Annotated in this window: 51 protein-coding genes (1 of these 51 only partly in view); 29 read left to right on the top strand and 22 right to left on the bottom strand. The window is 41.3% G+C overall.

Going from position 1 to position 53,678, the window contains the following annotated elements:
- Nucleotides 1–713, bottom strand: partial view of an MOSC domain-containing protein gene (locus V7K61_RS29790; protein WP_335059174.1) — the 5' portion only. It extends 82 nt beyond the left edge of the window; only the first 713 of its 795 coding nucleotides appear in the window; the start codon lies at nt 711–713; its stop codon lies beyond the left edge, outside the window.
- 166 nt (nt 714–879) lie between these two features.
- Complete coding sequence (lepB, locus tag V7K61_RS29795; protein ID WP_335059176.1) at nt 880–1,521, bottom strand: signal peptidase I; 642 nt, start codon at nt 1,519–1,521, stop codon at nt 880–882.
- 326 nt (nt 1,522–1,847) lie between these two features.
- On the opposite strand from lepB, the gene V7K61_RS29800 reads away from it, so the two are divergent.
- The 3 genes from V7K61_RS29800 (at nt 1,848) to V7K61_RS29810 (ending at nt 5,733) form a co-directional block, all read left to right on the top strand.
- The gene (locus V7K61_RS29800; RefSeq protein WP_335059178.1) at nt 1,848–3,167 is read left to right on the top strand and encodes a dihydroorotase; all 1,320 of its coding nucleotides are present in this window, start codon (nt 1,848–1,850) and stop codon (nt 3,165–3,167) included.
- Between the two features lie 376 nt (nt 3,168–3,543).
- Entirely contained in the window at nt 3,544–4,719 is a 1,176-nt protein-coding gene (locus V7K61_RS29805; protein WP_335059181.1) for a patatin-like phospholipase family protein, read from the top strand.
- Between the two features lie 453 nt (nt 4,720–5,172).
- Nucleotides 5,173–5,733: a nitrate transporter gene (locus V7K61_RS29810; protein ID WP_334937025.1), complete on the top strand. Its 561-nt coding sequence runs from the start codon at nt 5,173–5,175 to the stop codon at nt 5,731–5,733.
- Nucleotides 5,734–5,998: 265 nt separating this feature from the next.
- Here the strand turns inward: V7K61_RS29810 and V7K61_RS29815 are convergent, their stop codons facing one another.
- On the bottom strand, nt 5,999–7,405 hold the full coding sequence (locus V7K61_RS29815) for a collagen-like protein (RefSeq protein WP_335059183.1): 1,407 nt from the start codon (nt 7,403–7,405) through the stop codon (nt 5,999–6,001).
- A 170-nt stretch (nt 7,406–7,575) separates the two neighbouring features.
- A complete protein-coding gene (locus tag V7K61_RS29820; RefSeq protein WP_335059185.1) occupies nt 7,576–8,463 on the bottom strand; it encodes a pirin family protein in 888 nt (295 codons plus the stop codon).
- A gap of 170 nt (nt 8,464–8,633) precedes the next feature.
- On the opposite strand from V7K61_RS29820, the gene V7K61_RS29825 reads away from it, so the two are divergent.
- Both V7K61_RS29825 and V7K61_RS29830 read left to right on the top strand, forming a co-directional pair.
- On the top strand, nt 8,634–9,095 hold the full coding sequence (locus V7K61_RS29825; protein WP_335059187.1) for a rhodanese-like domain-containing protein: 462 nt from the start codon (nt 8,634–8,636) through the stop codon (nt 9,093–9,095).
- 238 nt (nt 9,096–9,333) lie between these two features.
- The gene (locus V7K61_RS29830) at nt 9,334–10,089 is read left to right on the top strand and encodes a TIGR04283 family arsenosugar biosynthesis glycosyltransferase (RefSeq protein ID WP_335059189.1); all 756 of its coding nucleotides are present in this window, start codon (nt 9,334–9,336) and stop codon (nt 10,087–10,089) included.
- Between the two features lie 129 nt (nt 10,090–10,218).
- Here V7K61_RS29830 and V7K61_RS29835 read toward each other — a convergent pair whose 3' ends face one another.
- Entirely contained in the window at nt 10,219–10,923 is a 705-nt protein-coding gene (locus V7K61_RS29835; RefSeq protein ID WP_335059191.1) for a DUF547 domain-containing protein, read from the bottom strand.
- Between the two features lie 166 nt (nt 10,924–11,089).
- Between V7K61_RS29835 and V7K61_RS29840 the strand changes: the two genes are divergently transcribed.
- Both V7K61_RS29840 and V7K61_RS29845 read left to right on the top strand, forming a co-directional pair.
- Nucleotides 11,090–11,479, top strand: a complete 390-nt coding sequence (locus V7K61_RS29840; RefSeq protein ID WP_335059193.1) for a hypothetical protein — start codon at nt 11,090–11,092, stop codon at nt 11,477–11,479.
- A 235-nt stretch (nt 11,480–11,714) separates the two neighbouring features.
- On the top strand, nt 11,715–12,824 hold the full coding sequence (locus tag V7K61_RS29845; RefSeq protein WP_335059195.1) for a DNA-methyltransferase: 1,110 nt from the start codon (nt 11,715–11,717) through the stop codon (nt 12,822–12,824).
- A gap of 11 nt (nt 12,825–12,835) precedes the next feature.
- Here V7K61_RS29845 and V7K61_RS29850 read toward each other — a convergent pair whose 3' ends face one another.
- Both V7K61_RS29850 and V7K61_RS29855 read right to left on the bottom strand, forming a co-directional pair.
- On the bottom strand, nt 12,836–13,525 hold the full coding sequence (locus V7K61_RS29850) for a BglII/BstYI family type II restriction endonuclease (protein ID WP_335059269.1): 690 nt from the start codon (nt 13,523–13,525) through the stop codon (nt 12,836–12,838).
- Entirely contained in the window at nt 13,507–13,755 is a 249-nt protein-coding gene (locus V7K61_RS29855) for a helix-turn-helix domain-containing protein (RefSeq protein ID WP_099103407.1), read from the bottom strand. Before V7K61_RS29855 ends, V7K61_RS29850 begins: the two co-directional genes overlap by 19 nt.
- 288 nt (nt 13,756–14,043) lie before the next feature.
- On the opposite strand from V7K61_RS29855, the gene cobJ reads away from it, so the two are divergent.
- Nucleotides 14,044–15,768 carry a precorrin-3B C(17)-methyltransferase gene (gene cobJ / locus V7K61_RS29860; protein ID WP_442936384.1) on the top strand — a complete coding sequence of 575 codons (1,725 nt, stop codon included), beginning with the start codon at nt 14,044–14,046 and terminating at the stop codon, nt 15,766–15,768.
- Nucleotides 15,769–16,076: 308 nt separating this feature from the next.
- On the opposite strand, the gene V7K61_RS29865 is transcribed toward cobJ, so the two are convergent.
- Nucleotides 16,077–16,439, bottom strand: a complete 363-nt coding sequence (locus V7K61_RS29865) for a ribosomal maturation YjgA family protein (protein WP_335059199.1) — start codon at nt 16,437–16,439, stop codon at nt 16,077–16,079.
- A gap of 563 nt (nt 16,440–17,002) precedes the next feature.
- On the opposite strand from V7K61_RS29865, the gene V7K61_RS29870 reads away from it, so the two are divergent.
- The gene (locus V7K61_RS29870) at nt 17,003–17,359 is read left to right on the top strand and encodes a hypothetical protein (protein ID WP_335059201.1); all 357 of its coding nucleotides are present in this window, start codon (nt 17,003–17,005) and stop codon (nt 17,357–17,359) included.
- 97 nt (nt 17,360–17,456) lie between these two features.
- Here V7K61_RS29870 and V7K61_RS29875 read toward each other — a convergent pair whose 3' ends face one another.
- Both V7K61_RS29875 and V7K61_RS29880 read right to left on the bottom strand, forming a co-directional pair.
- Nucleotides 17,457–17,804, bottom strand: coding sequence for a cupin domain-containing protein (locus tag V7K61_RS29875; RefSeq protein WP_335059203.1), 348 nt, complete (start codon nt 17,802–17,804; stop codon nt 17,457–17,459).
- Complete coding sequence (locus V7K61_RS29880; RefSeq protein ID WP_335059205.1) at nt 17,801–20,695, bottom strand: glycerol-3-phosphate acyltransferase; 2,895 nt, start codon at nt 20,693–20,695, stop codon at nt 17,801–17,803. The genes V7K61_RS29875 and V7K61_RS29880 overlap by 4 nt, the downstream gene beginning before the upstream one ends.
- 762 nt (nt 20,696–21,457) lie before the next feature.
- On the opposite strand from V7K61_RS29880, the gene V7K61_RS29885 reads away from it, so the two are divergent.
- Nucleotides 21,458–22,423, top strand: coding sequence for an SGNH/GDSL hydrolase family protein (locus tag V7K61_RS29885; RefSeq protein ID WP_335059207.1), 966 nt, complete (start codon nt 21,458–21,460; stop codon nt 22,421–22,423).
- Nucleotides 22,424–22,433: 10 nt separating this feature from the next.
- Here V7K61_RS29885 and V7K61_RS29890 read toward each other — a convergent pair whose 3' ends face one another.
- From V7K61_RS29890 to V7K61_RS29910, 5 genes are all read right to left on the bottom strand, one after another.
- On the bottom strand, nt 22,434–23,327 hold the full coding sequence (locus V7K61_RS29890; RefSeq protein WP_335059209.1) for a lysophospholipid acyltransferase family protein: 894 nt from the start codon (nt 23,325–23,327) through the stop codon (nt 22,434–22,436).
- Nucleotides 23,328–23,394: 67 nt separating this feature from the next.
- A complete protein-coding gene (locus tag V7K61_RS29895) occupies nt 23,395–24,018 on the bottom strand; it encodes a class I SAM-dependent methyltransferase (RefSeq protein ID WP_335059211.1) in 624 nt (207 codons plus the stop codon).
- 52 nt (nt 24,019–24,070) lie between these two features.
- A complete protein-coding gene (locus V7K61_RS29900) occupies nt 24,071–24,415 on the bottom strand; it encodes an anthrone oxygenase family protein (RefSeq protein ID WP_335059213.1) in 345 nt (114 codons plus the stop codon).
- 440 nt (nt 24,416–24,855) lie between these two features.
- A complete protein-coding gene (locus V7K61_RS29905) occupies nt 24,856–26,526 on the bottom strand; it encodes an alpha-amylase family glycosyl hydrolase (protein WP_335059215.1) in 1,671 nt (556 codons plus the stop codon).
- Nucleotides 26,527–26,681: 155 nt separating this feature from the next.
- Nucleotides 26,682–27,113, bottom strand: coding sequence for a nucleoside deaminase (locus V7K61_RS29910; protein ID WP_289796565.1), 432 nt, complete (start codon nt 27,111–27,113; stop codon nt 26,682–26,684).
- 14 nt (nt 27,114–27,127) lie between these two features.
- On the opposite strand from V7K61_RS29910, the gene V7K61_RS29915 reads away from it, so the two are divergent.
- From V7K61_RS29915 to V7K61_RS29930, 4 genes are all read left to right on the top strand, one after another.
- The gene (locus V7K61_RS29915) at nt 27,128–28,051 is read left to right on the top strand and encodes a nucleoside hydrolase (RefSeq protein WP_335059217.1); all 924 of its coding nucleotides are present in this window, start codon (nt 27,128–27,130) and stop codon (nt 28,049–28,051) included.
- Nucleotides 28,052–28,454: 403 nt separating this feature from the next.
- Nucleotides 28,455–29,213, top strand: a complete 759-nt coding sequence (locus tag V7K61_RS29920; RefSeq protein ID WP_335059219.1) for a TIGR04255 family protein — start codon at nt 28,455–28,457, stop codon at nt 29,211–29,213.
- Nucleotides 29,201–29,848, top strand: coding sequence for a hypothetical protein (locus tag V7K61_RS29925; protein WP_335059221.1), 648 nt, complete (start codon nt 29,201–29,203; stop codon nt 29,846–29,848). The genes V7K61_RS29920 and V7K61_RS29925 overlap by 13 nt, the downstream gene beginning before the upstream one ends.
- 23 nt (nt 29,849–29,871) lie before the next feature.
- Nucleotides 29,872–30,390: a hypothetical protein gene (locus V7K61_RS29930; protein ID WP_335059223.1), complete on the top strand. Its 519-nt coding sequence runs from the start codon at nt 29,872–29,874 to the stop codon at nt 30,388–30,390.
- Nucleotides 30,391–30,465: 75 nt separating this feature from the next.
- Here the strand turns inward: V7K61_RS29930 and V7K61_RS29935 are convergent, their stop codons facing one another.
- Nucleotides 30,466–31,017 (bottom strand): NUDIX hydrolase, encoded by a 552-nt coding sequence (locus tag V7K61_RS29935; RefSeq protein WP_335059225.1) that lies wholly within the window; start codon nt 31,015–31,017, stop codon nt 30,466–30,468.
- Between the two features lie 130 nt (nt 31,018–31,147).
- Here V7K61_RS29935 and V7K61_RS29940 point away from each other — a divergent pair, with 130 nt between their 5' ends.
- From V7K61_RS29940 to V7K61_RS29950, 3 genes are all read left to right on the top strand, one after another.
- Nucleotides 31,148–32,200, top strand: coding sequence for a dipeptide epimerase (locus tag V7K61_RS29940; RefSeq protein WP_335059227.1), 1,053 nt, complete (start codon nt 31,148–31,150; stop codon nt 32,198–32,200).
- Nucleotides 32,184–33,230, top strand: coding sequence for a DUF1611 domain-containing protein (locus V7K61_RS29945; protein WP_335059229.1), 1,047 nt, complete (start codon nt 32,184–32,186; stop codon nt 33,228–33,230). The genes V7K61_RS29940 and V7K61_RS29945 overlap by 17 nt, the downstream gene beginning before the upstream one ends.
- Nucleotides 33,231–33,352: 122 nt before the next feature.
- Complete coding sequence (locus tag V7K61_RS29950) at nt 33,353–34,021, top strand: Uma2 family endonuclease (protein ID WP_292808630.1); 669 nt, start codon at nt 33,353–33,355, stop codon at nt 34,019–34,021.
- 37 nt (nt 34,022–34,058) lie between these two features.
- Here the strand turns inward: V7K61_RS29950 and V7K61_RS29955 are convergent, their stop codons facing one another.
- Nucleotides 34,059–34,259, bottom strand: a complete 201-nt coding sequence (locus tag V7K61_RS29955) for a hypothetical protein (protein WP_335059231.1) — start codon at nt 34,257–34,259, stop codon at nt 34,059–34,061.
- 213 nt (nt 34,260–34,472) lie between these two features.
- Here V7K61_RS29955 and mnmE point away from each other — a divergent pair, with 213 nt between their 5' ends.
- The 3 genes from mnmE to V7K61_RS29970 all read left to right on the top strand — a co-directional run bounded on the left by mnmE (nt 34,473) and on the right by V7K61_RS29970 (nt 37,105).
- Complete coding sequence (mnmE, locus tag V7K61_RS29960) at nt 34,473–35,915, top strand: tRNA uridine-5-carboxymethylaminomethyl(34) synthesis GTPase MnmE (protein ID WP_335059233.1); 1,443 nt, start codon at nt 34,473–34,475, stop codon at nt 35,913–35,915.
- 29 nt (nt 35,916–35,944) lie between these two features.
- On the top strand, nt 35,945–36,460 hold the full coding sequence (locus V7K61_RS29965) for a GNAT family N-acetyltransferase (protein WP_335059235.1): 516 nt from the start codon (nt 35,945–35,947) through the stop codon (nt 36,458–36,460).
- 90 nt (nt 36,461–36,550) lie between these two features.
- Nucleotides 36,551–37,105: a Uma2 family endonuclease gene (locus V7K61_RS29970; RefSeq protein ID WP_335059237.1), complete on the top strand. Its 555-nt coding sequence runs from the start codon at nt 36,551–36,553 to the stop codon at nt 37,103–37,105.
- Between the two features lie 479 nt (nt 37,106–37,584).
- Here the strand turns inward: V7K61_RS29970 and V7K61_RS29975 are convergent, their stop codons facing one another.
- The 4 genes from V7K61_RS29975 to V7K61_RS29990 form a co-directional block, all read right to left on the bottom strand.
- Nucleotides 37,585–39,054 carry a DICT sensory domain-containing protein gene (locus tag V7K61_RS29975; protein WP_335059239.1) on the bottom strand — a complete coding sequence of 490 codons (1,470 nt, stop codon included), beginning with the start codon at nt 39,052–39,054 and terminating at the stop codon, nt 37,585–37,587.
- A 244-nt stretch (nt 39,055–39,298) separates the two neighbouring features.
- A complete protein-coding gene (locus tag V7K61_RS29980; RefSeq protein WP_335059241.1) occupies nt 39,299–40,801 on the bottom strand; it encodes a UDP-N-acetylmuramoyl-L-alanyl-D-glutamate--2,6-diaminopimelate ligase in 1,503 nt (500 codons plus the stop codon).
- Between the two features lie 53 nt (nt 40,802–40,854).
- The gene (locus V7K61_RS29985; RefSeq protein ID WP_335059243.1) at nt 40,855–41,136 is read right to left on the bottom strand and encodes a glutaredoxin family protein; all 282 of its coding nucleotides are present in this window, start codon (nt 41,134–41,136) and stop codon (nt 40,855–40,857) included.
- 7 nt (nt 41,137–41,143) lie between these two features.
- On the bottom strand, nt 41,144–41,566 hold the full coding sequence (locus V7K61_RS29990; RefSeq protein WP_335059245.1) for a hypothetical protein: 423 nt from the start codon (nt 41,564–41,566) through the stop codon (nt 41,144–41,146).
- Nucleotides 41,567–41,639: 73 nt separating this feature from the next.
- On the opposite strand from V7K61_RS29990, the gene V7K61_RS29995 reads away from it, so the two are divergent.
- The 9 genes from V7K61_RS29995 to V7K61_RS30035 all read left to right on the top strand — a co-directional run bounded on the left by V7K61_RS29995 (nt 41,640) and on the right by V7K61_RS30035 (nt 51,349).
- On the top strand, nt 41,640–41,843 hold the full coding sequence (locus V7K61_RS29995; RefSeq protein ID WP_292746158.1) for a DUF6887 family protein: 204 nt from the start codon (nt 41,640–41,642) through the stop codon (nt 41,841–41,843).
- 346 nt (nt 41,844–42,189) lie between these two features.
- Nucleotides 42,190–42,336, top strand: a complete 147-nt coding sequence (locus tag V7K61_RS30000; protein ID WP_335059271.1) for a DUF4089 domain-containing protein — start codon at nt 42,190–42,192, stop codon at nt 42,334–42,336.
- A 191-nt stretch (nt 42,337–42,527) separates the two neighbouring features.
- A complete protein-coding gene (locus V7K61_RS30005) occupies nt 42,528–43,541 on the top strand; it encodes a homogentisate phytyltransferase (protein WP_335059248.1) in 1,014 nt (337 codons plus the stop codon).
- A 3-nt stretch (nt 43,542–43,544) separates the two neighbouring features.
- Complete coding sequence (locus tag V7K61_RS30010) at nt 43,545–44,018, top strand: tetratricopeptide repeat protein (protein ID WP_335059250.1); 474 nt, start codon at nt 43,545–43,547, stop codon at nt 44,016–44,018.
- A 421-nt stretch (nt 44,019–44,439) separates the two neighbouring features.
- Nucleotides 44,440–46,593 carry a hybrid sensor histidine kinase/response regulator gene (locus V7K61_RS30015; protein WP_335059252.1) on the top strand — a complete coding sequence of 718 codons (2,154 nt, stop codon included), beginning with the start codon at nt 44,440–44,442 and terminating at the stop codon, nt 46,591–46,593.
- 642 nt (nt 46,594–47,235) lie between these two features.
- A complete protein-coding gene (locus V7K61_RS30020; RefSeq protein ID WP_335059254.1) occupies nt 47,236–48,462 on the top strand; it encodes a tetratricopeptide repeat protein in 1,227 nt (408 codons plus the stop codon).
- A gap of 92 nt (nt 48,463–48,554) precedes the next feature.
- Nucleotides 48,555–50,141 (top strand): uroporphyrinogen-III C-methyltransferase, encoded by a 1,587-nt coding sequence (gene cobA / locus V7K61_RS30025; RefSeq protein WP_335059257.1) that lies wholly within the window; start codon nt 48,555–48,557, stop codon nt 50,139–50,141.
- Nucleotides 50,142–50,204: 63 nt separating this feature from the next.
- A complete protein-coding gene (gene coaE / locus V7K61_RS30030) occupies nt 50,205–50,801 on the top strand; it encodes a dephospho-CoA kinase (protein ID WP_335059259.1) in 597 nt (198 codons plus the stop codon).
- 242 nt (nt 50,802–51,043) lie between these two features.
- The gene (locus V7K61_RS30035; protein ID WP_335059261.1) at nt 51,044–51,349 is read left to right on the top strand and encodes a hypothetical protein; all 306 of its coding nucleotides are present in this window, start codon (nt 51,044–51,046) and stop codon (nt 51,347–51,349) included.
- Nucleotides 51,350–51,875: 526 nt separating this feature from the next.
- Here V7K61_RS30035 and V7K61_RS30040 read toward each other — a convergent pair.
- Nucleotides 51,876–53,279: a hypothetical protein gene (locus V7K61_RS30040; RefSeq protein WP_335059263.1), complete on the bottom strand. Its 1,404-nt coding sequence runs from the start codon at nt 53,277–53,279 to the stop codon at nt 51,876–51,878.
- Between the last annotated feature and the right edge of the window lie 399 nt (nt 53,280–53,678).

Consider the following 53,678-nt stretch of genomic DNA (forward strand, 5'->3'; position numbering starts at 1 on the left):
ATACTCAATCGATAAAAGTGATTAAAAGGCGATGAAGCAACCCCATTTGGCAAAGTTGCTTGTCGCTGGGTTGTAAAGATTTTTTGAAAGTTTGGGTAAGCTTCCCCTAAATAAGAATTGCGTGTTGGGACTATACAACGCTGACATGGGTTAACCCCAAAAAAGTCTACATCTCCCACTCGAAAAGAGACTAAATCACCTTGTTCGCTAAATAGCCGATCTTCCCAAAATGCTGGTACACCACCAATTTCGATGTTGGCACGCATCCGACGGCGCATTTCATCTACACTTAAACCAGGAAACCAAGAAGCTACCTCTGCCAATGTGGCCGTACTAATTACCGTTGGGCCAAGTGAGTGTGTATCGTCAGGAAAACCCATCAAAGAGTTTTGTCCCAATTTGACAGCAAACTCAAAATAATCACTCAAAGTTGCTTCTAATGCTTGCCGTTCCTCATCCAGATGAAAAATTTGTTGTAAGCTGCGATCGGGGATTTGCAACGAGACAGTTCTATTTAAAAGTGCAAATTGTGCCCTTATTAAATGGATTTTGGCATGACGCTTGCCATTGACAAATCTACCTTGTTCGTCAAAAATAGCAAACTCGCGGTCATACTGTAGTGCGCCACTGGCAAGAACTCTAGCGTTCTCAACTTCAACACCATCCAGTGATTTAACTGGATACAGTAAAATCTTAGCTAGGTACGGCGTCATAGCAATATTTGGATTTGAGATTTGGCGAAAAGTCGCAGTATCTCGCAAAGAGCGAACTGAACTTTTCAAGACAGATTTTGGATTTTAGATTGGTGATTTAGTAGTCCCCAATCTAAAATCTAAAATTCTTTTGTTAATAAGCTATTTGAGCAATATTGTTTGTTAATTATGGATATACTGGCGATTTATCGATGCCGCCAACATGATTTAAAGGCCAGAAGCGAACTACAGCACGTCCAATAATATTCTGGCGGGGGACAAGACCCCAGCAGCGACCATCGTAACTACTGTTACGATTATCACCCAATACTAAATATGAATCGGCTGGTATAGTCTGGGGTTTGGCCAAAAAAGGTGGCTGTGGCCCTGATTGGCAAACATCAATAACTGTGGTCTGCCCAGAACTGAGGTAATTGGCTTCTGGTAGAGGTTTGTCGTTGATATAGACTTTGCCATCCTTAAGTTGTATTTTTTCTCCAGGTAAGGCAATTATACGTTTAATAAAAGCATCTTGATATTGTTCTTTTTGCAGCTCTTTCGTCGGTGAAAATACTACTATGTCTCCCCGCTGCGGGTCAGCAAATTTATACTTCAACTTATCGACAATAATTTTGTCTGCCTCCCATTGGTTCGGCGTACCATGCAGAGTTGGTTCCATTGAGCCAGAAGGAATCCAGCGTGCTTCAGCAACAAATGTACGAATTCCCAGAGCTAGAACAATGCTCAATACAATTGTTCTACCTAGCTCTGCGATCCAAGAATTATCGGGTTGTTGACTAGAATTGTTATCAGACACTTGATTATGCATGAAATTACTTAACTTAACGAAAGATGTAGGTAATTAACTCGCCTAGTGAGACTTTATCTGTTAATCTTAACGGGAAAATTTTAATTTCCTAGTTATGTTTGCATCTTGACTACCAATTTTAGATTGTGGATTGGGAAGGAGGCAGGGGGCAGGAGGCAGGAGGTCGGAGATTTGGTAGAGGACTTAAACTCCTGCTGCCTCTGTTGTTAAAAATAAACTTTTTTTTAAGGCGCGGCAAAAATTGGTTACTCCGATCGCGAATAAGTTTAACCTAAAAGCATGGTTCTCTGTAATACATAACTCGCTGTCTAAACTTGGTTATCCCTATGTCATCTCCAAAAATGTTACTGATTCGCCGCGCTCGCATAATCTTACCCAATGGTGAACTGATGGTTGGGGATGTGTTGACGCGCGATCGCCAAATAGTCGAAGTTGCGCCAGAAATCTCCCAAACAGCACTAGTCACTGAAATTGACGCAGAAGGTTTAACTTTGTTGCCAGGAGTTATCGATCCGCAGGTGCATTTCCGGGAACCTGGATTAGAACACAAGGAAGATTTATTCACCGCCAGTTGTGCTTGTGCTAAAGGGGGAGTCACTTCTTTTTTAGAAATGCCCAATACGCGCCCCCTAACTACGACACAAGAGGCTTTAGACGACAAGCTAGAACGGGCCTCACACAAATCCTTAGTTAATTATGGCTTTTTTATTGGGGCAACAGCAGAGAATTTACCAGATTTGCTTTTAGCAAAGCCAACACCGGGAATTAAGATTTTCATGGGGTCGATGCATGGTCAGTTGTTGATTGATGGTGAAACAGCATTGGAGGCGATATTTGCTAAAGGCGATCGCTTAATTGCCGTTCATGCCGAAGACCAAGCTAGAATCAACCAACGCCGCCAAGAATTTGCCAACATTCACGATCCAGCCGTTCACTCGCAAATTCAAGATAATCAAGCGGCGTTGCTGGCAACCCAACTAGCATTAAAACTTTCTCAAAAATATCAACGCCGCTTGCATATTCTCCATATGTCAACTGCCGAAGAAGCAGATTTGCTGCGTCAGGAGAAACCGAGTTGGGTGACAGCAGAGGTGACACCACAGCATTTGTTATTAAATACTAGTGCTTATGAAACAATTGGCACATTAGCACAGATGAATCCACCTTTGCGATCGCCCCACGATAACGAAGTTCTCTGGCAAGCTTTGCGCGATGGCGTAATTGATTTCATCGCTACAGATCACGCGCCGCACACCTTAGAAGAAAAAGCTCAAGAATATCCCAATAGCCCATCAGGAATGCCTGGGGTGGAAACTTCCCTCGCTTTGATGTTAACTGCGGCAATGGAGGGCAAGTGTACTGTTGCTCAAGTTGTAAACTGGATGTCTAAAGCTGTAGCTGTGGCTTATGGTATTCCGAATAAGGGAGCGATCGCACCTGGTTACGATGCTGATTTGGTACTTGTAGATTTAAATACATACCGCCCAGTCCGGCGCGAGGAACTTTTAACCAAATGCCATTGGAGTCCTTTTGAAGGCTGGAACTTGACTGGTTGGGCTAAAACCACTATTGTCGGCGGTGAAATAGTTTATGACAAAGGCCAGGTAAATACGCAAGTGCGGGGTCAAGCTTTAACTTTCTTGTAGCAAATCTTGTAGCAAATATTTATTCAACCTTACTAAAACCCTAAATTTACAGCAACTACAACTACTGCATTTTTGCGATCAAATTACCTATTTAGATCGCTAAAGATGTGATAAATCATCACAAAGACGCGATAAATCGCCGTCTCTACAAAACATTGACTATTGTAGAGACGGCGATTCATCGCGTCTCTACTACGCATACCCCCTGCAAGCTATACGTAGTGTCTCGTAGAGAAGGCACTTCGTTAAAAAAAACTTAGGTATTCTTCCAGTCGGATAAGTCGGATAAGTCGGATAAGAGTAAACAAGCTAATGGAATCGTATTGTGATTCATCTCATGATGCTTGTCCACAAAAAATAATCACAGAGAATTGCTATGTCCTTCAAAATTTTGGCTTTAGACGGTGGCGGTATTCGTGGAATTGTTGCAGCACGAATACTTCAACAAGTAGAACAAGAAATTAGAAATCAGGGAAAAGGAGAGTTTTTACACGAATATTTTGACATGGTTGCTGGTACTTCTACTGGTTCAATATTAGCAGGAGGAATTGCTCTCGGAAATGAGAGTGATGAACTCATTAAAATGTATAAAAATAGAGGTAAAGATATATTCCCTCTGGAGATAAAAGAGCGCTATAAAAACTTTCCATCCATCATCAAATCAATTATTGAGGTATTTTCTCCATCTAAATATTCTCATGATGGAATTACTAGCGTACTCAAAGATGCCTATAAATCCACAAGAATCAAGGATATCGAAAAACCTATTCTTTTGATTCTTGCTTACGATACGCTATATCGCAACACTACCTTTTTTACAAATTGTCATCCTGATTTAGGAGACAGATGGTACGATGACTGTTATTTATGGGAAATATGTACCGCTTCTGCCTCAGCGCCTACTTTTTTTCCACCATATAAATTAGAACCTGTAGATAAACAAAAATTTGGTGACTGGGAATTCCCACACATTGATGGAGGAGTTTCTGCTAATAACCCTGCTCTTGCAGCTTTGAGTTTAGCGATGAGGATTAGTCAGTCTTCAGTATCTCCAGAAATCAAGCAACAATATAAACTAGATAATTTGCGATTGGAAGATATTTCTATTCTTTCTATTGGCACAGGTCAAACTGGTCAACCATATCAATATAAGCAAATCAGCAAATGGAGAGGCTTAGACTGGATCAAAAATCTTACTAACATCTTCATGGAACCTACATCTGAGATTGATAGTACTATTTGCCGACAAATCATGGGTGGATATGAGTCTAAACGTTACTTACGTCTTCAGTTTGACTTAAATGAGACATTTAAACCCAAACCAAAAGAGACTTATAAAGATCCTCGTATTGTATTACCTCCAGAAGAGCGGAAAAATAAATTTACAGGGGAAAAAGTCACTGAACAAATAGATGATACTAATTCCGAGATTCTTCAGCAGTTAATAGATACTACCTCTGCATTCATTGAGCAAGGTCTTACGTACTATACCAGAGACGATTCCGGTTATCCGATAAAAAAGGCGATCGCGTCTTTTATTAGAGATAACTAGCGATTTGTGCCATTATTTACAACTGTCTACAATTGGTTGGGGTTTGAATACCCATCCAATTGATTTCTACGCCTTGCTCAAGGCTTTTTTTGGCTCGTTCCATCAGCTTAGGTAATCAAGGAGCGATGCCTACGGCGGTAAACTACGCACGTAAACTTTAGCAATAACGCCTTATTTGATAAATTCTAGAAATTGTATTTAATTTACTAATTAAAATTTGCTTTTCTGATAAAGTTTAGTCAAGTCAAGCTTTACCTCTTCTTTGTACTACTACTATCACATCGTAATAATACCTAAGTTTTTTAATTAGTAATTAACGAGGAGAAGATATAAAAAATCTTTTAGCAACAAAATAGAATGTGTAATCTAATACATTTTTCTCAGCCCTGTTTTGTATTGTTGCCGCAGTATTTCCCGAATGTTTTCCATGAGAACTGAGGCAGAGAAAATAATATGTTTTTAGACATTTTAGCTAGCCTGCAACGGTTATTTGTTGGTTATATTCCAGCCGCTGTATTGGGTAGTTTTATCGGATATTTCATCGGGATAAATAGCATGGTTTATCAGCTATTTCGGCTGATATTTCAGATACCTCATAGTATCCCTCCTATCGCTTTGCTACCTATTGCTCTAATCGCGTTTCAAGAGAGCGACTCGGCTGCTATTGTAGTAGTTTTTCTGGGAACTCTCTGGACGATGATTATTAATACAGCAATAGGGATGCGGCATTTCAAGAGACAGAATAATAACTTTCGAGTAGCTATTTTTCATATATTTCATGCCTTGAAAGTTAGCATTTGGGTAGCCTGGTTTATCGTTATTGCCACAGAAATGTTAACAGGCCCAAGAGGACTTGGCTTTACCCTCTGGGATGCTTATAAAGCTGGCAATACCGATTACATAATCCAGGAAATATTATACATCGGTATCATTGGTTTTTTGCTGGATCAGTTACTAGATTTTGCAGCCTATATTCTCTCGCAAATGGTTTCAGATGGGAAAAAATCTTCTTAAGAATTCAGGAGTCAGGAGTCAGGAGTCAGAATGAATTGTGTACGACACTTCTCTACGAGACGCTCCGCGTAGCTTGCTTCCACGTTCGCGGAGCGTGCCGTAGGCAAGTGGTACGATAGGCGGTAGTTGAGCGCAGTCGAAACTCAGTGCATCGCTGGCGGGTAGCGCAGCGTAAAGCCTTCTCTTCTCCCAAAAGGAGATCGCGCAGCGTCTTGTAGAAAGCCTCTTGATTCTGAATTCTGAATTCTGAATTCTGCATTCTTCTTTATCTAGGCTTGCGGATTGCACCCTGCCAGCTAATAGTTTGCTTGGCAGAACGTATTCCTAAAGAACGAGTTGCTACGACTTCAATATCAACGTTGACACCAGGGCGTAAAGCTTCGTCAGGAATTTTTAGCTTGCCCAAAGCTAGAGTAAAACGATTGTAGTCACGAGTCACAAGTTCTGTGGGAATATCCCCTTCAAATTCAGTTTTGTAGCCAGAAAAACCGTGCAAGCTATCTTGAGCGCGGAATTTTACGCGAAACTGAGTATTAATGGCATCAGACTTGGCTGCCAAATCAACTATTTTTAAGTTGAGGTTTTGTCCGGCATCGGCAAACTCTGCCACAGCTAACCGGGTGACATCTTTTTTGGGAATGGCATGGTTAACGGTAAATGTTGTCAAGTTAGCCTCACTTTTGCTGTTACCTTCAACCCATAATTCCTCAGAAAAAGTAATTTCTACTTGTTTGTTATCAGTTAAATTTAGTGTTACGGCTTGATTGCCAAAGCTGGTAATGGGTTGTCTTTCTTGCCAAACTATTTGAAAAGCCTCTTCTAGACGCTGTTCAAACTCTCGATAATCATCGGCGATCGCAGAACCAGGCGCAAGTAGAGAAGCTGCGCCTATGCGTTGATTCCACTTATTCTTCGAGAGATGGAACTGTTTGTTTATCAGTTCCGACATTGCTAGCTGCACAGTTGGAGTATCAGCTGCCAAAGGTTCCTTGCTATTGACAATACTCAAAGTTCCTAAGCGCCCTTGGCTACCATCGCTACCATCGCTGCCATCTCGCCCATCGCTACCATCGCTACATCGATAAACCTTTTCAGTACACTTATAATCAGGGCTACCAGGAGTTCCCTTACAGGTTTTTACTTCCCATCTCCGTCTGTGACAGTTACAACCCTCCGTACCGTAGCCACCTCTACCACCGCGCCCGCCTTCCCCACCAGTTGCCCGAATAGAAATATTCCGTAAGTCTGCCAAATTGCTGTAATACACTGTGAGGGAACCACCATTTCCCCCATCTCCTCCTTTGCCACCATTACCACCGTTACCACCGTCTGGTGCATTTATGTCATGGCTGACGCGATCGCCGCGTTGGGAACCACAGTCAGGTTGATAACCATATTCACCATCTTCCCCGTCTTCACCATCTTTACCCGACAAGTCAAGATTTACAGGTGAACCATTGACAAAAATATTTTGGTTTTCACCGCTGCTACCATCTCTACCCGATCGCCCATCGGTTCCTGCGCGTCCATCTCTGCCATAATTTCTAGCTACTTTATAGTATTCGTCAGAGGCAACGGCTGGACATAAAACTGAACCAGAGGCAGGCAAAAAGCTAGTAAATAAGCAGAATGTCAGCAGTAGTGGCAGCTTACTCCTAAAACCATTGTGCATCAGTTACACCTAAAACTTTAGTTGAATTATCTACTCCTGACGCTGACTTTCAAGAATTTGCTCCCTCTTGTCCAGTGAGATTGTGTCCGGTTAAAGACCGATCAATTTGAAAAAAGAATGCAACTTTGTACATTCTAAAGGGAGGTAGTGAGTGTTGAAGTGTGACACACTTATGAAAAAGGATTAGCTTCTGTTATCACTTCTGGCAGTGGAATAAACTCTGTCTCATCTGGCACGCTAGCAAAACGATAGTCGCGCCAATCAGCTTTAGCTTCCTCTATTCGCTCTGGTCGGCTAGAGACAAAATTCCACCATTTGTAGCGTGTACCTAAAGGCTCACCGCCAATAACAATACATCGAGCAGCATCTATAGCAGAAACCTCAACCCGATCGCCTGGCTCTAGAATAGCGAGACGATATTGCTCTATCGGTTCATCATTAATCCTCAATCCCTCCGTGACACTGTATACTGCCCTTTGTGAATAATCTGTAGGGATAGTGAAGTGGGTGTTGGCAGGCAACACTGCATCTAAATAGAGGATAGGTGAGAGAACTTTTACAGGTGAGGTATAGCCAAATGCTTGCCCAGCAATAAGTTTGATGATAACGCCATTCTCTTCCCAGGTGGGAAGGATTTCAGCCGGATAGTGAATGAACGTTGGCTCGGTTTCTTCGTGTTCAACAGGCAGGGCGACCCAGGTTTGAATGCCATGAATAGTAGTTTCTTGGTGACGGTCAAAGTCAGGTGAGCGTTCTGAATGGACAATCCCTTTGCCTGCTGTCATCCAGTTGACTGCACCTGGTTGGATTTCCTGCACAGTACCCAAACTATCGCGATGCATCAAAGCACCATCAAATAAATAAGTTACCGTTGCCAGATTAATATGAGGATGTGGTCGGACATCGATGCCTTGATTGGGGGGCATGACGGACGGGCCAAGATGATCGAAAAAGATAAACGGCCCAACCGTTTGGCGATTAGGATATGGCAAACTGCGGCGGGCAGAAAAACCACCCAGATTTTTAACTTCGGGTTCAATCAGTTGAAGAATTGCCATAAATCATCGCAGGTGATTAGTAAATGCTTAATTATTATAAGTATATTTACTGGCAAATAAGCTAATCTTGATGAGTTATCTGTTTGTTTTGTAGAGTTGAGTTTTTTCCTATTAAATATTAAACACAGTCCCAGTCAGTATTGTTTCTCAACCAGAGAGTCTTTTAACAAGTGCGATCGCTCACCTTTAACTTTCTTAAACTTCTGATCGGATTTCAGTTTCCTACTGTTGAGGAAATTAATTGTGACCAATTAGCTCAATTACTATTAGATTCTGCAAAGCCCCGTCCATTATTACTAGATGCACGAAGTCAAACTGAGTATGCAGTAAGCCATATCGAAACAGCAGTACGCATAGATCCTCTCACAGAGGACTTAGCAGCAGTTGCAACAGCATCAAAAGATAGACCAATTGTTGTGTACTGTGCTGTTGGCTACCGGAGCGCAAAATTAGCCCAAAAACTGGATGAAGCCGGGATGAAGTGCATTTATAACTTGAGTGGTGGAATTTTTCAGTGGGCAAACCAAGGCAGGCCAATCTTTCAAAATGGGCATCCGACAAAGGTTGTACATCCTTACAATGCAATCTGGGGAAAACTGCTAAAAGCTACTTACCATGCTCAGGAGTGTTGACCTTTGGACTAAGTACAGTTATGCGTAAAAACGTAGCGTTTTTAATGCAAGCCGACGCATTAACAAGGCCGCCGCCGCATTAACAATGCAAGCCGATGCATTAACAAGGCGGCTAACGCATTAACAATGCAGGGTATTGCCTTTCATTAATTCGCTAGGAATTAATGAAATGCTGCACTAAGAGCTTGTCAACATTAAGCAAGTAGAATAAAAGCAACGATAAAACTACTTAAGCTGCATGTCTCAAGTTTCGATTGTCATTCCTACTTTAAACGAAGCAGTTAGCTTAGGGCGTACATTACGCCAATTGACTTTACTTAATCCGCCTGCTTTTGAAGTGATAGTAGTAGATGGTGGCAGCGATGATCAGACAGTGGCAGTGGCAAAACAATGCTTTGGGTCATTCAATCAGTCGCTATGCGTACAAGTTCTCTCATCTGAACAGCGTGGGCGTTCTATTCAGATGAATTATGGAGCATCGGTTGCAACTGGAGATATTCTTTGCTTTCTTCATGCAGATACTTGGGTGCCGGATGACCTAATCACTGTAATAGAGAAAACTCTAGCAGAGTCAACCATTGCCTGTGGGGGGTTCATTTCTCTGATGAGTGGATCTCAAACGACTCGCTGGGGCATCTCTCTACATAATTATTTAAAAACCTACTATGCACCACTGCTATTTAAACCTCACCTGTTTTTTCGAGGATTGCGCCTGTTGTTCGGAGATCAGGTAATGTTTTGTCGTCGCACTGACTTTTGGGATTGCGACGGATTTGACGAGGCATTGCCGATTATGGAAGATGGAGATTTATGCCTGAGATTGGTTAAAAAAGGACGTATTTATCTAGTGAACCGCATTGTTCACTCTTCAGATCGCCGTGTAGCAAAATGGGGTAGCTGGAAAGCAAACGCAATCTACCTTTATATCGGTTTTTTGTGGGGAATTGGCGTTGATGCAAATTATCTCAAACAATTTTATCAAGATATTCGCTGATATCATGTCCGCTTGATTGCTTATTAAACCCGAAGAACCCCACCCCGCCAAAGCTGCACTTTGTCTCCCCTCCCCGCTTGCGGGGAGGGGTTGGGGGTGGGGTGTAATGACTGTGGTTAGTATGACTAATTATGCGGACATGATATGATTCAGGCTCCAGTCATAGTAGAGATAGGAAATCGGTGTTGAGGCATTAATTGGCAAGTCTGTTTCTAGGTAGGAGCGGATATATTCTGGAATGGAGGATTTGACCTTAAGAAAATCTTGACGATACCATTTAAATATTTTGCTACAGTAGAGCGTTTTACTATCTGAGTCATAACGGACTTTTTCAGGATTGTTAATGAAGCGACGGGTATCTTCATCTAACTGCTGAGTAACTTGTTGAGGAAAATAAGCTCCAGCCCGCAGTAACGGACAACCAACCGAAGCGCAGACTATTGCAAAATGAATTCGTGGCTCCTGCAATTGATTCCGCAGAATCTGGTTTTCTATTTGGGCTAAACTGTAATGCTGGTCAAATATATAATAAGCACGACGTTGGAAGAACCACAAAAAAGCCAACCAGTTGGGAATGCCTAAGATTCGCGGACGAATTGACTCAAGCGGGTATCTCTCCAAAATTGCCGAAATGGTGAACGCATTGTAAAGGTTAATCCACAATGCCAATTGCTCAGAAGTATTGCTATTAGATGTAAAAGCCAGATTTTTTTGACTCGACAACCAATCAGCTAGCGCTTGAGGTTGCTCAGTTTTCCAAGCAATATAGTTTACACGACCTTGGCGATCGACATACTGACGCAACAACCTGTCCCAAGGTTCAAAATCAATCATTATTGCTGTGTTTATATGTTGGCCGTAGCTAAGGGAATTCTTTGCTTTCGCGATCGCAACGTAGAGTTGAATTTGTACAAGTATTTATTTAACGAATTATAACAATACTATCTTTGGCAACTTGAAATCAGCGATACACTGAGGAAAATTCCTTGAGGAAGCGTTGATGGCACGGTCAAACGGGGTTATAAGTGAAACGTCTGTAGAGGAATTGCCTACAGTTTCAGACAAAGATGCGATCGCAATTGAAAATCCGCCTGAGTTAGTGGAGGATGCCCAGGATATTGATGACATATTGAACTCACTAAAAACCTTACTGAGTTCTTTAGAAAAGCTCCAAAAAGTCCGGCAGGAAGTGGGCGATATCAAACCGTTGATTGGGCGGATGCTTGATGGAGAACTAGTTGCTGGTGAAGAACTTGAGCAACTCAAGACAGGTGTGAGCAGTCTTTCTCGCCTTGTTCGTGCTTATAATGACCATCAAGTAGCCTTGGCTAAAGCACAACCTGCTAGAAACTTGCTAGATCAAGTACTGAAAGAACGTAAAGCTAATTGAGTTGAGACTGGGGATTGGGGCAGAAATTCTTTGGATATTTAGTTGGAGTTCTAATTTCCAATTTAACAAGCGATCGCACTTTTTTGAGAGAATGCGATCGCTTCTCCATCGCCTTTAGGTATGTATTGTTAAAGTAAGTATGGTATTATATTCCGTCTACTATTTAAATTTGCTAATAACCTAAAATAGGTTATGATGACGAAAGCCTGGTATTACTTGCAAGGTAGGTATCGTAATGAAGACTAATAGAGAGAATCTACCCTTAGACCAGATTCTCTTGGAGGATAGCTTACAAATGCTGAGTAATCTGCCAGATGAATGTGTTGATTTAGTTGTATCCTCTCCACCTTACAATCTAGGCAAAGAATACGAATCAAGGCAAGCTCTTGAGATTTATTTGGCAGAACAAACAGCCATTCTGCTTGAATGTAGCCGGATTCTCAAAAATACAGGTTCGCTATTTTGGCAAGTTGGTGCTTTTTCTGACCGAGGAATGCTGATTCCTTTGGATATTCGCTTTTTTCCGATTTTAGAGTCATGCAGATTAGTTCCTCGCAACCGAATTATATGGGCTAGGCAACATGGTCTTCATGCTCAGAAAAAGTTTTCTTGTAGACATGAAACTATTCTTTGGTTTACTAAATCAGATAACTATAAATTTAATTTAGATGCTATTAGAGTTCCCCAAAAATATCAAAATAAGAAACATTATCGAGGGAATCGAAAGGGGGAACTTTCATGCAATCCAGAAGGTAAAAATCCTGGTGATATTTGGCTATTTCGGAATGTTAAACACAATCATGAAGAACAAACTATACATCCCTGCCAATTTCCAGAAGACTTGGTAGCTAGAATTATATTAGCTACAACTAACGAAAATGATATTGTTTTAGATCCATTTATGGGAGCTGGTACTACGGCAGTAGTTGCGAGAGATCATGAACGTCATTTTATCGGGTCAGAAATTGAACCGAAATATCATCAAGTTGCGTTGCGTCGTCTCAGTGGCAATCCAGATAAAAATGGTTGTTTTCCAAATTTAAAAACATTGCGTGATTATGTTGAAAAAACTGGTCAATCTATTGATAAATTTAAGTTTGATGTGCAAGTAGGAAATAAAGCTTCAGAACGCAGCAAAGCAAAAATTTATTCAGAAGAGTATCACTTGCAAGCAATGGAAGATAGATTAATCTATGAAGAATCTGCTTTTGCAGCTAATCTCAGAGGTGAAGAGATTCCAGTAGATGCAAAACTTAATGGTAATGGGAAAAAGACCTCTTTACAAAATCAAATAGTAAAACAAGTAGAAGAAGTAGAACAAATTGAATTGAGATTATGGACTTAATAGATTAATTTTTACAATAAGTTAATTAGACAACGACTACGGGCTGAACGTCCCGCAATAATTTGGCATTGGCGACTAACTCTAGTATTTACAGTTCTAGAATATCTTTTAGATAAATACTCAGTCCAGATAATAGGAACTATTGTATTTTGTTGTTCAAATAATCCAACTAGTCTGATTGGTACATCAAAAACTTGGTTTTTAGCCAAAGCTGTTAACTGATTAACAGCTTGCTCATAATAAAGAGTGCTATTGGAGGCAGGAAACATCAGAGCCTTTGTTACTATAATTACCAAATTAGTCGGGTATCCAACAAATTCAGTTTTAGCTTTGAAGAACAATTCTGAGCGCAAAGTGTTATTGAGTAGAAAGGGATAGTTAGAAAATTGAATTTCAATGATAATGCCAGTTTTAGCAAAATCAACATCTGTACCTAAAAATCTATAAGGTGCTGGAATAGGAATATTTGATTGCCAACCATCATGAATAAAAGCAGCTTTAATATATTCGTTCGTACCTACTGGATCGAATATTGCATTACCTTGAATTCCAGCTTGATCTGAAGCCTTGATGTGCAAAGGCATTCTCGTGAGAGTAGTACTAATCTCATGCCATTCGTTTTGGTATTGGGTATTAATTATTCTATCTGCTGCGTTAAAGTCAACATATTGAATAATAATTATTATGTCTCCTTTTGGTATTTCAACAGTTCTTTTATAAAAGCAAGCGGATCGATTTCAAGAACTTGGGCAACTTGTAAAAATTCAATCACGTCAAGACGACGTTCTCCACGTTCATACTTTGATACATAAGATTGTGGAAGCTCTAGCTTTGCTGACAACTCTGTTTGAGTGAGCTTTGCAGCTTTCCGCGCTTCTATAAGTAACTGGCGAAACCGATTGTAATCTTCGCTGAAAACTGATTTAGGCACTTTAGCTTGCCTTTTTTCTGGCGATGGTTTATTCGATCTCGATGAGAGTTATTACATATTGCTAAACTCATTTAAATTCTAAAACCTAATATAGGATAAACCCAAAATAGGTTTTTGACAGCTACTATGAAGATAGCACGCGTATAGGCGTTGGCGTATCCTTTCCAAGGAACCTCATTGTAGACATCGCACGATTAATTTCCCAAGGTCGTAAACGAGAAGTCGCTACATGTCTAAATCTGTGGTTTCATTTGAAGGATATCAAATTTTGCAAGATATCTATTTATGATGATGAATGTTGCACCTGCCATTGTAATACTGGGTCAAAATAGCGTGACAGTAGCACGCAAAATAATCAGCGTCTTACCAGGGGCAACACTATACGGTTTAGAAGGTCGCACATCAGAAGTTGATGTCAGCTTTACAAATTTTGGCGAGACGCTCCGCGAGTTATTTATGCAGGGAAGGCCGTTGATTGGCATTTGTGCCGCCGGCATTTTAATTAGGACGTTAGCTCCGGTAATTTCGGATAAACGACAGGAACCACCAGTGCTAGCTGTGGCTGAAGATGGTAGTGCTGTTGTCCCTCTTTTGGGCGGACTTGGTGGAGTAAACGATTTAGCGCGCCGCATTGCCGAAGCGCTGGATGTCAAAGCTGCAATTACGACCACAGGCGATTTACGTTTGGGCACAACGCTGTTGTCTCCTCCCCCTGGATACCATTTAGCCAACCCAGACGATGCGAAGAAATTTATCTCAGATGTGCTAGCTGGGGCGCAAGTTAACCTAGAAGGAATAGCGCCTTGGTTGAGCGATAGTAAATTACCGATAGATCCCAAGGGAGATTTGACCATCCAAGTTACGGAAGGCTTGGTTACTCCTAGAGCTAACTGTCTTGTCTACCATCCAGCAACGATCGCGATCGCAATTAGTGGCATGATTGATGATGCAGTCGTTTTAGTAGAACAGCTACTAGCTGATGCCAAACTAGAAAAAACATCAGTCGCCGGGATATTTGCACCCATCGCCGCCGCTGCCGATCCCGCAATTCACGCTGTAGCTAGCGCCTTAAAAGTGCCCACCCGCTTTTTTACCCCAAATCAGCTAGAAAGTCTACTTTCCCAAGGTTATAGCCCCGCCCAAGCCGCAGCGATCGCCGCCACAGGTACATCCCCCATTACTGCTTCATCTCCCCACATTGCGATCGCTATTGCCCCTCAAGTAATTGACCCCAACACCATCGGTCAGCCACGGGGACGGTTAGCGATTATTGGCACTGGCCCTGGTGGTTCGCTGTGGATGTCTCCAGAAGTTAAGGAGATACTCAAGTCGGCAACTGATCTGGTGGGTTATAAAACTTATTTAGATTTAGTTGGTTCTCTGGCTGATGGCAAGGAACGGCATGAGTCTGACAACCGCGAAGAAGAAGCACGAGCAAAGATGGCCCTAGATTTAGCTGCATCTGGGCGATATGTAGCTGTAGTTTCATCAGGCGACCCCGGTATCTATGCAATGGCAACAGCGGTTTTTGAGGTGTGCGATCGCTATGCTAAACCCGAATGGGACAGTATCGACATTCATGTGGCCCCAGGTATCTCTGCAATGCAGGCAGCAGCAGCAGCCATTGGTGCGCCCCTTGGGCATGACTTCTGTGCTATTTCTCTTTCTGATATCTTGAAACCTTGGTCTGCGATCGCCCAACGAATTGCTGCTGCTGCTGAGGCTGATTTTGTGATTGCTTTCTACAATCCTGTTTCCAAAGAGCGTACCTGGCAACTGGCAGAAGCGAGAAATATTTTGCTGCGACATCGAACACCAGATACACCAGTAGTATTGGCCCGGAATCTCGGTCGGCCAGGACAAACGGTAAAAGCGATCGCACTTGAGCAGTTAACGCCAGCAAGCGCTGATATGCGGACAATTATTCTTGTTGGTTCCACAAAAACCCGAACTATCAAGCGCCGCGATGGTAATATCTGGGTTTATACGCCGCGTCGCTATACTCAACAATAAATAGGCGCGATCGGCGCTGTCAGCGAAGAGGCTAAAACCATAACATACCCTACTTAAGATTTACTTGTAAATAGTTTCTAGTAGTCTGTAAAGTTTAAAAATTGATGGGTAAGCAAGTTCGTAGTAAGGATTTTAGTCCTTAATTTTCTAAGCACTAAAGTGCTTACTACAAACTTTTTATTACTAGCTTAGATATTTACGCAAAATCATGAAAAAACGAACCGCAAAGGACGCAAAGGACACAAAGAAATAAGAGTTTCAGAGAGTTTTTGCGTAAGTCCTATGTACTATTAACAACTTTCAAGTAATCATGTTCTATTTTCAAACCATAGGACTGTTATAATACCTGTTGCATAAGCAATAATATCTTTCCAATCAAATACACTTCCCAAGGCAACAGCCAGAATCTTGTATTTTTGCCATCCTAAGTTATTTACGAAATTATAATATTGAAGAATCTCGATAGTACAAGAAAAAGCAAAAACTGATAAAGCGACTATGGATGAATGTATATTCCAAAAAGCTTTGATAAAGCAATAAATTAGTATAACTACTAAAACGTCACCGATAAAAGGACGAATGAAACTATCATTTACAAAAACTGCAATACATATTTCTATTAAAAATAATAGAAGTGTGAGGTAAAAATATCTTTTGTTGAAGATAAACATGGCAATCAATAGCGCTCAAAAAACACCTGCTTTGACTATAAACTTCTTCAACTTTTTATAGCCTCTGTTGAAAATTCTATTATTACTGAGTAGGTTTCCAAATGACAATGGGAAATAAAACTCTTTGTATACCGATAAATTTCTCTGTTTTGTCTTCCCTGTAAGAGCTTCTGCTTTCACGTTTCGGTGTTTCGCGCACTCTGTAGCAACTTCCGTCTTCCCTGTAAGAGCTTCTGCCTTCACGTTTCGGTGTTTCGCGCACTCTGTAGCAACATCTGCTTTGACGTTTCGGTGTTTCGCGCAGCCTGTAGCAACATCTGCCTTCACGTTTCGGTGTTTCGCGCAGCCTGTAGCAACATCTGCTTTGACGTTATCAGAAACAGACTTGCGTTATATGACAATACGGCTCGGTTAAGGCTTTTTGATGAAAATTTTAGATCCCAAAGACGCGATAAATCGCATCTCTACATCTGGATTTTGGGCTATTCCTGATACACATTTACTTGCACTGTAAGATTTAATCGGATAATCTGAGCAATCGAGACTGTTTTTCAAGAAAACCAATGAACAAATTCATACTGAGTTTGCTTTCTTCTCCTGTGCTGATTAGCTCTCTTCTCTCTATGGGAGTAATGCTAAATCACGCACAAGCTATGGAGCCAGAATCAGGAGCCAAAACCACAGACCGTTTATCTTGTATACGCAATAAACATAAAGTGGGTTTAGTATGTGCCAGAGCTTCCGTATTGGCTCAAATTCCTAACTATCAACGTGAAATAGAGTTTTCTCAAGAAGATGCTCCCATGCTGGAGTTCAATGATGAAGAAAGCAATGTGGCAATCGACTTATTTGGCTGTGATTGTCCTGCTTGTATAAATTCTTTACGTCAGATGCGCGGGGCGATACCCTTGATATATTAGGATTTTGCAAATTTATCTTTGTTTATAAGCAACACCCGCAAACTTTTATAAGGGCATAAAATTGTTATGCCCTCACTGTGTGTTTTATTCAAAAGAATTAGGCTAATTTTTCCACTCGCAAACCAAAGTATGACAAAACAAGTTCAGTTGAGCCATTATTGACAACTTCGTGTACTTCTCCCGGTTCGATGGCTACGCAGTTTCCCGGAAGCAAGGGGTATTCTGTACCATCAATGTGAATTACTCCTGAACCGGCTTCCACAAAAAATACTTCGCACATATCTTGATGCGCGTGTGCTGGTGCGGTTTGTCCAGGAGCAAAACGTGCTTGAGAAAAGTTAGTCAGGTGAGGTAAATCGCCGAAGCGTAACATCACCTTTTTCTTGATTTCGGCATTGTGAGAAACCGACTCTTCTGGCAAGTCTTTCAGGGAAGTAGTAATCATTCGGGTCTTAAATCATTAGATAATTCCACAATACCCCTAGACCCATCAATCCTGACTCGTTGACCATCTTGCAAGATCCATGTAGCACCGCGAACATCCATCACGGCGGGAATTCCATACTCACGAGCAACGATCGCACCGTGAGAAAGTCTTCCTCCAGCTTCGGCAATTAATCCTCCAGCCCTTAATAACAATGGTGCCCAGCCAGAATCTGTGTAAGGCACTACCAAAATCGTATCTCGGTCGATGTCTGGAATGTCTTGTAAATTTCGCAACACTTTCACCCTACCTTCGGCTTGCCCATGACTGGCTCCAATACCTTGTAAAATTTGGTCAGAGTAAAGTTCAGAGGGAGCTAAGGGGTGAGGAGGTGTATGTCCGTAGACTAAAAGAGGTATTTGAATAATCTCGCTATCTTGGACAAATTGCGATCGCCTAAATTCTACTAACTTATCTAACTGCTCTATGAAGCTGGAGTCTTCATCCACAATTAGACGCCGCACTTCATCAAAGTTGAGAAAAAAGATATCGCCTGTTTTCTTGAGTAAACCAGACTCTAACCAAATTTTCTCTAAAGCCACAAAACTCCAACGCAATTCAGCTAAAAGCCGGGAATAAACTTCGGTGACTCGTCCTTTGATATCTACACGGCGTTGTACAAAAGAGCGTTTGCGCTTGCCAGCAAAGATACTATTAATTGCGTCTTTAGCACCTGCTTGTGGTTCATTCCCCTGCATTAACTGCACAAACATTTGCTTAATCATCTGGGGATTTTCCCGCCAAGTGGGAACGGAGATATCGGTTCCTACTTCACTTAAATAGCCGTAATCTTGCAGCAACTCGTTAAATGCTTGGAGGATTTTCTCTCCTTCGGGGGTTTGCTTTAATTGCTCAAATACTTGCTGTGGCTCAAACTCAACCAATACCTGCTTGGCATCTGTTGCGATCGCACTGAGCGATCGCAATGCCGCTACCTCTGGGGTGACGCTATGATCGATTTGCTTATCCTTTACCCGAAAAATCGCCTGTCTCAGGGCAGCACTCAAGGGAGCTAAAATGCTGTAATACGTTCCATGACGCAGCAACTCCAGAATAAAATCAATTCTTGCCAACAACTTGGCTGGTTCCAAGCTATCTATATCTTCCTGCGCCAACTGCGACAACCCAGGAATGAACCGGTTGTGATAATCTTCCTTGAAGTCCTTTTCTAAACTTAATTCCCGCTTCAGCAACTTTCCTAGTCCTGGCAAATTTTCCCAAGTTGACTGCAAGGAAGGTTTACTTAATTTAGCTCCTCTAGTTAAAAATTCCAGGCTTTCCGGCGGCAGTCCCATGCGGAGAAAAATATCTCCTAAGAGGGACGCATTAAAGTAAGCTCTTGAATAATGCAGAGTTGCTGTTTTGGCGAAATCTAACCCTAAAGCGCGATCGCCTAAAACTAAGGTAAAAAATTCTCCCCAAACTCCACAAGTTAAGGGACGATTAATTGACCATGTTAAGGGGTGAATTACTCCGGGAATCACTTCAGCAGCGATTTTACGTGTCCACATGGGCAACAGAGTAGTGATCGGGCGAGATTGCAGCACCCAAAGCGTTTGCCCATCGTAACTCCACTCGATATCTTGAGGAGTGCCATGATAACGTTTTTCGAGTCGATAGGCTAAGTATGCAACTTGCTTAATTAATGATTGTGGTACTCGTCCTTGACCCTCTAATTGTACAGAGTAAGAATTTTCTGTTTCAACGACAAAAGCGCGATATTGTTCTGGTGTGACTTTTCCCGAAACGACTTGCGTCGGGCTGCCTGGAAGGGCTTCAATGATGATCGCATCGCCTTGCTGGGTAATGGGATCGCGACTGAAAGCGACGCCAGAATATACACTCTGGACTTGTTGCTGAATCAAAACAGCCATTGCTGTATCATTTAAGCCGCGATCGCGCCGATATTGGACAGCAGATGGATGATTGTAGGAAGCTTGAACTTGAGCGATCGCTTCTTGTAATGCCTCTGAACTAGTAACATTTACAACTGTTTCATACTGTCCAGCAGCAGAAGCGTGTTCTGAGTCTTCTCCAATAGCGGAGGAACGCACCACCAAGGGGGATAATTCTGATGGCTGGAGAAATTCTGTTAACCCTTCTGGATCGTCGATGGGTGCTAGTACCCATCCCTTCGGCACTGGATAGCCCCAGCGCTTAATTTGAGATAATGTTGCCGCCTTTTCTCCGACTATGGCAGCATTCAACTCTTCATCTAAAGAAACCATTGTGCGCTCGCCGCGTAAAAACTCCAACATCGCTTGTGATTCTGTTTGTGCCTCTTGGGCTGGCAGTTTCATATCATCAGGAATTTTGGTGTAAATCCAGCCCATTAAACCAGCTAAGGCCACAGCAGCAAGTATTCTGGGAATATCGCTAAAGTGCAGAAGTGCCACAAACAAAGGAAAAAGTAGCAAAACCCCAAATTTGACTAACTTTCTTGATTGCAGAATTGTAAAACTAATACCTGCAAAGAAAGATACAAATATCGCTACCAGTGGATCGTGTACGACAAATCCCCAGACAACATTTGTCGTACCTGCTCCTCTGCCTATCCAGTATCTACCGATTACCAAAGCGATTAGGGCAAGCAATTCCCAAGACGATCCATCTGGGAAGAAAATGCGGGTGAGTAAGACTGCCGCAACTCCTTTAAAAGCTTCTGACAAGACTGCCAGAATTCCGACAATTTTACCGCCATGATAAAAGGCAGCTGATACACTAATATTTCCTGTACCAACTTGTGATAACTGCTTCCGTTTGAGGGCGTAAGTTATCCATGCAATCAGGGGTAATCCGCCCAAAAGGGGGCAGACAATTAAAATAACTAAGATACCCCAAGGTTCAAACATTCTGGATTTTGGATTTTAGATTTAAATTTTCCATCTAAAACCTTAAATCTAAAATCTAAAGTTTTTCTGAAATTTTTGATGGTTATTAGGGGGTTTTTTCAAAGAGAATTCAGGAGTCAGGAGTCAGGAGTCAGAATGATGTCTAGGGGATGAACACAGGGGTTTAAAAATAATCCAAATTATAGATTTTAGAAGTCTACAATCGGCTAGTGGTTTGAATCCCCCAAGGAAAAGCATTCTGAATTCTGGATTCTGGATTCTGGATTCTTCTTCAATTACTAGTTGCTAAATGGACACTTGGCTAAGACGGAAACCGTTTAAGACAAGTGTCCTTCTAGACTACTAATGGTTTTAGTTTAGCGCATAGGCAGCTTGCAGCGCCCAGATTACGAGAGCAGCGATCGATCCCAGAAGCAACACGGTAGAGATAGTGACTACTTTTGGGGAATCTGCTCCCTTAAATTTCATAATTCCGCGATTTAAGTCGGACACAGCTTTGTAATCCTCTGTTGTTGGAGCATGAAATATTTGTCCGTTTTGATTGTAGTCCTTCTCTTTGCGGATAACGTTAAATTCACTTTAAAAATTTAGGACTGGGCGCAAGGGGGACAAGGAGGACAAGGAGGACAAGGAAATAAACAAAACTCCTAACTCCTAACTCCTAACTCCTAACTCAGCACTCAGCACTCAGCACTCAGCACTCCTAACGCCCAATCCCCTACTATCATTGAAAAGCAACTCAGTATAAGAGGGTGTGAGTAGGTGAAAATAGCACTGAGCGTAATTTTGGCGGTGGTTGTGGGATTGTTTGTGGTAATCGAGATTGGACTGCGATCGCTGTTTGGTTTTGGTAATCCCCTGATTTATATTGGCGATGAGCAGATTGGTTATTTGTTGGCTCCTAACCAACGTACCCGTCGTTTTGGGAATCGCATTGAAATTAATGAATATTCTATGCGAGGTAGTCCGATCAAAAAGTTACCAGCACCTACTGGGCTGCGAATTCTCCTCTTAGGTGATTCTATTGCTAATGGTGGCTGGTGGACTGATCAGACTAATACAATATCTAGTTTGATGATGCGTTCTCTAGCATCATCCACTAATAGTAATTATCAGGAAGTAGAAGTGCTAAATGCTTCAGCTAACTCTTGGGGGCCAAGGAATGAATTAGCTTATTTAGAGAAGTTTGGCAATTTTAACGCGCAAGCAGTGGTGTTATTAATTAATACCGATGATTTGTTTGCAACTCCTCCTACTTCTTTACCAGTAGGACGCGATCGCAATTATCCCGATCGTAAACCTCCTCTGGCATTAGTGGAAGTGTGGCAGCGTTACATCGTCAAGCAAAAGCCAATACCTGAACTGCAAGCCGTCCAAAATGAATCAGGCGATCGCGTGGGGATTAATCTGGAGGCGATCGCTAAAATTCAAGCCTTGACTCGCCAATCGAACAGCAAATTTCTGCTGGTGATGACTCCATTACTACGAGAAATTGGTGAACCAGGCCCCCGCGATTACGAAATTAAAGCACGTCAGCGCTTGAGCGATTTTACCAAAGCAGAGCAAATTAACTATATTGACTTTTTACCGAATTTCAATTCAACTACCAACCCGCAAGGTTTGTTTCACGATCACATCCACCTCAACTTGCAAGGAAATAAATTTGTCAGTGAAGTTATGGAGCGATCGCTTTTAGAAATACTGGGAGATTCCTCACTTCGTCAATAATATTTGTGTTTTAGTTAGATTTCTGAGTATCTCTAACCAAATTATTTAACTCTTCCTGCATTTGACTTTGAACTATTTCATAACAAGTATTCACATAGTTACGATCTCTAGCTGCATCTTGACCATATCTTTCAAAATTAATTGGATGACAGACACGAGTGTGAATCTGCACAGGTAGAGGAATATTTGGCAGAGGGCCAATAGACAAGCCCCAAGGCAAACCTAAGTAAATGGGGAAAACTCCAGGGTCAATTTGATATAACCACGGCAATCCCCACTGATGTAATTGTTTGACGAAATCATAGCAATCACATAAGACTATCAAGCTATCATGAGCGCCTACCGAGATTACAGGAATAATCGGAACTTCTTGTTTTAAAGCCAGCTTGATAAAGCCCTGATGACCGGCAAAATGAATTTTATGGCGTTGGCTATGAGGACGAAACATATCATATTGTCCTCCAGGATATACCAGAACGCTAGCACCCCGATCAAAAGCCGCGCTAGCCATTTTGGGATGTGCAACAATTGCTCCGAATTTCTGGGCTAATCCTGCTATTTCTGGACTCACTTTCCAAGCGGAAGGGTGCATTAAACCATACACCAAACGCTCGGTTCCAAATCTAGAAAACCAATCGTACATCATCATTATTAAATCTGGAGAAGCCATTCCACCATTATGAGATCCAACCAGTAGTACTTTCCCTGTTGTTGGGATGTGATGCCATCCATCAGTTTTTACTTGAAAGTAATAACGGTAAAACCATTCCCATACAGGCATCAGTAATTCAATAAACTGAGTATCTCGTTGTGTTAATGACTGATGAATCTTTTTTGAGAATTCTGATGTTAAGCAATTGTCAGCGCTGACAGAAATATTCTCTACCTGTTTTGGAAATTCCATAATTAGTCGCCCATCTTCCATCACTCTTGCCTGCAACTGCTCTAAATTTTAATGCCCCAAAAAATTTTCACTTTCTCAACAAGATTGATACTAGTCTTGGTGGTTTATTTTTATCCTGTTCATGCCACCACTCATTGAAGTCTTCAAGTAGGAAGCTATGAACTTTCGCTGTGTTAAAAAAGTCTGATAAATGATGGACAAATGCCGGAATTTCAATAGACTCTTGCTGTCTTTCAAAATTAGCTTTTGTTCCTTGATATTGCTTGAATGGATGAAGCTCACAGATAAAAAAGTATCCTCCTTTGACTAATACACGAGATGCTTCTGAAAATATCAAGCTGAGGTCTTCGATGTGTTCTAAAACAAGATTACAAGTGACTAAATCGGCAGACTCATTATGACAAGTCCATTGCTTAGTAATATCTTCTGTAAGAAATACCACATTCGCAGCCCTCACTTTCTCTTTCGCCTTTTCGATCATCTGTGCTGAAAAATCGATCGCACAAACTTTCAGAGCAATTTGTGAAAGTAAAAGTGTATTTTTACCAGTGCCACAACCAATTTCCACGACTGATTTACACCTCAAACCCATCAAGGTTTCTCTGGTGACGATTCGATCGAGATCGCGCGTCAGATTTTCGTCAGCATCGTATGTGGCTGACCAATTATCGTATGCTGCTTGAATACTCATATAGCTTCATTTTGCCAAGCAAAGGGTATCATACGTATTTATAATTCCTATTTCACGTGCGATCGCACAGTCCGAGTATAAGTGCTGCCGCCAGTGCCGCTATTGTCCGAACGTGGTTCCAGAACGTCCAGTTGGTAAGGTATTTAGCCCATAGGTTCGCGCCTTCAGTGCTGTCTGGTTTAGCGATCGCTAACGCATCATTCAGGGGCACATTGAAGGCGATCGTCACTAGAACAGTGCCAATAAGATACAGGAGGCTACCGATAAGCAAATAGGCAGCGCCAGGTTGATGCCACTTTAACACCGAGGAAACCGCTAGAAAGATGCAAGCCGTAGCCGTTCCAAAGAGTGCCAACATGAACAACGGATTGATCGCGGTGATATTGATAGATTGCATAGCGATAATGCCCTCCTTTGCCTGGAGTCGTGCAAGGGCGTTCATCACGAAAGTTGAGAAGGCAAAGAAGACGCCAGCCACTAATCCGCAGCCTAGTGCTGTGAAAAGCGTCAAAGGGAAGCGCAAATTGTCAAAAATTACCATAAAGCCTCCTGTTAATTACTGCCCAATGCCTTGTTCGCAGATGGTGTTATGTCACAATACGCTTGGGTTAAGGGTTATTGGTGTAGATGATTGGTCTTTCAAGACGCGATAAATCGCGTCTCTACAATCTGGGTTTTGGGCTGATCCGATCGGACATGATATTATTTTATTTGCTGTTGCTCCCACAACTACTCTTATTACTGGGTTGCGACGCAAGCAGTTTGTTTTACGAGCGATCGCACTGCTTCGACAGACTACACATTGCTTGTAAATCTGCTGGACAACTAGTGAGATTATTACTGCAAAACAAATATCTTAGCTGTATAGCTTGGCAAGTCAGTCACGAAACCATCCTCTCCAGATTTCACTTCCTGATTAGTAACCCCATCTCGCCAATACTCAGCAGTTGGGAAGTCGGAAATTTTATATTGATTTAGATTTTGGTTGGAAAAATTTACCACGACAACGACATGAGAATTCTGCTCATCCCAACGGGTGTAAGCCAGCACTTTCTCAGCTGCATTTTCGTAGAAAAACTTAATATTGTCGCTTTGCAAAGCTGGATTTTGCTGACGTAGAGCAATCAACTTTTGATAATACTCAAATAAATCATGATTTTGGTCGCTTGACAACAAAGACCAATTAATCTTGCGCGGCTTAGTCACATCTTCGCTTTTTTGCTGATATTCGCCAAACTCTTCTCCCATCCATAGCATCGGTATACCCATCGCTGTCATTAACACAGCAGCAGCTAACTTAGCTCGTTCAAATGCGGGTGTGTTAAAGATGCCGCAATTGCCTAATTCTCGTAATACACGTTCGCGATCGTGGGTTGCCAAATAATTGATTACATTGGTTGCGATCGCATAACCCTGCTGTTTGGGATCTAAAATCTGCTTGAGTTGTTCTAATTCAAATGATTTCCCACAAATATATGGAACTAAAAAGTAGCGAAAACTCTCATGCCAACAAGCATCTAATGGGCCATCTGGCTTGACTACAGTGTTTGTATCGGGAATATGTTCAGCAATGTTGTAAAACTGTTTGGGCGCAGCATGGTTTTTCGCTTCCTTAGTCAGCCAGTTGAGAAATTCAAAGTTAGCCAATTGCCGCACTGCATCAAAGCGAATTCCATCAATGTGATACTCCTGAATCCAAAATTTCACCACATCGCCGATGTATTCCCATGCAGGCTTAATATTTAAGTTTTTGTCGTAATTATCATAGTTAAACTCTGGCCCCCAATAATTATCTGGGTCTTCAGGATAATGCTTGTGTTCGTAATACCAGTAATTTCTGTCAATTAGTATTAAAGGGCATTCTTCATCTGTGTGGTTATAAATTCCATCCATAAAGACGCGAATGCCTCTACCATGACACTCGTCAATCAACCGCTTTAAATCTTCTGTTGAACCGTAACTAGATTCTGTAGCAAAGAAGTGGCGAACCTTATAGCCCCAGTTATAATCACCAGGGTACTCATTAACTGGCATTAATTCAATTGCATTAATTCCCAATTCACAAAGATAATCTAACTTAGCAATTATCCCTAAATATTTGCCTTTCTCGTTACAGTCAACTTCATCAGCAGTAAAATCGGCAACGTGCATTTCGTATATGACTAATTCCCGATTGTCAGGCAACGGTATCTCATCGTGTTGCCAAATGTAAGTATCAACAATGCATTGACCATCTTGAATGCGTACTATGCTGTATTTTTCTGTTTCATTAACATCTGTTGCTTTGGGATCAATGACATCTATCCATTCATCAAGTGCAAAATTTGGGCTTTTGGTTTGAATGCGAAATTTATATTGATAAACGCCATCTTCCAGTTTAATTTTAGTGCGAAAATAACCATCTTCACTTTTTGACATGGGAATTTCTTTCCAATCTGAAAAAGACCCAATTAAAGATGCTCCTTTGTTACGAGGAGCAAATAATGTAAATTCAGTTAGATTTGACATTTTCACACGTTTAAATTTTAGCTAGTTCTAGTCACTAAAATTATTGTGTAATATAAAAGAGTTTGCAGCTTCTTTCTTAAGTATTATCAATATTTTCCTAATGTGCTGGACTTCAACCAGATATTGCGATCGCTATGATTGTAGCGATGCAATGACTATTTACCGATATCTTCATTCCAAAGTTCGGGGTTAGTTTCAATAAACTCACTCATCATTTGTTCGCACTCATCAAGATTAAGATCGATAACGTCCACACCGTGAGATACCATAAATTCTTTAGCACCAGGAAAAGTTTTGGATTCTCCAGCGATGACTTTTTTAATGCCAAATTGTACCACTGCTCCAGCGCACAGGTAACATGGCATTAAAGTTGAATAGAGTGTAGTACCTCTATAACTGCCAACTCTCCCAGCATTGCGGAGACAATCGATTTCGGCGTGGGTAACAGGATCGCCGTCTTGCACGCGTTTATTGTGTCCTCTGCCGAGAATTTTGCCATCCTTGACGAGAACCGAACCAATGGGAATTCCACCTTCTTGTCTGCCTTGTTTTGCTTCTTGAATTGCAGCTTCCATAAACTCATCCATATAATTCTCCTTTTATGACAAAACAACTGGTATTAATGGATCACGATGGCGGTGTAGATGATTATCTGGCAACTATGCTGCTGTTGACAATGGATCGTATTGAACTCCTTGGTGTTGTCGTCACTCCAGCAGATTGCTACGTTCAACCGGCTGTTAGCGCCACACGTAAAATTATCGATTTGATGGGATTTTCTCATATCCCGGTTGCAGAAAGCACAGTGCGCGGTATCAATCCATTTCCTACTCTCTATCGCCGTGATTCGTTTATCGTTGACCATCTCCCCATTCTCAATCAAAGGGAAAGCATCACTACGCCTCTGGTTGCCGAAACAGGTCAAGATTTCATGATTAAGGTGTTGCGCGAGGCATCAGACCCCGTAACGTTGATAGTAACTGGCCCGTTGACCACCGTTGCAGTAGCTTTAGACAAAGCACCGGATATTGAAGCCAAGATTCACAAAATTGTGTGGATGGGAGGCGCATTAAATGTTGGTGGCAATGTAGAAAAAAGTTTAGAACCTGGACAAGATGGTTCTGCCGAATGGAATGTTTATTGGGACGCAATTTCAGCAGCGCGGGTATGGCAAACCCAAATTGAAATTATTATGTGTCCTTTAGATTTAACTAACAATGTCCCAGTTACATCAGAGTTAGTATACAAAATGGGACGACAACGCCACTATCCCATCTCTGATTTAGCCGGACAGTGTTATGCACTAGTTATCCCACAAGATTATTATTTCTGGGATGTGTTGGCAACGGCTTATTTGGGACATCCAGAATTTTATCAATTGCGCGAATGGGAAACAGAAATTATCACCACTGGTCTTAGTCAAGGGCGTACTAAAGTAGTTTCTGATGGTCGGAAGATTTATGCGATGGATAAGGTAGATAAAGAGGCTTTTTATGCTTATATTTTGCAGCAATGGGCAAGGTAAAAAACTGAAAATTAAAAATTATTTATACTCTTATTTCATGAGAAAATACTCTGATACAAGGGTTTCACGTTGTTTAAATACACAAACTAGGTCTTAAAGTAAGGCATAAAGCCTGTTTTACTTCCCAATTCTGACTCCTGCTCTATTGTTAGTGCTCTTACTCAGTAGCTTTACTAGCCGATATGATGCGGATAACTTACCCACTTTCCTGATATAGATCACAAGCCAAATTGAGCGGCAGCAAACAACCTCATACTCAACACTAAATCTCTTGTTTATCTGCTCCAATACTTTGTTATGCCGATCCACAGCCCAAAATATTTTTCGCTACTGCCCATTTGAGAGTAATCTAGAGAAGTATCACTATGATCTCTTGAAACCTTATATCAGGCTATTTTGGCGAATGGCAATCGCTGAATTCATTAAATCACCGTTGACCGAGGTTGTATGCGGAGTCGAGTTCAGTGCTCCAGAATTTTCTGCTGTCCATTTTGGTCTATACTGGCAGAGGATTCGAGAGCAGTTTCCAGTTCCGCCACAGGATCTCCCTCCTATTGTCGATATTGATCTACTCCCTACCCTACCTAAGCTCTGTCGGGTCTGGTTTGAATCTGCTGATAAACGGCAATTGATTCAGTTGCAGGCAAATCGCTTTCATTACAATTGGCGTCGTCAAAGTGAAGCTGAAAAATATCCCCATTTCGAGGATATTTATCCAAAATTTGAGCAGGAGTGGCAAATTTTCCAAAATTGGTGGATAGAGCTTACTGGCTTGCCATTGCAGCCCGTTCATTATGAACTAACTTATTTAAATCAACTTGATAAAAATTTTGGTTGGAATAATCCGGGTGATACCAGTAAAATTTTTACTTTTGCAGGTAAAGAATGGAATGGATTTCTTGAAAAACCAAGACTGTACAGTTCTGCACTGGAGTTTATACTTCCGAATAATCTAGGAATTTTAACTGTATCTCTGAATTCAAGACTCAGAATCGAAGATAATTCTTTTCTTATGTTTTTTGAATTAACATCTCGAAGTGTGGATACGAGTTACAATTTTACAGATTGGTTTCATGCGGTTCATGAATATACTGTTAAGGCTTTTTTGGATCTGATTCAAGAGGAAATCAAACATGAGTGGGGGTTCCAATGGCTAGCATAGTAGAGAAAACTGTTTCTTTAACTAAGGAAAGTAGAGACTTATTACCTCAAACTGGTAATTCTCTGAAAACAACTTCAGTTGACTATCGTTATAGATATATTGATCCAGATTTACTCATTCGCGAGTACTTTCTTTCATCTTCTACTCAACGAGCGAAATTAAGAAAACTTGTTTTCCAGAATATTAATTCATGGCAATCTATTCTGGCGATTTTAATGTGGAGTAGGAGAAAAGAAATTTTTGATGCTTACGATGGTGCCTCTGACTTATTAGCAGAGTGTACAGATATTAATCTTTTCAAAGGTGCTATTCAATACCTAGAATCTGCTAATTTGCTCGCAACTTCATCTGCTAGTAATTTATTCAACTTGGATGATTTTTGGGAAGTCTTACTTAAAGGAATTGCTTATGCTTATCAAATTCCTGCAAAGGAAAGATTCGAAATTACTTTGAATCTTTTTCCAGTCAGTAATAGACGTATTGTTAAGGCGGCAATAATTGATACATTAGTCATTCTAGGCGATGAGATGGACATTGAACCCATCCGAAATTCGATCAGCCGCTTTTCTTCTACTCATGAACCAGATTCATATATTCGTAACTATGCCCAAGAAGCTCTTGATGAAATTTCATAACTGCATTTGATGTTTTTTCAGGTATGCTACCTACTTTATTAGAGTTCGGTATTGAGGCTCCTGCATACATTCGAGAAATTCGTAGCCGTACTCGGTGGAATCCTGAAGGATGTGACACAGTAGAGAAACGTGCAAGAGTTGTTGCTGAAAATTTATTCGATGAACCAAGCCACCTTTATAGCATTTGGCTAGTTAGTACAGATCAAGAACTTTATAACGTAATAGCATCTCGGACTGACAATCGAAATCCCAGAGAACGAGACATTGACTTTATTTGGATAACAGAAGATGAGCTTCAAGAGGTCGGCATCATTGCCGAGAATAAACCAGAAGGAAATTGTCTACGTGCTCAACATTTGCATTTCAATATGCAAGTTGAACCTCTAATGGCTGAGAAGCTATGTGAGTGCTTGATTCGTAAAGGAAGAGAGGCAAAGCGTTTTGGCAAGAAAGCACACACAACCCCAATTCTAGAATCTCAGAAAAAACTTGGATGTAAAGCGACGGAAAGTGGTTTGGAACATTGCGAGTGTGAACAGTGACAGTGAATTTCTGTCTTCAGGATGCAATTTACATCAAGCATTATTTTTACAAACAAGCAAAAGCTACATTGATTATTAATAACTGATAAACTTTAAACCTAAGAAGAGAGTCGCTACAGTTCCGGCAACAGAAATTTCTCCCTGAATAATTTTATCTAAAACTGATTCTACAGGAATTAATACCACTTCAATTTCTTCTGTAATATCTAGTTGTTGCTCTCCAACTTTGCTCACATTCTCTGCTAAAAATAAATGTATTTGATTGGTATCTTTGCTTGGCTTATCATATAGAGTTCCAATTTTTTTAAATTCTTGGGGAATATAACCAGTCTCTTCTCTTAGTTCTCTAATTGCAGCTACCTCTGCACTCTCTTTTGTCGGGTCAAAATTCCCTGCCGGCAGTTCCAAGAAAAATTCACCTACGGCGTGTCTATATTGCTGGACAAAAATAATTTCTTTATTACTTGTGATGGGTAAAACCATCGCAACATCAGGCTTAATACTGAAAAAATAATCATCTATAATTTTACCACTTGGTAATTCTATTTCATCTTGCCTCACCTGACACCAAGGATTATCTAAAACCATTTTTGATTTTAAAATCTTCCATTTTTTTAAGTTGTTCATAAACTAAGTAGAAATAAAATATATGTATAAAAAGTTTGCAATGAATGTAAAAAAGTATAACAGATGTATCCGATAATCTAAACTTTCAACTTACACTAGCTTTTGCAATAACATAATATGTAAAATAAATATGCAAATAAATGTAAAATTATTTACAGTAAATAAGAGATTTCCGTTGACCATTAGTCGGGGTACAACGGCACAGACAACCAATGTATGGGTGAGAATTTCACAAGATGGGATCGAAGGCTGGGGGGAAGCATCGCCATTTGGTGTAGGTAATCATCGGCAATCAACTGATGCAATAAAAAATGCTTTAGAGAAAGTTGTGCCGCTGTTGCAAACATTCAGCCCCTTACAACGTCAGGAAATTGAGCAAGTTTTAATACAAAACCAAGTTCCTTCTGCTGCAAGAGCTGCATTGGATATGGCAATGCATGACTGGTTGGGTAAGCGCGTAGGTTTACCTTTGTGGCAACTTTGGGGACTCGATCGCAATCAAATAGTCCCGACTTCAGTCACAATTGGGATTAATTCACCTGAAGGCGCTAGGGCGAGAGCGCGAGACTGGTTAAAGTTTACAGATGTCCGTCTTTTTAAGGTGAAGCTAGGTAGCCCAGATGGCATAGATGCAGATAAAAAAATGCTCTTAGCGGTGCGAGAAGAAGCACCTGAACTAGAATTTTTTGTTGATGCTAACGGCGGCTGGAGTTTAGAAGATGCGATCGCCATGTGCAATTGGCTAGCTGATTTAGGTATAAAGTATGTAGAACAGCCATTGTCACGGGGAGAAGAACCAAGTTTAGCAAAACTCAAAGAACACTCTCCCCTCCCCATCTTTGTCGATGAAAGTTGTTTCACCAGCGCTGATATTCCCGATTTGGCAAATTACGTGGATGGCATTAATATCAAACTGATGAAATCAGGGGGACTAACAGAGGCAATGCGAATGGTACATACAGCACGAGCATATCGGTTGCAAGTAATGTTCGGTTGCTATTCTGACAGTTCGCTAGCTAATACAGCAGCATTACAGCTGGCACCACTAGCTGATTATTTAGATTTAGATAGTCACCTGAATTTAATTGATGACCCTTTTACGGGTGCATTGCTAAAAGCAGGAAGAGTTTTGCCAAACGATTTACCAGGCTTGGGAGTACAACACAGTGCGTCTATCACTTAATCAACGAGTAGCTATCTTGCTACATGAGGGAACTACTGGGACTCAGGGTAAAACAGGGCTAGCAATTTTACGTTACAGTGAAGCCCCAATTGTAGCCGTAATCGATCGCGAGTGTGCTGGTAAATCCCTACCAGAATTAACAGGCATCAAGCGTGATGTGCCGATTGTGGCATCGGTAGCCGCAGCCCTAGAGTACAAGCCGGAAGTTTTAGTAATTGGCATTGCCCCTGGAGGTGGTGCTGTACCAGATGATTACTGGCTGGAAATCAAAGACGCTTTAGAAGCGGGAATGTCTTTGGTGAATGGTTTACATACACCAATGGCAAGTATCCCAGAATTAAATGCACTGCTCAAACCAGGGCAACTAATTTGGGATGTCCGAAAAGAACCGTCTAATATTAGTGTTGCTAGTGGAATGGCACGCACCCTTCCATGTCGCCGGGTGTTGACAGTGGGAACCGACATGGCGATTGGTAAAATGTCAACTAGTCTAGAGTTACATTGGGCATCAAAACTGCGGGGCTGGCGTTCTAAATTCCTCGCCACGGGGCAAACTGGGGTGATGTTAGAAGGAGACGGCGTGGCTTTAGATGCCGTGCGGGTAGATTTTGCCGCCGGTGCTGTGGAACAGATTATTATGCGCTATGGCAAAAACTACGATATCTTGCACATTGAAGGACAAGGTTCGCTGCTACACCCTGGTTCAACGGCAACTCTACCCCTCATCCGTGGTTCGCAACCAACCCAACTAGTTTTGGTACATCGGGCGGGACAAGTTCATATACGTAATCATCCCCATGTACTAATTCCACCTTTACCAGAGGTGATTCGGCTGTATGAAACTGTTGCTAATGCTGGTGGTGCTTTTGGAAGTGTTTCTGTAGTGGGTATAGCGCTGAACACAGCCCATTTAGATGAATCTGCGGCTCAAGAAAGCATCGCTCAAACAATAGCAGAAACGGGGCTACCTTGCACTGATGTAGTCCGCTTTGATGCCAATGTGCTGCTAGATGCGGTGATGAAGAATTAGCGACTGTAGAATACCTTAACCCTGACCAGTTTTAAATTTTGAATTCTCCGAACGCGAACAGCGTCTCTAAGAATTGGGGCTGACTGCTACGCTAAACTTATAGCACTGAGACACTTGCTGCCATGTCTGTCGCCCAAGATTTAGAAACCTCAGAAAATGTTATATTTCCCCCAGGGGATTTATATAGTAACGAACCGCCTTTGGAAACTGACTTGCATCGGTTGCAAATGACACTACTCATCCAATGTTTGGAGTGGTTGTGGCAAAATCGCCAAGACTTTTACGCATCGGGTAATCTCACTATCTACTACAGTCCACGCCAGCGCAAATCAGAAAATTTTCGGGGGCCAGATTTTTTTGTCGTACTGGGAACTGAACGCAAACCCCGCAAAAGTTGGGTTGTCTGGGAAGAAGATGGCAAATATCCCAATGTAATTATAGAAATTATCTCGGATAGCACAGGTGACACTGATAAAGGCTTAAAAAAACAAATTTACCAAGATATATTTCGCACACCAGATTACTTCTGGTTTGACCCGGAAACGTTAGAGTTTTCAGGGTTCCATTTGCTGGATGGTGAATATCAACCGCTAGAACAAAATCCCCAAGGCTGGTTATGGAGTCAACAGCTAGGTTTATATTTAGGGGTTGCTCAAGAAAAGTTACGCTTTTACACTCCTGAAGGAGAACTGCTTCCCACACCCGAAGAAGTGGCACAACAAGAGAAGCAACGCAGCGATCGCTTGGCAGTAAAACTGCGAGAATTAAATATAGATCCAGATACTATTTAACTTCCACGCTGCTTGCTTGTGCCTGTTGGCTCGAATCCTATGGATCTTCAGGAAAAACCCATTTTGGCGGTTCCGTCATTTTTTTTCGCAGACGTTCCTGTGCCAACTCCAGCATTTTATCTAAAGGAGTCTCTTCAATAAATTTTGCGGCTGACTCTCTAAACTTGATATTGGGGCATTTATCCCCTAAAACACACCCGTTAACACAGGCTACAGCGCAGTTAATTTTTTGCTCCACAGTGAATTCCTCTCTCTAAAAGTTATAAGTTACAAGTTGTGAGTTATGATTTTCATCTCTAACTCTTCACTCTTAACTCGTTACTATCAGGCATGACCTACAGATAAATTTTACCTTGCCAGTTGGTATCTCATTAGTCTAAATACTTACCATTTAGAAACTTATGAGTTATGAGTTATGATTTTTACTCCTCACTCTTAATAAAGGGCGCTCATGTCAGAACTCTTTGCTACTACTGGAACTATAGCTGCGATCGCCACTGCTGTTGTCCCCCAACAGGGTAGTGTTGGTATTGTGCGAGTGTCCGGTTCTCAAGCAATGACAATCGCCCAAAGTCTCTTTCATGCACCAGGGCGACAAGTTTGGGAAAGTCACCGGATTCTCTACGGTTACATTCGCCATCCCCAGACGCAACAAATAGTGGATGAAGCCCTGTTGCTGATTATGAAAGCACCCCGTTCTTACACCCGTGAAGATGTTGTAGAATTCCATTGCCACGGGGGAATTATGGCAGTGCAGCAGGTATTACAACTGTGTTTGGAAAATGGGGCTAGACTAGCGCAACCGGGAGAATTTACTCTCCGCGCCTTTTTGAATGGACGATTGGATTTAACTCAAGCCGAAGGTATTGCCGATTTAGTGGGAGCTAAATCGCCCCAAGCAGCTCAAAGTGCCTTAGCTGGTTTACAAGGAAAATTAGCTCATCCAATTCGGCAGTTACGCGCTAACTGTTTGGATATCTTGGCAGAAATTGAAGCTCGGATTGATTTCGAGGAAGACCTTCCGCCGTTGGATGATAAAGCGATTATATCAGAAATTGATAAAATTGCCGCAGAAATAACTAGGTTATTGGAAACCAAAGATCAAGGTGAGTTGCTACGCACTGGTTTAAAAGTGGCAATTGTGGGGCGTCCGAATGTAGGTAAGTCGAGCTTATTGAACGCTTGGAGTCGGAGCGATCGCGCCATTGTGACTGATTTACCTGGTACAACCCGCGATGTGGTGGAATCTCAGTTAGTAGTCGGGGGAATTCCCGTACAAGTGCTAGATACAGCCGGGATTCGGGAAACAACAGACCAAGTGGAAAAAATTGGCGTCGAGCGATCGCATCGTGCCGCCAATGCAGCTGATTTAGTCTTACTTACCATCGATGCTTCCGCAGGTTGGACAGAAGGCGATGAAGAAATTTACGAAAAGGTGCAACATCGTCCGTTGATTATAGTGATTAACAAAATCGATTTAGTAGAAGAAAGCAAAAGAACAACTCTGCAATCCAAAATCCCAAATCGTTCGACTGAGCGACTTGCCTTGAGCGAAGTCGAAAGGAGCCGAAGTCCAAAATCTAAAATTGTCACAGCCGCAGCCCAAAATCAAGGTATTGACGCTTTAGAAACAGCAATTTTAGAGATAGTTCAATCTGGAAAAGTGCAAGCTGCTGATATGGATTTAGCCATTAACCAAAGGCAGGCAGCAGCCTTAACTCAAGCTAAAATCTCTTTAGAACAAGTGCAAGCAACAATTATTCAGCAGTTACCTCTTGATTTTTGGACAATTGACTTACGAGGTGCGATTCAAGCTTTAGGAGAAATTACCGGAGAAGAAGTAACAGAATCCGTTTTAGAGAGGATTTTTAGCCGTTTCTGTATTGGGAAATAACTTTGTATAAAACTACTATTGATAACTAAATGTACATCTCAATTCGTCAAGCAACCATAGAAGATACGGCGATCGTTTCGGATATGCTATTAGAAGCAGCTTTGTGGCTCCAGCAGAGTGGTAGAACTCTGTGGCATGAGAGTGAGGTTTCGCGAGAAAGTATGTCTAAAGATGTTGCTAACGGCTTGTTTTTTATTGCTGAGTGGGCAGGTGAACCAGCTGGTACAATCAAGTTTCAACTAGAAGATTTACTGTTCTGGCCCGACATTTCTGAGGAAGAGTCAGCATTTGTACATCGCCTTGCAGTTCGACGGCATTACTCTGGCGGTAAAGTCTCTTCAGCACTTCTAGCTTGGGCTGTTGAACAAGCAAAAACACTTGGCAGACATTATTTACGTCTAGATTGCGATGCTTCACGTCCACGCCTCAGAGCAATATACGAACGTTTTGGTTTCCGTCATCACAGTGACAAACAAGTTGGTGCTTATTTTGTCTCTCGCTACGAATATGAAATACCTTCAATGTGTAAAGTGCATAAGTCCTAACAACAATGTCTGATGAGCTAGCCAGTATTTCATTTTAAAATCAAAGTAAACTTCTTGTCTAATTGGTAGAAAAAAGGCTAAATAAGGATTATGACCGTAACTACCTATAAATGGACAATTCAACGTTATCACAGAGCAATAGAGGCAGGCATCTTTGACGACCAGCCCATTGAACTATTGCGCGGCGACCTAATTGTTATGCCCCCAGAACGAGAACCTCACGCCTACTACAACACAGAAGCAGCTGATTATCTTCGCACACTGCTCGGTGAACGGGTAAAAGTCCGCGATGCCAAGCCCGTTACCTTGCCCAACGATTCAGAACCGGCTCCCGATGTTGCGATCGTCAAACCATTAGGTGAGGTCTACCTAGAACACCATCCTTATCCAGAAGATATCTTCTGGCTTATTGAATTCTCCAAAGCCACCCTGAGCAAAGATTTAGGTGACAAAAAAGACATCTACGCTGAGGCTGGTATTGTTGAATACTGGGTTGTCAACCTGAAGACTCCGCAGTTAAAGGTATTTCGCGACCTAAAAAATGGAGAATACAAAATTGAACTGACACTAACTACAGGTACTATTTCAGCCCTAGCCTTTCCTGATATATCCATCCGAGTTGAGCGCCTTATAAGTAAGACGTAGTAAAGCTTATAGGATTCCTATTTGATTTTTGAATAAAACTCAGTACATCTTTATTTTTTCTTCCCTGTTCCCTGTTCCCGTTCGGCTACGCTCACGGCAAGCCTGTTCCCTTTCTCTACGAGTGATTCAGGAATAAAATCGGATTGCTATATTTTGTTTATCGCTCTTCTGTCACTCTCCGAAAACATTTGCCTTTTCTAAAATCTAGAGCTTTTGTATAGCAAGCGATTGTGCGATTATTTTCTAATAACAAATACAGGTTATGGCGGTTCTCGGTTGAGTGAGGTACAAGAACCCCACCCCCAACCCCCTCCCCGCTCTTCGAGAGGGGGCTAAGATGTACCTCATGTGATTAGGAAACGCTATATCGCTAGGAATATGAAACACCTCCACAATTTATTTCTAATTTTTGAAGCAATTAAATAAGAGTTATGAGTTATGAGTTATGAATTTTTCACTCATAACTCATAACTTATAACTCATAACTCATTTTCTGTCGCGATCGCTCTTGGGATATTGCTAACAGTTGCCAGTTGCACTGTAAAGGTAGAACCTTCAGATAATTTACTTTTTACAGAAATAGATCCACCACAGCGCAGTAGCAATTGCTGTACTATCGTTAACCCTAACCCAGCACCACCATAATCTTCGGTTGCTGTTGTACGCACCCGATAAAAGCGATCGAAGATTTTGGGAATTTCGTTTTCGGCAATACCAATACCTGTGTCGCGGAATTCTAATTGGACACAATCGCCTTGACTACGGGCACGCACCCATACTTGACCACCATTAGGGGTAAACTTAAGGCTGTTGTGCAGCAGATTAATCACAATTTGCCTCAGCTTACCACTCACGCACCAAACAGATGGGAGTTCAGTCGGTACGGTGTAGGCTAGCATAATTCCTTTTTCTTGGGCCACAGGTTGGTAGGTACTGACTACTCCAGGTACTATATCTGAGAGACGCACCAACTCCAAAGTCGTCCCCTCCAAATTCTGTTCTAGCTGCACCAGTTCCAAGAAACCAGTAATCAGGGAGTTTTGCTGATCGCACTGGGTATTTAACATCTGTAAATAACGTTGTCGTTGTGGGGGTTTAAGATTAGGGGAATTTAATAACGAAAGTGCTGTTTTCATGTGCGTCAAGGGTATACGTAGTTCCTGACAGACATTTTTCAGATATTCATCTTTGAGTTGCTCTTTGTTGTGCAGTTCTTGATTTTGCTGCTCCAACTTATTAGTGCGTACTGTGATGATTTGACGATTAATTTCATCTTGTCGGAGGAGTTGTTTTGCCAACAATTGATTCATAAGTGCGCCTTGGGGCACGGTTGGACAAATAAAACTAGCAGGTAAAATTGAGGATGATTCTGGTGCAATCGCTTGTTGGATACCTGTTAAGACTTGCTGAATTACTCTCCCTTCAACAGTAGTTATAATCAGTAACGGCTGGTTTTTATTAGTATTTATCTTCCCCGATGTCTGATTTTTGCTTTTTTTAAGTGGTCGATGAGCCAAAATTAAACTGCAAAACTGGGGCGATAACGCCATCAGAAAGTTTTCCCGTCGCATTTGGCTATCTGGTGGTAGGTGAACGGGGACATAATCAGATGATGGGGATGAGGGAGATGAGGAGATATTTAATCTTTCTTCTCCCTCTCCCTTCTCTTCCCCTGCTTCCCCTTTCCTACTCTCCTCAATCTGGCAAGTATAAATGAGACTAGAGGCACCTACCGAGGATTGATAACGCGCTAATTCTGATTGCCAAATTTTATCTGGTGGTAGCTTCACCCAGAGAGTGGCTGCAATTTGCTGCTCAATGAGTAAGTCAATTTGCGCTCTCACCAGTGATAGTAGAGTAGCAGGACTGAGGGACAATGGTTTAGGAGGCGTTTGCACTCCCATAACCAGTTGATAAACAGACAGATCCTTAACCAGAGAAACATTCATGAGTCAAGCACAAAAAGGATGAAGCAAGAAATAATTCTGTCTTCGATTTTCACCTTTATGTGTGCATTTTTTACAAAATCCCCACGGAAAGAAATATTAACTATAAAAAAGTCTATCTACGAGGGGCAGGGAGGCAGGGGAGCACGGGAGCAGGGGAGCAGGGGAGCACGGGAGCAGGGGAGCAGGAAGTTTTTCTCCTCTGCCCCTCTGCCCCTCTGCCCCTCTGCCTCTTCCAATGCCCAAATTAAGCTTGTACGTTAAGTCTTTGCTGTAAAGCGTCGCGGGCGTGTTCTCGGTCGTCAAAATGGATTTTTTCGGTGCCGAGAATTTGGTAGTCTTCGTGACCTTTACCAGCAAGCAATACTCCATCACCGGGTTGTGCTTGTAAAATAGCGGTACGAATTGCGATCGCCCGATCGCAAATTACTGTTGGCTGCACTGTGTCAGCTATTCCCGCCAAAATATCTTGCAAAATCCTTTCTGGATCTTCAGTTCGGGGATTATCTGATGTCACCACTGCTACATCAGCTAACTCAGCGGCGATTTTACCCATTTTTGGGCGCTTAGTGCGATCGCGATCGCCTCCACAACCAAATACACAAATCACTTTACCAGGTATAAACGGACGCGCAGCTTTCAATAAATTTTCCAAGCTATCGGGCGTGTGGGCATAATCCACAATCACGCTAATATCTTGCTCAGTACTAATCTGTACCCGTTCCATCCGTCCAGGAACTCCGGGAAACTCAGGTATCACAGATGCCACTAACTGCAAATCTAGCCCTAAGTGCAAAACTGCTCCTACGGCTGCGAGAAGATTTTCTAAATTATATTGTCCAACTAGAGGCGATCGAAAAGCCACGTCACCTTTTGGTGTATGTAATGTCCCACTAACACCATTTGGCTGATAACTTAAATCGCTCATCCATAAATCAGCGCTATTGTCGTTGACGCTGTAACTCCAAACCCGTTCGGAATCTAACGACGCAATTAACCGCTTTCCGTAAGAATCATCAGCATTAATTATTGCCCGTCCCTTGAGATAATTAGGGCTAAATAACAACGCTTTGGCAGCAAAGTAATCTTCCATATCGCTGTGATAGTCGAGATGGTCTTGAGTAAGATTACTAAATACCGCTACCTCAAATTCACAACCCAACACTCTACCTTGAGCCAAAGCGTGAGAACTGACTTCCATCACCCCGAACTCACTCCCAGCCTTTACCGCCTCTGCTAGCTGCTGTTGGAGTTCGACTGCAAAGGGCGTAGTGTGGGCAGCAGTTTGCTCAAAACCTGCCCAACGAGTGTAGAGAGTTCCCATCAAAGCTGTCGCTAAATTAGCTTTGTTGAGGAGAAATTCAATTAGATGAGTAGTTGTAGTTTTGCCATTTGTACCAGTTACGCCTACCAACTTGAGTTTTCGCCCTGGATAACCATAAAAAGCACTGGCTATCTGCGCACAAGCTTGAGTGATGTTACTTGCACTAATGACCACAGCCTGATTTGTGGGAGGATTTTTTTGTGCCGCTTCGGGAGAAACGATCGCAGCTACAGCCCCCGATGCGATCGCACTTTGCCAAAATTCCCCACCATCAACCCGCGTTCCTGGCATCCCAATAAACAAATCTCCCACACGACAAGCATGGGAATTCGTCTTTAAACCCCTAACTTCCACATCTTCCAAAGTTGGATAACTAGGCAATTGCTCAACACTGTCTACCGCTGTTAGTAATTCCCGCAATTTCATTTTGTGAACCTCGTCACATTCTTGATCTTGCGCTTATTCTGCATTATTTTTTTCTAATTGGCTAAATATTTACACAACATTTGCTCCAACTGCTGCACACTAGCACGAGGAGAAGGACGCGGCAATGGTTTCTCACTCCCCTCTGCGCCCTCTGCGCCTCTGTGGTTTGATAAATAAAGTACCGGCACTTCATACTCATACGCAGCAAACCAATCTTCACGAGTCGTAATATCCCTAACTTCCAACTCGAAACTGAGATTTTGGATTTGTTCTAGCTTTTCTTGCAAACCTTCGCATAAATGACAGCCAGGTTTACTGTATAAAATTAATCGCATTTGTTAATTAATTACTATGAACACTATTAGCAAAAGTTTCTTCACTGTCGGCTATAGATTCTACAGGTATTATGCCCGTGTCAGTGTGGATATAATAGCGATATGTTTCAATGTTTGGCACTTCACAAGTAAGTTCACATACTCGACCGTCCCAAAGAGGATTTTGATCAATCTCAGAAGTCAGGCTGCAAGCTATATTTTGTAAATCGTCGCAGTTTTCTAAGTCGGTTTGTGGTGCAGGTGTGGTAGTTGCTTCTACCTTGTTCATATCTGCTACCAACTCGTTAAGAGTGTAACCACCATAGAGAGGGTTGTAATTTTGGTCTAGTATTGTGTATTTGTAAAGGTTTTTCTTGGTTGGGTTAACTTGAAAGATAAGCCCTTTTGTTTCTACTGTGGTGCGTACTGAGTCGATTGTTAAGCGTGCCATTGTTTTTGTGTCCTTATATAGCGTGCCATTGTTTTTGTGTCCTTATATTAAGTAACGGGGAGGAATTAATCAAATGAGTAATACTAATTATCAACAATTAACAGAAGTCGAACTAAGAAATTATGTTAAAGGACATCCAGAAGATGAAGACGCTTTCCAGTACTACCTTAGTATTGTACGAGCTAAACCGGGTTGGGTTAAGGTTTCCACACCAGAACAATCGTTAGAGGAATTTAAAAAACGAATACAAGCTAATGAGCATAAAAATCAAACGTGATGAACGTCAAGTGTTTACTGGTGGTAGCTTTGTAATGACTTCGACAGTACTTATAAAAGTGGAAGATAACCGATGAACTTATGTAAAAGCTATTACCAGTAAATCAAAAACTTTTTTACTAAAACGAGTGTTGAAAAAATTTTTTAATTATCGAAAATAAAAATGAAAATGAAAATGCATAAAAACATTCGCTTAATTTTATTTGTTATCAGTATTTGTATTCTGATGATTAATGATATTCGGTCAATTAACCAGACATCATTTGAAGAAAAAACTTAAGTCATGACAATCCTACTCAAACGTGACGAACGGCAAGTATTTTGATGTCGGTGAGTATGTTGACCAAATGGAGTTGTTGTTGGATTTGGAAATCAGAGATGAGTATCGTGATGGTGTGGTGGCAAATTTTGAGAGAATTAGTGCGATCGCTAATCTTGTAAATTCTTTCCCTTTACCAGAGGAAATTGAAATTGCAACAGTTTTTGAACCATAATCAATCGCTTCAAAAATAGCTATATTGATGTTTAAATATTTTTACTTAGTTTGAAATATAACTAGAAATACCGTAGTCCGAGCTTGGGAGAGAGATTTAGAGTGAGGTTCTTTGATTCATGCAAGAAGTCTAATGACCAAATTCTGTGACAATGATTAACAACCAAGCAGAATACTGTATCTAAGCTACTCATGAGCCAAAGTTCTCAAAACAGCCCTTTACCAGGCAAACCTGTTCAATCATATTTCCAATGGTTATACGCCTTCTGGAAATTCTCTCGCCCTCACACAATTATTGGTACAAGTCTGAGTGTTTTTGGTTTATATTTAATTGCCATTGCTATAAGTAGAGACGCGATTAATCATATCTCTACAGACGCGATGAATCGCGTCTCTACAAGCGCTATTCATCACGTCTCTACGTATTCCCTACTCCCTGTCTTCGGTGCATGGATTGGTTGTCTGTGTGGCAATGTTTATATTGTGGGGCTGAATCAATTAGAAGATGTGGAAATTGACAAGATTAATAAGCCTCATTTACCCTTAGCGTCTGGTGAGTTTTCCCAGCAAACTGGGCAATTAATTGTTGCTTCTACTGGAATTTTGGCGCTGGTTGTGGCGTGGCTAACTGGCCCGTTTTTATTGGGTATGGTAGCAATTAGTTTGGCCATTGGTACTGCTTATTCTTTACCGCCAATTCGCTTAAAACAGTTTCCCGTTTGGGCGGCGCTGTGTATTTTTTCGGTGCGGGGTACGATTGTTAACTTAGGTTTATATCTGCATTACAGCTGGGCGTTGCAACAAAACCAAACAATTCCGCCTGTGGTGTGGGTGTTGACGTTATTTATTTTAGTGTTTACCTTTGCGATCGCTATCTTTAAAGATATCCCCGATATGGAAGGCGATCGCCTCTACAATATTACTACTTTCACCATCAAACTTGGGCCCCAAGCTGTGTTCAATCTGTCTCTTTGGGTAATAACTGCCTGTTATCTGGGAATAATTCTGGTTGGGGTGCTACACGTCGCCTCAGTTAACGCCATATTCCTGGTAGTCACTCATTTGGGGCTATTGGCTTGGCTGTGGTTGCGGAGTTTGACGGTAGACTTACAGGAGAAAAGTGCGATCGCTCAATTCTACCAATTTATCTGGAAACTCTTTTTTATGGAATATCTGATTTTTCCTATCGCCTGTCTTTTGGCTTAGACAATGCTAGAAACCTTTCCCACTAGTTCGATTATCGCTGCTGTTGTAGTTGTTCTGAGTCTGTCAATCCTTGGCTATTTTGCTTGGAAAACTTTGATAACTTCAGACTTGTTTCAAAAAGGTATCAATCTTGCCCAAGCAAAAGATTACCAAGGTGCAGAAGCAGCTTTTCGCAAAGTGATTTCCATCAACTCTACTAATGATGTCGTGCGCTTGTTTTTGGGAGATGTTTTAAACCAGCAGGGACAAGTAGAAGAAGCAACAGAATTATTTCGGGAAGTAATTCGCCGCAGTCCGAAAAATCCTGATGCTTATTTGCGTCTGGCGAATATCCTCATGCAGCAAGAGCGAGAAGAAGAAGCAAAAACTAACCTGCAACAAGCTAAAGATTTATTACAAAAACAGCGCCAACCTGAAAAAGCTAAAAAAATCACTCAACTGTTAGATAAAATGAGTGCTAAGTCAAGCGAATCTTAAGTTTAATGAGAATTGCAGAGATTAAATTTTCCTGTTGTGTCTCCTAATTTTTTGCCATTCCCATCATTATGGTGAGAATGGTTTTTATTTGGGAATTTACTATTGTATACCATAATTATGTCCGCAATTTCCGCAAATTTGACCACTCTCTTCACAGCCCTTACAATTGCAATCGGATGCGCGGCAAGCTCCATAACCACAATGAATTTATTTAGGCTTTAGAAGAGAAAATATTAGGAATTTTAAATGATTGATTTTTGCAAAACAGCGATGATACTAACAGCCTTTTTGTTGTGTAAAGACATATTGTAGTCTCCTTAAGCAGTACAGAAATTAGACAGTAATATTTTGGGACTAGAATAGTATTAAGCAACGGCAAAGATTTAGTAGTAGATTTTATAGCTTAAATAATCCAATATTTATGTCAAATATAATATCAGAATTGTGGACTAACTTTTTTACATCAGAATCATTTATTCCACATGGGCACTGCTATCTATGGCAAACGAATTTAGTTTGGTTACATATATTATCTGACGCATTCATTGCACTAGCTTATTACTCGATTCCAGCTACACTCTTCTACTTTGTCCGCAAGCGACAAGATTTGCCCTTTGATTGGATTTTTTTGCTGTTTAGTGGATTTATCGTGGCTTGCGGCACTACTCATTTAATGGATATTTGGACACTTTGGTATCCAACCTATTGGGTGTCGGGGTTTCTTAAAGCAGTAACTGCAATAATATCTGTAATTACCGCCTTAGAGCTTGTGCCTTTAGTTCCACAAGCACTGGCACTTCCTAGCCCCACTCAATTAGAACAAGCAAATCAAGAACTTCAAACCCAAATAGCCGAACGCTTATCGGTAGAGGAGGAACTGCGAAAATACCAGAATCATCTCGAAGAAATGGTTGCTGTTCGCACCAATGAAATTACTAAAACTAACGAACAATTACAACAAGAAATTCTTGAACGTCAACGCATCTTAGAAATTCTCCGGCAAAGCGAAGAACGCTACCGTTACTTGGCTGAGGCAATTCCTCAACTTGTATGGACAACGAAACCTAACGGTGAATGTGATTTTTTTAATCAAAATTGGTGTGAATACACTGGGCTAACATTAGAGCAGTCTTTGGGTTCTGGTTGGTTGGCTGCATTGCATCCAGATGATGTTCAAAGAGCTGATAAAGTGTGGTCTGATGCTGTCAAAAATAGCACTATATATAACACTGAATATCGCTTTAAACGAGCTGCTGATGGCTCTTTTCGTTGGCAGCTAGCGCGAGGTTTACCACTCAAAGATGAGCAAGGTTTTGTAGTCAAGTGGTTTGGAACCTGTACAGATATCCACGAACAAAAACAAATACTTGAAGAACGAGTGCACCTGCTGGAACTAGAACAAGTAGCACGAGCAAAAGCAGAAACAGCCAATCGAATTAAAGATGAATTTTTAGCCGTCCTCTCTCACGAACTACGCACTCCACTCAACGCAATTCTCGGCTGGTCAAAGTTGTTGCAAACCCGGAGGTTAGACCAAACAAAGACATTTGAAGCCCTAGCCACAATCGAGCGAAATGCTACCTTACAGGTTCAACTCATTGAGGACTTGCTGGATATTTCCAGAATTTTACAAGGCAAACTGACGCTGAATATCACGAAGATTAACCTCAAGTCCACGGTATTGTCGGCACTACAGACAATGCAGTTAGCAGCAGAAACAAAGTTGATTGAGGTGAATACAGTATTTGAACCGGGTGTGGGACAAATTATGGGCGACTCGACTCGTTTGCAGCAAGTCGTCTGGAATCTCCTTTCTAACGCAATCAAATTTACACCCAGGGGAGGAAAGGTAGAAGTGCGACTCCAGGAAACTGATGGCTATGCTCAAATAATCGTTAGCGATACGGGTAAGGGAATTAGCGCTGACTTTTTGCCATTCGTGTTTGATTACTTTCGCCAAGCAGATAGCACCTCTACGAGAAGTTTTGGTGGATTAGGACTGGGATTAGCAATTGTGCGTAATATTATCGAAATGCATGGCGGCATCGTCAAAGCAGATAGCCACGGTGAGGGTCAAGGGGCAATATTTACTGTTAGCTTACCGCTTCTGCCAGATGAAAGTCCAAAGCTGACGGATGGACAAAATTCCCCTGCATTCTTAGCTAGTAACTCCTTACCTCTGAATGGCATCAGGGTTTTAGTTGTCGATGATGATACTGATTCACGAGATTTTGTTGCTTTTGTATTAGAGCAAGATGGGGCTTTTGTGATGGCAGTATCTTCCGCTGAAGAAGCATTACAAGCCTTAGCAGAGGTCAAGGTAGATGTGTTGGTAAGCGATATTAGTATGCCCGATATGGATGGCTATATGTTAATACATGAAGTGAGAACTCGGACACCAGAACAAGGTGGGCAAATTCCAGCAATTGCCTTGACTGCCTTTGCGAGAAACAATGACCATGAAAAAGCCCTAAAGGCTGGGTTTCAGATGCATTTATCCAAACCTCTTAACCCAGAAAAATTAATTGCAGCGATTGTTAAGTTGATGGAAACAAAAGTGTCAATAATTAACTAAAAAGCAATACAGTGCAGATAAGCCAAAAACCCAGAGATAGAGCAATAAGGTTCAGTTAAGGCTTAACGCTTTGTCAAAGTAAATTTTTTTAACGAACCGCAAAGTACGCAAAGTACGCAAAGGAAAGAGAAGGAAGAACTTGTTAACTGAACTGTATTGAGATATAAAGACACGATTTATAGCAATCCTAAATGATTCGTGAAAAGTTAGATCCCCGACTTCTTTAAGAAGTCGGGGATCTGGGCACTGAGAATTTTCACAAATTAGATAGGATTGCTATATCATGTCTTAAAAGACCAATCGTCCACATCAATAACTCTTAACCCAAGCGTATCGACCTAAAAACGACTTTTTACTTTTAATAAAGTACCGTCTATTAGACTTCTTGCATCAATCAAAAGCCCTCACCCTAAATCCCTCTCCCAGTTGTGAGAGGGACTTTGAAATTACAAATAGACATTTATATGAGATTACACTTGTATCAAGTTAGCTTAATCACTTATAATTCCTGCTATAACTCCGCCAAAGCTACGCTTTTGCTCCCCGAATAGCAAGTGAGGAAGGGCTGAGATGGGGTATTTTTATGATGGCAATTAGCCTAACTTGACATTATATGTAAACCAAGCAGGTAAGGTAATAAAAATGCTGAAAAACAAGAATCTACTGGTAGCAGCTATTATCTGCTTGTGTTTGAGTAATGGGAATACTGCCTTTGGTAAAAATGTTGGCGTTATTCTAGCAAAAATTCAAAATACTCAGTCCGCAGTCATTCGCAACAAAAACGCAGTTGCTAACTTCGAGCAAGGAAGCAATCTCTATAAACAGGGAGATTTAAAAGGAGCGGAGGCAGCTTTTCGGAAGGCAATTGAACTAGAACCCAATTTTGCACAAGCCTATATAGCCTTGGGAAATACTCTCGACGATCGAGGTAAACCACAAGAAGCGATCGCTCAATACAATAAAGCCATTAGTCTCGATCCTCAAGACTCTAGAGCATATTTTAATCTGGGTTTGACTTTAGCAAGACTGAATCAGTTAGAACCTGCGATCGCCCAATATCAGAAAGCCATTAGCCTTGAACCTAAGTATGCTGAAGCTCACTATAACTTAGGAAATGCTCTCTACGCTCAAGGCAAGCTAAAAGAAGCAGTTACCGAATATACAGCAGCAATTCGCCTCAAACCAGACTATGCGCCGACTTACACTCGTTTAGGAAATGCTCTGTACGATCGAGGTGAGTTAGCAGAAGCAGTTACTCAGTATAAAAAATCTATTAGCTTCGATCCTAACTATGCAGACGCTCACTATTACTTAGGAAACGCCTTGTACGCTCAAGGAAAGCCAGCAGAAGCAATCGCCAACTATACCGAAGCCATTCGCCTCGATCCAAAAAATCCAGCAGGTTATAATGCCTTGGGAAATACTCTGTACGCTCAAGGAAAACTAGAAGAAGCGATCGCACATTACCAAAAAGCCATCAGCTTCGCTCCCAACTATGCAGACGCTCATTATAATTTAGCAAGTGTTTTTTACGCTCAAGGCAAGCTAACAGAAGCAATCGCTGGCTATACCGAAGCGATTCGTCTCGATCCCAAACACGCACAAGCTTACACAGGTTTGGGAAACGCGATGGACGATCGAGGTAAACCTCAAGAAGCGATCGCACATTACAAAAAAGCCATTAGCCTTGTACCCAACGATGCATTCACTTACTATAATTTGGGAATCACTTTGGGAAGACAACAACAGCCAAAAGAAGCGATCGTTAATCTCAAAAAAGCCAGAGAATTATTCCAAGCTGAGAAAAACAAAGAGATGGTTGAGCAAATCGATCGGCTAATCCAAAAAATTAATACCCAGACGAATTGAATATGGGGCAGGGGAGCAGGGGAGCAGGGGAGCAGGGGAGCAGAGGGGCAGGGGAGAATAACTACTGACAAATGACAAATGACAAATGACAAATGACAAATGACAAAGGTAAAGTCTACCTCGTAGGTGCTGGGCCTGGAGATGCAGAATACCTGACAGTAAAAGCTTACAATCTCTTAGCTACTGCTGAGGTGTTAGTCTACGATGCTTTAGTAGATGCTCAATTATTGCAGTGCGTACCAGATGATTGCCTGAAATTAGATGTCGGTAAACGCGGTGGCAAACCCAGTACAAGCCAAGCAGAGATTAACAAGTTACTAGTAAAGCACTGTCTGCAAGGAAAACAAGTCATACGGCTCAAATCAGGCGATCCGTTGATTTTTGGGCGCTGTACTTCCGAAATTGAAGCGTTGAAAGCATCCGGTTGTGATTTTGAACTAGTACCAGGAATTTCCTCAGCCCTTGCAGCACCTTTATTGGCAGGAATTCCCCTAACAGATCCGGTGTTAAGCCGCACTTTTGCAGTGCTTACAGCTCATGAACCAGAGGTTTTAGACTGGGAAGCGCTGTCACGCTTAGAGACACTGGTAATTTTGATGGGAGGGCGACATCTACCAGAGATTGTAGATCAACTGGTAAAACACGGGCGATCGCACTTAACACCCATTGCCATCATCCGTTGGGCAGGAACTCCCGATCAACAAATTTGGACAGCGCAACTGGGCAATATTCTGGAACAAACCGCCGGATTATCCCTTTCTCCTTCGGTAATTGTAATTGGCGAAGTTGTTGGGCTACGCAAGTACTTACAACCTGAGAAAATAGATTGTCAGGTTTCTACTACAGGCAAAACTTTTAGCCCCCCTGCTATGTCAAGCAATTTCCCCCTATCTCCCCTTACTGGTAAAATGATCTTGGTGACACGTTCAGTTGGCCAATCGAGTCAATTTAGCGATCGCCTCATTGCATCAGGTGCAACAGTCATCGAAATGCCTACCTTAGAAATCGGCCCGCCCTCCAGTTGGGAAGCTTTGGATAATGCGATCGCTCATTTATCTGACTTCGACTGGTTAATTCTCACTTCTACCAATGGCATAGACTACTTTTTTGAAAGGCTTATTGCCCAAGGTAAAGATAGCCGTGCCTTAGCTGGCATCAAAATTGCCGTCGTTGGTGAGAAAACAGCCCAAGGTCTCAAACAACGCTCTCTGCAAGCAGATTTTATACCCCCTAACTTTGTTGCCGATTCTTTAGTGGAAAATTTCCCAGATAAATTAGATGGTAAAAAGGTGTTATTTCCCAGAGTTGAAAGCGGCGGCAGAGAAGTTTTAGTTAAGGAATTAACTCTCAAGGGAGCAAAGGTGATAGAAGTTGCGGCATATCAATCTTGTTGTCCTAGTAGTATTCCACCTGCGGCAAAGTTAGCTCTCCAAAACCGCAAGGTAGATGCAATCACCTTTGCCAGTTCTAAAACTGTACAATTTTTCTGTCAACTTACTAATAGTATATTTTCCAACAACTCTGATGCTAGCCAATTATTAGAGGGAGTTTGTATTGCCTCTATCGGCCCCCAAACCTCCAAAACTTGCCATGATTTATTCGGACGTGTCGATGTAGAAGCCGAAGAATACACTTTAGATGGTTTAACCCAAGCACTGATCGCATGGGCGACTTCGTAGATAAAGGGGCAGGGGAGCAGGGGAGCAGGGGAGCAGAGGAGAATGACAAATGACAAATGACAAATGACAAAACGTATAATCGGCTTAACTGGAGGTATTGCCACAGGCAAAACTACTGTCACCAATTATTTAGCTAGCACTTATAACCTGCCGATTTTGGATGCAGATATTTATGCTAGAGAAGCAGTATCTTTCGGTTCGCCTATTTTGGGTGCGATCGCTCAACGTTATGGCGAACAAATTTTACTACCAGATGGCAGCCTCAACCGCCAAAAGTTAGGCGAAATTATCTTTAATCGTCAAGATGAACGCAACTGGATAGACAATTTGATTCATCCTGATGTGCGCGATCGCTTTCTCAAAGCAATTGCTCAGTCTTCGTCAAAAATACTGGTGTTAGTAGTGCCTCTATTATTTGAAGCTGGGATGACTGATTTGGTAACAGAAATCTGGGTAGTGCGTTGTTCCCAAGAACAACAACTACAAAGATTGATACAACGAAACCATTTAAATACAGAACAGGCACGAGCCAGGATTAACAGCCAATTATCCATCGAAGAAAAAGTGGCTCATGCAGATGTCGTTTTAGATAACTCTTCTACCCTAGAAGTACTACTGAAGCAGATAGATGTAGCTCTCGCCACTACAAGTAGTTACTAAATTATATTGATATTAAAATATATACATATATGACATTTTCAAGACATAAAAAGCTTATTAATTAATACTAGATAGTTAAGCAAAAAACTTATATCTCACCAAATCTCGTCCAACAGTTAGGTGATTTTACAGTTGAATCTGCGGTTAATAGTACTGTAAATTTAAAAGAATCGGCTTTTAAATGAATTATAAGTTCTATTTTTTAAATGTTTTTAAGTGCCTTCTCTTCAATCAGAACAGGTATGAACTTAAGTTTTAGTTTTTTCAATAAATTATCTCTGGTTATCTCTCCAATAACAGAATTAAAACAAAAGAATAAAATCCATGATTACAGACAACAAGTTTGTGGAGGCGACTACATATTTGAGCGTCTCAATGAAGGAACAATCGGTTACATGACTGGAGTAGGGAAAAGCGTTAAAGCTTGCGATCGCATTATTTTACGAGAAGGTTGTGAATCTTATCAATATCAAGTTGAAGAAATTGATTACTATTCAGATCCATCTGATATGTGGATAGCTTTACTCAAGCAAATACCGAATGACTAAATATTAAAGTCAACCAGTTTCTTCAATTCTAGAGTTCAATACAGTTCATAATGAGCAACAAAATCCTGATATAGAGACGCAATTTATCGCGTCTCGAAAGATCAATTATCTACACGATTCTCCTTCTTTTACTAGAGAATAATAAAAGTAATACCAATTGGAAAAAAGAATGCGCCAAATAGACCATTTGTAGAGACGCGATTCATGAGCCAGCGCGTTGCGGGGGTTCCCCCCGTTGTAGCGACTGGCGTCGCGTCTTTACCCAAGGATGTGTTGCTTGTTATAAGGGCAGTGATATCATGTCCGCATAATTAGTTATGCTAACCACAGTCATTGCACCCCACACGCCAGTCGCTCATGGGGGAAACCCCCAAGACCGCGCTGGCTCCCCTTAATCCCCTCCCCGCAAGCGGGGAGGGGAGACAAAGCGTAGCTTTGGCGGGGGTGGGGTTCTTCGAGTTTAATAAGCAATCAAGCGGACATGATATGAGGTATAAAAACCTCACTCAACCGAGAACAGCTATATCTATGTTAAATCGATCAAAAAATGAGCTATTAAAGTATTTCTTTCATAGGATAGCAAGTAAAGATGCAAAAGATTTGGATTATCTTTATCAAGGTGCATCACTGAACCATCAACTGCTAAGTGGTGATGATCTATCCACCTCTCCTGTGAATCTAGTAAAAAACTGAAATAGGGGCTGACATCTGGATGATTTTTTGTTAATTCTTCATAGCTTTGATAAAAAGGAGGTATCCCAATTCCCATCGGCATATATAAGCCTTTAGAATAATCTGCTACAGGCAATTGGGGAAGCGTTTTCAGATTAACGCCACTGATGAATAATCTATTTTTCTCACCAGTCTTGGTATCTGTGAATCCTAGCTCAATTTCCTGTAAATTTTGTTCAACACCAATTGGTTTAATGTTCCTTAAAATGGCTTTGTCAAATTTGCCTATTCTCCAGTATTGATTTCCCCAAGGCTTATTTTGATCGTAAAATCCTGGCGCTCGAAAACTTGCAAACTTAACTTCATTTTTAACGTCGTAAAAATCTCTCCATTTAGTGATGTTGGTCGCTAGCGTAGTTCTAACTTTTCTACTTTGCTCTCCTGATACAATTATCCTCTCATCAAGGGGGAACTGAGTAGCAACTTCTTTTTGATCGATTACATTTCTTAAAAGATTAGTTTTTACTATTGTGCCACTCGGATCTTGCCAGTGTTCTAATTTCCACCAATGCTCCCAATATGAAATATTATTAATTTTTTCAAAAATATTTTTGTAATGTCCAATTGGGAAAGTAAACCAACTTTGATAATAAAGGGATTTGTTATTATCCTCTTTAGTAAAAAGTAAAATTTCCCAGAATCCGGCATTTAAGCAATTATTAGCCAAAGCTATCTCTACAATATTTTGCTTTTCAAAACCATCTCCTCCAATAATTTCTATATTTTTGGAATTAGCAGGAAAACTAATCTGTTGCCTATTCCACTCCCTATCTGTAAAAGCGATTATTTCTAAACCTCGATCTTTTTTAACCCATTCAGGTGCTTTAGGAACCAATAGCTCTAAATCAACATTTTTTATAACTATTTTTGCCGTATGTTTGTCTGTTGCTTCCAGTACGAAATCGAAATGCGTATCATCTTTCTTAATAAGTGTTAATTTTCGATTAGAATATCTTTTAAAATTTTTTCCTAATGGTGCAGGATTGGCTGGATAATCGACATTAGATAATTCTTGTAGTTTTACACTCATCTGATTATCAAATTTATATCTAGATTTAAACCAGAAACCACCGAGTCCCAGCAAACCAAGGCAGAGAATAAGAGTACTAAATAAAATCTGTTTCTTCGTGACTCTGAAATTAGCTTTGCCGAATTGGGAAATACCTGCAATTTTTTCTTTCGCAGAGATGTTTTTCATCAGAGAAATTTATTTTTATGAGAATGCTGATTAACAGCATACCATTCTGCAAAACGGATGTCTTATTTCTCTTTTCAACGAAAGTGTTAATAAACGTTTATCTGCAATTAAGGGTTTAATACCAATTCTTATTTTTCCTTTATTACACTTACAGCAAACCCCTAAAGCGCCTACGCATAGGCTGAAACCTGTATTTATTAGGAAAATTGGACTTTTTCAACTTCACCAGAATTAGTCACAATAGAAAAAGTTTCACGCCTCAAAGCAAAACTTTTACCGAAGAAAGGCAGAGGGCAGAAGGAAGAAAATAGTGCGATTCGTTGATTAGTAAATCACGGTATCCAGTCCGCAAATAACTAATCCAGCCCGACAGCAGATTACTGTCAATAAAGGCTGAAC

The organism is Nostoc sp., from assembly GCF_036918015.1.
GTDB lineage: Bacteria > Cyanobacteriota > Cyanobacteriia > Cyanobacteriales > Nostocaceae > Nostoc.

Coding starts and splice junctions, on each gene's coding strand:
- lepB (WP_335059176.1), bottom strand. CDS start 1,521: ATGCATAATCAAGTGTCTGATAACAATTCTAGTCAACAACCCGATAAT.
- V7K61_RS29800 (WP_335059178.1), top strand. CDS start 1,848: ATGTCATCTCCAAAAATGTTACTGATTCGCCGCGCTCGCATAATCTTA.
- V7K61_RS29805 (WP_335059181.1), top strand. CDS start 3,544: ATGTCCTTCAAAATTTTGGCTTTAGACGGTGGCGGTATTCGTGGAATT.
- V7K61_RS29810 (WP_334937025.1), top strand. CDS start 5,173: ATGTTTTTAGACATTTTAGCTAGCCTGCAACGGTTATTTGTTGGTTAT.
- V7K61_RS29815 (WP_335059183.1), bottom strand. CDS start 7,405: ATGCACAATGGTTTTAGGAGTAAGCTGCCACTACTGCTGACATTCTGC.
- V7K61_RS29820 (WP_335059185.1), bottom strand. CDS start 8,463: ATGGCAATTCTTCAACTGATTGAACCCGAAGTTAAAAATCTGGGTGGT.
- V7K61_RS29830 (WP_335059189.1), top strand. CDS start 9,334: ATGTCTCAAGTTTCGATTGTCATTCCTACTTTAAACGAAGCAGTTAGC.
- V7K61_RS29835 (WP_335059191.1), bottom strand. CDS start 10,923: ATGATTGATTTTGAACCTTGGGACAGGTTGTTGCGTCAGTATGTCGAT.
- V7K61_RS29840 (WP_335059193.1), top strand. CDS start 11,090: ATGGCACGGTCAAACGGGGTTATAAGTGAAACGTCTGTAGAGGAATTG.
- V7K61_RS29845 (WP_335059195.1), top strand. CDS start 11,715: ATGAAGACTAATAGAGAGAATCTACCCTTAGACCAGATTCTCTTGGAG.
- cobJ (WP_442936384.1), top strand. CDS start 14,044: ATGATGAATGTTGCACCTGCCATTGTAATACTGGGTCAAAATAGCGTG.
- V7K61_RS29865 (WP_335059199.1), bottom strand. CDS start 16,439: ATGTTTATCTTCAACAAAAGATATTTTTACCTCACACTTCTATTATTT.
- V7K61_RS29870 (WP_335059201.1), top strand. CDS start 17,003: ATGAACAAATTCATACTGAGTTTGCTTTCTTCTCCTGTGCTGATTAGC.
- V7K61_RS29875 (WP_335059203.1), bottom strand. CDS start 17,804: ATGATTACTACTTCCCTGAAAGACTTGCCAGAAGAGTCGGTTTCTCAC.
- V7K61_RS29880 (WP_335059205.1), bottom strand. CDS start 20,695: ATGTTTGAACCTTGGGGTATCTTAGTTATTTTAATTGTCTGCCCCCTT.
- V7K61_RS29890 (WP_335059209.1), bottom strand. CDS start 23,327: ATGGAATTTCCAAAACAGGTAGAGAATATTTCTGTCAGCGCTGACAAT.
- V7K61_RS29895 (WP_335059211.1), bottom strand. CDS start 24,018: ATGAGTATTCAAGCAGCATACGATAATTGGTCAGCCACATACGATGCT.
- V7K61_RS29900 (WP_335059213.1), bottom strand. CDS start 24,415: ATGCAATCTATCAATATCACCGCGATCAATCCGTTGTTCATGTTGGCA.
- V7K61_RS29905 (WP_335059215.1), bottom strand. CDS start 26,526: ATGTCAAATCTAACTGAATTTACATTATTTGCTCCTCGTAACAAAGGA.
- V7K61_RS29910 (WP_289796565.1), bottom strand. CDS start 27,113: ATGGATGAGTTTATGGAAGCTGCAATTCAAGAAGCAAAACAAGGCAGA.
- V7K61_RS29915 (WP_335059217.1), top strand. CDS start 27,128: ATGACAAAACAACTGGTATTAATGGATCACGATGGCGGTGTAGATGAT.
- V7K61_RS29920 (WP_335059219.1), top strand. CDS start 28,455: ATGGCAATCGCTGAATTCATTAAATCACCGTTGACCGAGGTTGTATGC.
- V7K61_RS29925 (WP_335059221.1), top strand. CDS start 29,201: ATGGCTAGCATAGTAGAGAAAACTGTTTCTTTAACTAAGGAAAGTAGA.
- V7K61_RS29930 (WP_335059223.1), top strand. CDS start 29,872: ATGCTACCTACTTTATTAGAGTTCGGTATTGAGGCTCCTGCATACATT.
- V7K61_RS29935 (WP_335059225.1), bottom strand. CDS start 31,017: ATGAACAACTTAAAAAAATGGAAGATTTTAAAATCAAAAATGGTTTTA.
- V7K61_RS29940 (WP_335059227.1), top strand. CDS start 31,148: ATGCAAATAAATGTAAAATTATTTACAGTAAATAAGAGATTTCCGTTG.
- V7K61_RS29950 (WP_292808630.1), top strand. CDS start 33,353: ATGTCTGTCGCCCAAGATTTAGAAACCTCAGAAAATGTTATATTTCCC.
- mnmE (WP_335059233.1), top strand. CDS start 34,473: ATGTCAGAACTCTTTGCTACTACTGGAACTATAGCTGCGATCGCCACT.
- V7K61_RS29965 (WP_335059235.1), top strand. CDS start 35,945: ATGTACATCTCAATTCGTCAAGCAACCATAGAAGATACGGCGATCGTT.
- V7K61_RS29970 (WP_335059237.1), top strand. CDS start 36,551: ATGACCGTAACTACCTATAAATGGACAATTCAACGTTATCACAGAGCA.
- V7K61_RS29975 (WP_335059239.1), bottom strand. CDS start 39,054: ATGAATGTTTCTCTGGTTAAGGATCTGTCTGTTTATCAACTGGTTATG.
- V7K61_RS29980 (WP_335059241.1), bottom strand. CDS start 40,801: ATGAAATTGCGGGAATTACTAACAGCGGTAGACAGTGTTGAGCAATTG.
- V7K61_RS29985 (WP_335059243.1), bottom strand. CDS start 41,136: ATGCGATTAATTTTATACAGTAAACCTGGCTGTCATTTATGCGAAGGT.
- V7K61_RS29990 (WP_335059245.1), bottom strand. CDS start 41,566: ATGGCACGCTTAACAATCGACTCAGTACGCACCACAGTAGAAACAAAA.
- V7K61_RS29995 (WP_292746158.1), top strand. CDS start 41,640: ATGAGTAATACTAATTATCAACAATTAACAGAAGTCGAACTAAGAAAT.
- V7K61_RS30000 (WP_335059271.1), top strand. CDS start 42,190: ATGGAGTTGTTGTTGGATTTGGAAATCAGAGATGAGTATCGTGATGGT.
- V7K61_RS30005 (WP_335059248.1), top strand. CDS start 42,528: ATGAGCCAAAGTTCTCAAAACAGCCCTTTACCAGGCAAACCTGTTCAA.
- V7K61_RS30010 (WP_335059250.1), top strand. CDS start 43,545: ATGCTAGAAACCTTTCCCACTAGTTCGATTATCGCTGCTGTTGTAGTT.
- V7K61_RS30015 (WP_335059252.1), top strand. CDS start 44,440: ATGTCAAATATAATATCAGAATTGTGGACTAACTTTTTTACATCAGAA.
- V7K61_RS30020 (WP_335059254.1), top strand. CDS start 47,236: ATGCTGAAAAACAAGAATCTACTGGTAGCAGCTATTATCTGCTTGTGT.
- cobA (WP_335059257.1), top strand. CDS start 48,555: ATGACAAATGACAAAGGTAAAGTCTACCTCGTAGGTGCTGGGCCTGGA.
- coaE (WP_335059259.1), top strand. CDS start 50,205: ATGACAAAACGTATAATCGGCTTAACTGGAGGTATTGCCACAGGCAAA.
- V7K61_RS30035 (WP_335059261.1), top strand. CDS start 51,044: ATGAACTTAAGTTTTAGTTTTTTCAATAAATTATCTCTGGTTATCTCT.
- V7K61_RS30040 (WP_335059263.1), bottom strand. CDS start 53,279: ATGAAAAACATCTCTGCGAAAGAAAAAATTGCAGGTATTTCCCAATTC.